48 protein-coding genes and 4 tRNA genes (2 of these 52 cut by a window edge) are annotated in these 57671 nt (G+C 43.2%); 23 read left to right on the forward strand and 29 right to left on the reverse strand.

What is annotated here, in order from left to right:
• The 4 genes from betA to JMX95_RS06185 all read right to left on the reverse strand — a co-directional run.
• Nucleotides 1–263, reverse strand: partial view of a choline dehydrogenase gene (betA, locus tag JMX95_RS06170; RefSeq protein ID WP_201560325.1) — the 5' end (the start) only. It extends 1438 nt beyond the left edge of the window; only the first 263 of its 1701 coding nucleotides appear in the window; the start codon lies at nt 261–263; its stop codon lies beyond the left edge, outside the window.
• 118 nt (nt 264–381) lie between these two features.
• The gene (gene betB, locus JMX95_RS06175; protein ID WP_201560326.1) at nt 382–1896 is read right to left on the reverse strand and encodes a betaine-aldehyde dehydrogenase; all 1515 of its coding nucleotides are present in this window, start codon (nt 1894–1896) and stop codon (nt 382–384) included.
• A gap of 171 nt (nt 1897–2067) precedes the next feature.
• On the reverse strand, nt 2068–2640 hold the full coding sequence (locus tag JMX95_RS06180) for a TetR/AcrR family transcriptional regulator (protein ID WP_201560327.1): 573 nt from the start codon (nt 2638–2640) through the stop codon (nt 2068–2070).
• A gap of 1 nt (nt 2641) precedes the next feature.
• Complete coding sequence (locus JMX95_RS06185; protein WP_055125113.1) at nt 2642–2986, reverse strand: DMT family transporter; 345 nt, start codon at nt 2984–2986, stop codon at nt 2642–2644.
• Between the two features lie 498 nt (nt 2987–3484).
• Here JMX95_RS06185 and JMX95_RS06190 point away from each other — a divergent pair.
• From JMX95_RS06190 to JMX95_RS06200, 3 genes are all read left to right on the forward strand, one after another.
• Nucleotides 3485–3560, forward strand: a tRNA-Asn gene (locus JMX95_RS06190).
• Nucleotides 3561–3933: 373 nt separating this feature from the next.
• Entirely contained in the window at nt 3934–4275 is a 342-nt protein-coding gene (locus JMX95_RS06195; RefSeq protein ID WP_055125114.1) for a hypothetical protein, read from the forward strand.
• A 316-nt stretch (nt 4276–4591) separates the two neighbouring features.
• On the forward strand, nt 4592–5326 hold the full coding sequence (locus JMX95_RS06200) for a hypothetical protein (protein WP_201560328.1): 735 nt from the start codon (nt 4592–4594) through the stop codon (nt 5324–5326).
• Between the two features lie 91 nt (nt 5327–5417).
• Here JMX95_RS06200 and JMX95_RS06205 read toward each other — a convergent pair.
• The 4 genes from JMX95_RS06205 to JMX95_RS06220 form a co-directional block, all read right to left on the reverse strand.
• Nucleotides 5418–5508, reverse strand: a tRNA-Ser gene (locus JMX95_RS06205).
• Nucleotides 5509–5591: 83 nt separating this feature from the next.
• Nucleotides 5592–5682: transfer RNA gene (locus tag JMX95_RS06210), tRNA-Ser, on the reverse strand.
• 162 nt (nt 5683–5844) lie between these two features.
• Nucleotides 5845–7035: a type I glyceraldehyde-3-phosphate dehydrogenase gene (locus JMX95_RS06215; protein ID WP_227675991.1), complete on the reverse strand. Its 1191-nt coding sequence runs from the start codon at nt 7033–7035 to the stop codon at nt 5845–5847.
• Between the two features lie 175 nt (nt 7036–7210).
• Nucleotides 7211–9139 carry an AAA family ATPase gene (locus tag JMX95_RS06220; RefSeq protein WP_201560329.1) on the reverse strand — a complete coding sequence of 643 codons (1929 nt, stop codon included), beginning with the start codon at nt 9137–9139 and terminating at the stop codon, nt 7211–7213.
• Nucleotides 9140–9429: 290 nt separating this feature from the next.
• Here JMX95_RS06220 and JMX95_RS06225 point away from each other — a divergent pair, with 290 nt between their 5' ends.
• The 9 genes from JMX95_RS06225 to JMX95_RS06265 all read left to right on the forward strand — a co-directional run bounded on the left by JMX95_RS06225 (nt 9430) and on the right by JMX95_RS06265 (nt 20883).
• A complete protein-coding gene (locus JMX95_RS06225) occupies nt 9430–10956 on the forward strand; it encodes an aldehyde dehydrogenase family protein (protein WP_201560330.1) in 1527 nt (508 codons plus the stop codon).
• A gap of 97 nt (nt 10957–11053) precedes the next feature.
• Entirely contained in the window at nt 11054–12082 is a 1029-nt protein-coding gene (adhP, locus tag JMX95_RS06230) for an alcohol dehydrogenase AdhP (RefSeq protein ID WP_201560331.1), read from the forward strand.
• 206 nt (nt 12083–12288) lie between these two features.
• Nucleotides 12289–12615: a DUF779 domain-containing protein gene (locus tag JMX95_RS06235; RefSeq protein WP_201560332.1), complete on the forward strand. Its 327-nt coding sequence runs from the start codon at nt 12289–12291 to the stop codon at nt 12613–12615.
• A 196-nt stretch (nt 12616–12811) separates the two neighbouring features.
• Complete coding sequence (locus tag JMX95_RS06240; RefSeq protein WP_201560333.1) at nt 12812–14455, forward strand: GMC family oxidoreductase; 1644 nt, start codon at nt 12812–12814, stop codon at nt 14453–14455.
• A 456-nt stretch (nt 14456–14911) separates the two neighbouring features.
• A complete protein-coding gene (locus tag JMX95_RS06245) occupies nt 14912–16552 on the forward strand; it encodes an ABC transporter substrate-binding protein (RefSeq protein ID WP_060491626.1) in 1641 nt (546 codons plus the stop codon).
• A 206-nt stretch (nt 16553–16758) separates the two neighbouring features.
• Nucleotides 16759–17775 (forward strand): ABC transporter permease, encoded by a 1017-nt coding sequence (locus JMX95_RS06250; protein ID WP_045453107.1) that lies wholly within the window; start codon nt 16759–16761, stop codon nt 17773–17775.
• A 141-nt stretch (nt 17776–17916) separates the two neighbouring features.
• Nucleotides 17917–18831, forward strand: a complete 915-nt coding sequence (locus JMX95_RS06255) for an ABC transporter permease (RefSeq protein WP_201560334.1) — start codon at nt 17917–17919, stop codon at nt 18829–18831.
• Between the two features lies 1 nt (nt 18832).
• The gene (locus JMX95_RS06260; RefSeq protein WP_265089716.1) at nt 18833–19915 is read left to right on the forward strand and encodes an ABC transporter ATP-binding protein; all 1083 of its coding nucleotides are present in this window, start codon (nt 18833–18835) and stop codon (nt 19913–19915) included.
• A complete protein-coding gene (locus tag JMX95_RS06265) occupies nt 19912–20883 on the forward strand; it encodes a peptide ABC transporter ATP-binding protein (RefSeq protein ID WP_201560335.1) in 972 nt (323 codons plus the stop codon). The genes JMX95_RS06260 and JMX95_RS06265 overlap by 4 nt, the downstream gene beginning before the upstream one ends.
• Nucleotides 20884–20895: 12 nt before the next feature.
• Here JMX95_RS06265 and JMX95_RS06270 read toward each other — a convergent pair whose 3' ends face one another.
• The 4 genes from JMX95_RS06270 to serS all read right to left on the reverse strand — a co-directional run bounded on the left by JMX95_RS06270 (nt 20896) and on the right by serS (nt 26354).
• The gene (locus tag JMX95_RS06270; RefSeq protein WP_201560336.1) at nt 20896–21948 is read right to left on the reverse strand and encodes a nuclease-related domain-containing protein; all 1053 of its coding nucleotides are present in this window, start codon (nt 21946–21948) and stop codon (nt 20896–20898) included.
• Nucleotides 21949–22023: 75 nt separating this feature from the next.
• The gene (locus JMX95_RS06275) at nt 22024–22680 is read right to left on the reverse strand and encodes a LysE family translocator (RefSeq protein WP_055125127.1); all 657 of its coding nucleotides are present in this window, start codon (nt 22678–22680) and stop codon (nt 22024–22026) included.
• 133 nt (nt 22681–22813) lie between these two features.
• Nucleotides 22814–24811, reverse strand: coding sequence for a transketolase (gene tkt, locus JMX95_RS06280; protein ID WP_201560337.1), 1998 nt, complete (start codon nt 24809–24811; stop codon nt 22814–22816).
• Between the two features lie 256 nt (nt 24812–25067).
• Nucleotides 25068–26354, reverse strand: coding sequence for a serine--tRNA ligase (serS, locus tag JMX95_RS06285; protein WP_201560338.1), 1287 nt, complete (start codon nt 26352–26354; stop codon nt 25068–25070).
• Between the two features lie 433 nt (nt 26355–26787).
• Between serS and JMX95_RS06290 the strand changes: the two genes are divergently transcribed.
• Nucleotides 26788–27447, forward strand: coding sequence for a YcxB family protein (locus tag JMX95_RS06290; protein WP_055125130.1), 660 nt, complete (start codon nt 26788–26790; stop codon nt 27445–27447).
• 375 nt (nt 27448–27822) lie between these two features.
• Nucleotides 27823–28299 (forward strand): Dps family protein, encoded by a 477-nt coding sequence (locus JMX95_RS06295; RefSeq protein WP_045453127.1) that lies wholly within the window; start codon nt 27823–27825, stop codon nt 28297–28299.
• A 268-nt stretch (nt 28300–28567) separates the two neighbouring features.
• Here JMX95_RS06295 and JMX95_RS06300 read toward each other — a convergent pair whose 3' ends face one another.
• From JMX95_RS06300 to JMX95_RS06310, 3 genes are all read right to left on the reverse strand, one after another.
• Nucleotides 28568–29257: a DUF2057 family protein gene (locus tag JMX95_RS06300; RefSeq protein WP_201560339.1), complete on the reverse strand. Its 690-nt coding sequence runs from the start codon at nt 29255–29257 to the stop codon at nt 28568–28570.
• A gap of 75 nt (nt 29258–29332) precedes the next feature.
• Complete coding sequence (gene hda, locus JMX95_RS06305; protein WP_060491634.1) at nt 29333–30136, reverse strand: DnaA regulatory inactivator Hda; 804 nt, start codon at nt 30134–30136, stop codon at nt 29333–29335.
• A gap of 332 nt (nt 30137–30468) precedes the next feature.
• Nucleotides 30469–31575: an AI-2E family transporter gene (locus tag JMX95_RS06310; RefSeq protein WP_045444540.1), complete on the reverse strand. Its 1107-nt coding sequence runs from the start codon at nt 31573–31575 to the stop codon at nt 30469–30471.
• Between the two features lie 341 nt (nt 31576–31916).
• Here JMX95_RS06310 and purM point away from each other — a divergent pair, with 341 nt between their 5' ends.
• Both purM and purN read left to right on the forward strand, forming a co-directional pair.
• Nucleotides 31917–32966: a phosphoribosylformylglycinamidine cyclo-ligase gene (gene purM, locus JMX95_RS06315; RefSeq protein ID WP_201560340.1), complete on the forward strand. Its 1050-nt coding sequence runs from the start codon at nt 31917–31919 to the stop codon at nt 32964–32966.
• Nucleotides 32966–33673, forward strand: a complete 708-nt coding sequence (purN, locus tag JMX95_RS06320) for a phosphoribosylglycinamide formyltransferase (RefSeq protein WP_201560341.1) — start codon at nt 32966–32968, stop codon at nt 33671–33673. Before purM ends, purN begins: the two co-directional genes overlap by 1 nt.
• A gap of 150 nt (nt 33674–33823) precedes the next feature.
• Here purN and JMX95_RS06325 read toward each other — a convergent pair whose 3' ends face one another.
• Nucleotides 33824–35206, reverse strand: a complete 1383-nt coding sequence (locus JMX95_RS06325; protein WP_201560342.1) for an NAD-dependent succinate-semialdehyde dehydrogenase — start codon at nt 35204–35206, stop codon at nt 33824–33826.
• 418 nt (nt 35207–35624) lie between these two features.
• On the reverse strand, nt 35625–36614 hold the full coding sequence (locus tag JMX95_RS06330; RefSeq protein ID WP_045444529.1) for a LysR family transcriptional regulator: 990 nt from the start codon (nt 36612–36614) through the stop codon (nt 35625–35627).
• 690 nt (nt 36615–37304) lie between these two features.
• Here JMX95_RS06330 and JMX95_RS06335 point away from each other — a divergent pair.
• Nucleotides 37305–38891 carry an isocitrate lyase gene (locus tag JMX95_RS06335; RefSeq protein ID WP_045444527.1) on the forward strand — a complete coding sequence of 529 codons (1587 nt, stop codon included), beginning with the start codon at nt 37305–37307 and terminating at the stop codon, nt 38889–38891.
• Between the two features lie 137 nt (nt 38892–39028).
• On the opposite strand, the gene JMX95_RS06340 is transcribed toward JMX95_RS06335, so the two are convergent.
• Nucleotides 39029–40174 carry a DUF4349 domain-containing protein gene (locus tag JMX95_RS06340; protein WP_201560343.1) on the reverse strand — a complete coding sequence of 382 codons (1146 nt, stop codon included), beginning with the start codon at nt 40172–40174 and terminating at the stop codon, nt 39029–39031.
• A gap of 347 nt (nt 40175–40521) precedes the next feature.
• On the opposite strand from JMX95_RS06340, the gene JMX95_RS06345 reads away from it, so the two are divergent.
• On the forward strand, nt 40522–42213 hold the full coding sequence (locus tag JMX95_RS06345; protein WP_201554540.1) for a CYTH and CHAD domain-containing protein: 1692 nt from the start codon (nt 40522–40524) through the stop codon (nt 42211–42213).
• A gap of 223 nt (nt 42214–42436) precedes the next feature.
• Here the strand turns inward: JMX95_RS06345 and JMX95_RS06350 are convergent, their stop codons facing one another.
• Nucleotides 42437–43051 (reverse strand): nitroreductase family protein, encoded by a 615-nt coding sequence (locus JMX95_RS06350; RefSeq protein WP_201554541.1) that lies wholly within the window; start codon nt 43049–43051, stop codon nt 42437–42439.
• A 214-nt stretch (nt 43052–43265) separates the two neighbouring features.
• Nucleotides 43266–43805 carry a L,D-transpeptidase gene (locus JMX95_RS06355; RefSeq protein ID WP_201560344.1) on the reverse strand — a complete coding sequence of 180 codons (540 nt, stop codon included), beginning with the start codon at nt 43803–43805 and terminating at the stop codon, nt 43266–43268.
• 146 nt (nt 43806–43951) lie between these two features.
• Between JMX95_RS06355 and JMX95_RS06360 the strand changes: the two genes are divergently transcribed.
• The gene (locus tag JMX95_RS06360; RefSeq protein ID WP_201560345.1) at nt 43952–45250 is read left to right on the forward strand and encodes a hypothetical protein; all 1299 of its coding nucleotides are present in this window, start codon (nt 43952–43954) and stop codon (nt 45248–45250) included.
• A gap of 156 nt (nt 45251–45406) precedes the next feature.
• Here the strand turns inward: JMX95_RS06360 and JMX95_RS06365 are convergent, their stop codons facing one another.
• Nucleotides 45407–46645 (reverse strand): argininosuccinate synthase, encoded by a 1239-nt coding sequence (locus tag JMX95_RS06365; RefSeq protein WP_060491644.1) that lies wholly within the window; start codon nt 46643–46645, stop codon nt 45407–45409.
• A 327-nt stretch (nt 46646–46972) separates the two neighbouring features.
• Here JMX95_RS06365 and pyrC point away from each other — a divergent pair, with 327 nt between their 5' ends.
• The 4 genes from pyrC to JMX95_RS06385 all read left to right on the forward strand — a co-directional run bounded on the left by pyrC (nt 46973) and on the right by JMX95_RS06385 (nt 49619).
• Nucleotides 46973–48043 (forward strand): dihydroorotase, encoded by a 1071-nt coding sequence (gene pyrC / locus JMX95_RS06370; RefSeq protein ID WP_201560346.1) that lies wholly within the window; start codon nt 46973–46975, stop codon nt 48041–48043.
• A 291-nt stretch (nt 48044–48334) separates the two neighbouring features.
• Nucleotides 48335–48994 carry a ribonuclease T gene (gene rnt, locus JMX95_RS06375; RefSeq protein WP_265089719.1) on the forward strand — a complete coding sequence of 220 codons (660 nt, stop codon included), beginning with the start codon at nt 48335–48337 and terminating at the stop codon, nt 48992–48994.
• Nucleotides 48995–49292: 298 nt separating this feature from the next.
• A complete protein-coding gene (locus JMX95_RS06380) occupies nt 49293–49490 on the forward strand; it encodes a hypothetical protein (protein ID WP_140412980.1) in 198 nt (65 codons plus the stop codon).
• 53 nt (nt 49491–49543) lie between these two features.
• Nucleotides 49544–49619: transfer RNA gene (locus JMX95_RS06385), tRNA-Glu, on the forward strand.
• A gap of 383 nt (nt 49620–50002) precedes the next feature.
• Here the strand turns inward: JMX95_RS06385 and JMX95_RS06390 are convergent.
• The 8 genes from JMX95_RS06390 to kdsA form a co-directional block, all read right to left on the reverse strand.
• Nucleotides 50003–50626, reverse strand: coding sequence for a BLUF domain-containing protein (locus tag JMX95_RS06390; protein ID WP_201560348.1), 624 nt, complete (start codon nt 50624–50626; stop codon nt 50003–50005).
• A 406-nt stretch (nt 50627–51032) separates the two neighbouring features.
• A complete protein-coding gene (locus tag JMX95_RS06395) occupies nt 51033–51800 on the reverse strand; it encodes an IspD/TarI family cytidylyltransferase (protein WP_201560349.1) in 768 nt (255 codons plus the stop codon).
• 150 nt (nt 51801–51950) lie between these two features.
• On the reverse strand, nt 51951–52259 hold the full coding sequence (locus tag JMX95_RS06400) for an FtsB family cell division protein (RefSeq protein ID WP_055125147.1): 309 nt from the start codon (nt 52257–52259) through the stop codon (nt 51951–51953).
• A gap of 124 nt (nt 52260–52383) precedes the next feature.
• The gene (gene eno, locus JMX95_RS06405; protein ID WP_055125148.1) at nt 52384–53700 is read right to left on the reverse strand and encodes a phosphopyruvate hydratase; all 1317 of its coding nucleotides are present in this window, start codon (nt 53698–53700) and stop codon (nt 52384–52386) included.
• 320 nt (nt 53701–54020) lie between these two features.
• Nucleotides 54021–56381 carry a heavy metal translocating P-type ATPase gene (locus JMX95_RS06410; protein ID WP_201560350.1) on the reverse strand — a complete coding sequence of 787 codons (2361 nt, stop codon included), beginning with the start codon at nt 56379–56381 and terminating at the stop codon, nt 54021–54023.
• Between the two features lie 227 nt (nt 56382–56608).
• Complete coding sequence (locus tag JMX95_RS06415) at nt 56609–56833, reverse strand: heavy-metal-associated domain-containing protein (RefSeq protein ID WP_011280902.1); 225 nt, start codon at nt 56831–56833, stop codon at nt 56609–56611.
• A gap of 263 nt (nt 56834–57096) precedes the next feature.
• Nucleotides 57097–57351, reverse strand: coding sequence for a heavy-metal-associated domain-containing protein (locus JMX95_RS06420; RefSeq protein ID WP_201560351.1), 255 nt, complete (start codon nt 57349–57351; stop codon nt 57097–57099).
• A gap of 30 nt (nt 57352–57381) precedes the next feature.
• Nucleotides 57382–57671, reverse strand: the final stretch of a protein-coding gene (gene kdsA / locus JMX95_RS06425) for a 3-deoxy-8-phosphooctulonate synthase (RefSeq protein ID WP_201560352.1). The gene runs 586 nt beyond the window's last position; the window shows 290 of its 876 coding nt (coding positions 587–876); the start codon falls outside the window, past its right edge — the gene reads right to left on this strand; its stop codon occupies nt 57382–57384.

A 57671-nucleotide genomic window follows, 5' to 3' on the forward strand; every position in this document is an offset into this window, starting at 1 on the left:
TTACCGCGACCGCAGTCCATGACTCGGTTGTTCATATACGGCTCAGGATCGGTTTTATAACCCCAGTTATAAGTCGTGCCCTGCAACGGCATAGCGAGCGCTGCTGGCATCTGCGTGCGAAAGTCTAAGCGATGGTCTGGACGACCCGCCTCTAACAGCAACACCTTAATGTTGGCATCTTCGGTCAAACGGGTGGCCAGCACATTGCCTGCTGAGCCTGCGCCGACGATGATGTAGTCATATTCAGGTGTGGTTGATGTCATAAAACGCTCCATAATATTAAAAAATCCATCATTTCATATCAGTAAGGCGGTGCCAAAAGGACAAATTAGTCCTAACACGCCAACCTTACTTTTTTAAAAATTTTAACCATACAACTGCTTAGAATACCGATTCAAACTTACCAAGCTCTACTTGGATAGACTTGGTCTGCGTATAATGCTCAAGGGCTTCAATACCATTCTCACGGCCAATACCTGAGTGCTTATAACCGCCCACTGGCATTTGTGCAGCCGACTCGCCCCACGTATTTAACCAGCAAATGCCCGCTTCAATCTGTGCAATCACGCGATGAGCGCGAGTCAAATCAGTGGTCACGACTCCTGCAGCCAAACCATACTCGGTATCATTGGCGCGGCGAATCACTTCTTCTTCAGTCTCATAAGTCAATATCGACATCACTGGACCAAAGATTTCTTCGCGTACGATAGTCATATCGTCGCTACAATCGGTAAATACAGTTGGTGCGACAAAGGCGCCATTTGCAAGCCCTTCAGTCGTAACACGGTCGCCGCCTGTTAGCAGACGAGCACCACTCGCTTTTCCTTGCTCGATATAGCCAAGCACTCTTTCCATATGTGGGAAGCTGACCAATGGACCCATATTAATACTCTCATCCATCGGATCGCCCAATTTAATACGCTCGACACGCAATAATATGGCTTCTTCAAACTTGGCTTGCAGTGCTTTAGGGATAAACACGCGCGTGCCATTGGTACAGACTTGACCACTGCTATAGAAATTCGCCATCATCGCGATATCAGCAGCGGTATCGATGTCCGCATCATCAAATATAATCAAGGGCGACTTACCGCCAAGCTCCAAGGTTACGTCTTTAAGCGACGAAGATGCGGCACTTGCCATCACTTTTTTACCAGTGGGTACACCGCCAGTAAACGAGACTTTAGCGATATCAGGATGCTGGGTTAATGCTTCGCCGACTTTATAATCCCCTTGCACGACGTTGAATACGCCATCTGGCAGACCTGCTTCTGTCAATATTTCTGCCAGTTTTAGTGCCGTTAGAGGCGTGACTTCAGAAGGTTTAAAAATCATCGCATTCCCAGCGGCTAACGCTGGTGCTGCTTTCCACATCGCGATTTGAATAGGATAGTTCCACGCACCGATACCTGCGACGACGCCAAGTGGCTCGCGGCGAGTATAGACAAAGCTAGTATCACGCAATGGAATCTGACGACCTTCAATCATCGGCGCAAGCCCTGCATAATACTCAACGACATCAGCACCAGTCACGATATCGACATACTTGGTTTCAGAGAGTGCTTTGCCCGTGTCTTTGGTTTCAAGCAATGCAAGTACATCGTTGCGCTCACGTAATAGTGCAACCGCCTTTAGCAAAATACGACTGCGCTCAACCGCCGTCATCGCCGCCCAAACTTTTTGACCTTTTTGTGCCGCTTTTACCGCTTCATTAATCTGTTCACTGGTCGTTTGCTGAACGGTAGTTAACACTTCACCCGTGGCTGGATTGATGTCTTCAAAAGTAGCAAGCGATTCGTCGATTGCTAAGTAACGACCATTAATATAAGCAGTTTGTATTTGTTTTAAATCGATGATGTCTGTTAAGTTGTTGAGGTCTGTTTTTGAATCTGTCATGCGGTGCTCCTATTAACGACTGGCAAAAGCCTTATAAACAAGCTAATGCTAAATAATGTCGTCATGGGTTAAATGTTTAAAATAAATTTATATAGCCTATTGCTACAAGCCTGTCTTTCAATGCTTTTTTAATAAAAAAGCTTATTTGATCAATCATTTAAGAACAGTGTTTTATTCATTATCAGGTTGCGTCATTTTTATCAAACGCTTATGAATAGAGGTTTTATCTGAGATATTAATCCCCGAAAAATCAGAGAGCCAAATACCATCAGCCACCAGACGCACCATACATAATGTTTCGGTATTGTCGGTTGCTTGATATTTCTTTAATTGTGCATTTGCCCACTTGGCCCACAACTCACGTAACTCGCTATCGCCTAGCATCAATGCATATAAGGTTGCTTGACTATCGAGCTCTTCCTGCCCTTTTTCGCCTAAGCTAATCGTGGCATTGATATAGGCACGAGTAAAAGAGCCATAACGCACAGGGTCTTCTGCCATGGCTTGATTAACTTCTGCCTCAAACCTCGCCATCGCATCATGAAACACTTCAAGGATGAGTGCATTTTTAGTGGTGAAATGATGCATCACCCCGCCTTTGGTCACCCCGACCGCATCAGCGACCGCCTGAAAGGTCACTTTTGATAAGCCCTGCTCTAACGTGATTCGCGCTGCCTGATCGAGTAGCGCACGACGGACAACTTCGGGCTGTTTTTTACGTTTGTAAGCGTTTTCCATTTCCATATCAGTGCACCACAGAATTAGAGAATAAGTTCATCACCACGACACCGCCCACAATCATAGCGATACCAACCACAGCTGCTGTATCAAGACTTTGCTTAAAAAACATCAAGCCAACGAGCGATGTCAGCACAATCCCCAATCCGCCCCACAGTGCATAAGCAATACCAAGCGGTATGGTTTTGATGGTTTGTGTCAATAAGTAAAATGAGATGGCATAAAGCACACCCATAATCAGGGTCGGCACCAAACGCGTAAACTGCTCTGACTTGACTAAAAAGGTCGTGCCAACCACTTCGCAAATGATGGCGATGGCTAGATAACCGTAAGCAATAGTGGTGGGACTCATAATTAGGTAACCTGTTTCAAGTTGATCACATATTAATAATGTATATACATTAAAGAAACCATACGGTCGGTATTCTATAGAAATATTCTAGCAATGTGAAGGACTGTTTATGACTTTTTTGTTTCGAGGGAGGTACAGATTGTTTTACTATTCAAAAAGATAGCCGACTTGTCTAATCAAATTAGCGCTAGATTTTATATCCAACCTACATAAATAAGGGTTTTGACCACTTTTAGCTCATTCTTTAGCCCGTTTAGAGATTTATCGATTGAATTGAAGACACGCCCTAGTCAAAAAATAATATTTTAGCGGTCAAAATTTGCCAAAACAGCCCGCTTTATAAGGGATTACTGGTTATTTTTGACAGATAACAACAATATTTATAATTAATGGCATAATAAGGTTGACAGCCTATAACAACTTGGCTAAAATGTGCCCCACATAACGCAAACAAGACAAGCAATAGCGCTTATCTAACTTATCGTTATACCAACTTATTCTCCAATAGCTCAGTTGGTAGAGCAACGGACTGTTAATCCGTGTGTCCCTGGTTCGAGCCCAGGTTGGAGAGCCATATACTAAAAACCTTCATCATTATTTGATGAAGGTTTTTTTATGGTTGCCGTTTTCAATTAAGAGGATAGCCGCAATCTTAGGGCGTGTCCTCATTTTAAAAGTGGTGACAAAAATGAGATAAATTGCCGTCAAACAAGGACAGTAGCACAAATAATATCGAGATACTGATAAGCTATTTGACAACGTTTGGCAAGATTTAGCCATTTTTAGCCCATTTAAAGGTTAATCGATTGAATTGAGGACACGCCCTAGTGCGATTGGCATGCTACGGTGTTCTTTTAGGCGTTTTTGTTGTATGGTAAGGATAGTTTTGATTGGGTTAGTTTTTGTCTGAGTGCTTTACTCCTACTCACTAAAAATAATGGTTTATTATGATACCTGTACGTGTGAAAAATAAGTTTTCTGATCATCCGCAAAAAATCATGCGCCCGATCAGTATTCGTTTGTCTGAAGAGATGATTTCGCTATTAGAAGCCACTTCAAAAGAGTTGGGGTTTAAACGCATCCAAGGGCTTATTCGTTTATATATTCGCCAAGGACTTGACCGCGATCATCAAGACTACACCCTAGCCCATGATGAGGTGTTCATCGAAAGCCTGCGTAAACGCGGGGTCAGCCAGCGTATTATTGATGAGGCTATTGTAGTGACCCACAATAATAATATTACTCACTCACTATCTGAGCTGCAAGAAAATGACCAAGCTCATGACTAACTATTCAAACAGTCGTTAGCTGTTAATAAAAAAGACTGAGTTTGCTTAACGGCACTCAGTCTTTTTTTGTGGGCGTAATAAAAATATCTATTGTGAATAAAAATACCGATCATGATTGCTTGTCAGAAATTATTATAAATAGTACGTCTCCTGCCCTTTTTTGCTTTCATATAACAAAAATATGCCTATTTTGCTTGCGATACAGCATTTAGCGATAATTAAACACAACCTCTCATCAAACGAGGTATATTAAGAAAACGCTCATTATTTTGTTGTCATTCTTTATTATCCATAAAGATTTTTAAGGAGGTGTACGATGGCGAGTTTACATCAACGCTTGAATAAAGCTTTGTTATTGACGATTGCCTTAGCGATACTACCAATCGTTTCTGGTTGCTCACAGCCAACCGCGGACCCAACCAAAAAAACCATACCGACCAACTCTGACCAGTGGCAGAAAAAACTCGGCACCACTTTTGAGCAGTTACCTGAATCTGAGCAGCAATTACTCAGCCGCTACATGTTGCGAATGAAACTCAGCGGTGCCTATGAGTCGGGGGCGATGCCGCGTACCACTATCAAGCAAGCCCTTGTGCAACAGCGTGAATACGAACGACTACATCCAAACAATCCAACAGGTAAAAAAAGCCCCATCGTCAGCAGCCAGCCAGCTTATAGTGCCAATGCGCAGAACTACCCTGTCGCTCTACTACCAGTCAAAACAAGCGATAGTGACAGCTTAAATCAAGTAAAACTACAGTTTATGCTCTCTAATCACGGCAAGGTCTCCATTCGAAGCTTTAAGGGCACACTGACCATGCAAGATGCTAACTTGACGCAGGGCAAAAGCTTTAACGTACCACTAACACAGTTTGACCCGCCTATTAAACCAGAGCAGTCTGGCAAGATCATCATCGAGAGCAGTATTGAAGACATCAACGTTATGCGTGCCATTAAAAACACCAAAGACTTGACCATCGAGATTAGCAAAGGCACATTGATATTGGAGAACGGGCAGGAAATTAAGTTTGATGAGTCGCTAATGAAATAAAAAAGCGCTGCAGAATATTTATAAAATAATAGGATAAATATCCAGCATAAAAAAAGCCCCAATCATCACTGATTGGGGCTTTTTTCGAATTTGGAGGAGACGGAGAGATTCGAACTCTCGAAGGGCTACAAACCCTTGTCGGTTTTCAAGACCGGTGCATTCAACCACTCTGCCACGTCTCCATTGGTGGACTATTATAGCGATATAAAATAAAAATGCAACAAAAAAAGCCGCAATCATTAATAATGATTGCGGCTTTCGAATTTGGAGGAGACGGAGAGATTCGAACTCTCGAAGGGCTACAAACCCTTGTCGGTTTTCAAGACCGGTGCATTCAACCACTCTGCCACGTCTCCATTTGTGCGTTATTATAGCGATATAACATGAGAATGCAAGCAATTAATTGAACGAATTTAAATTATTTTGATGCTATCGTTGATTCAGTTTAAAAGAGAGTCAAGGCAACTGCATGCAGAGGTATATATGATACTTGCCGCGAGGTTAGCGCGGTCACTTTTTTATAGAGAATTGACGATAGCTTTTTTATGAGAAGCCAGATGTAGACACATATCTAGCAGTCTGTTGGCATAACCCCATTCGTTGTCATACCATGCAAAAACCTTGTACTGGCTACCCACTTGCATGAGCTGCTGACCATCAATGATCAAAGACTCAGTCTGATGGATAAAATCACTGGATACCAATGGCTCATCCGTATAAGCCATGATGTCACGCAAATGTGCCTGACTGGCAGATTTGAGTGCCTCGCGGACTGCCTCGACAGACACATCGGGCGTATCAAAAACAAAGGTCACATCAATAGCTGCGACATCAATGGTAGGCACTCGTATCGAATGCCCATTTATCTTGCCTACCATAGCAGGTAGCACACGCTCTGTCGCCGCGATACTGCTAGAGGTGGTTGGGATAATATTATAACCAGACGCGCGCGCGCGTCTTGGGTCACGGTGCGCTTGATCAAGCACTGTCTGATCAGCGGTGACCGCATGAATCTCCGTCATCATCGCTGACTTTACCCCAAATGCGGTATCAAGCGTCGCAATCAAGGGAACCAAGGCCTGCGTGGTACAAGAGACGCTCGATATAATCGGCAGCTCACGTGTTAGCTCATCAGTATTAACGCCCATAACGATACAAGCATCGACATCATCGAATGGTGCCGCACCAATAATCACCTGCTGCGCGCCAGCCACTATGTGCAGTTGTGCTTGCTCATAAGAGCGAAAATGTCCGGTACACTCTAGCACCACATCGACACCCAGCGCCTGCCAAGGCAACTGCGCAGGGTTAGGTTCCGAGAATAAATTGATACAGTAGGTATAATTGTTTTTTGTCAGACAAAGCTGTGTGGCGCTGTTATTGTTACCGTCATCGCTCGCTTCATCGTTGCTACTCGCCACAATATCAGCACTGACTCCAAGGCGACTTAGGCGACCATGCGTGCTGTCAAACTTTAATAAATGCAGCAAAATATCCGCTGGTGCTAAATCATTAATTGCCACCACATGGATCGCACGGCCTAATACCTCAAAGCGCTCTAGCAATGCCCGCAACACATTGCGCCCTATACGTCCAAAACCATTGATAGCAATCCTCAGTGGCTGTGTGTGCTCACTAGATGTATGAAACGCCGCTGCTGCTATTGGGTCAGACGTTAATTGATAAGTGGCGCTCGAAAAATCAGGCATAAAAAGATATCGCTATAAAGGGATAAAAAATTGAGCACTACAAAGTCAGCGCTACCATGAGACAAAACCAACAAGTTGTTAATCGGCTCTAAGGATTGTTATATAAAAGCTAAATGGCTTTGGTGAATGATTGAACCCTGAATTGTCATACTCAGTATCAAGACGCCATTCAGTATTAGGGCGTTATAAAAATAAGTGCCAAACGAATGGCATTGTAATCAATACTTTGCTTAAGATGATCGAATATTGGACGCAATTTAATACTGCCATTATCATTGAAATCATTTGGATTATTGGCGACTTTAATCGCGACGTAGGCATTACCAACCGCCGTCATCACCTCATCCTCTGGACGCAAATGATCACAAGCGAGACTTGGATCTTGAGATTTTAGGTCAGCAATATGACGCATGATGGTCGATTGTGAAAGCTGACGGGCTTGTGAGATTTCTGCAATCGACAAGCTCTCCTCTAATAATAATCGCGTCGCAAGCAAGGTACTGTCTGACTTATCAGAAACTTGATTGCCCAGTTTCTGTTTTTTGTCTATTTGCGCCTGTTGTTGCTCGCGGCGCTTTTTTTGCAAAGTGGCATAAGCATCAATCACTGATTTACTCAGCGTACCGCCCGATTTTAAAATAAATTTTTCATGTGCCTGCGTCATGCTCTCTTCATCAAGCATCGCATAATTGGCATCAGCCTCATCAGACAATGCTAAAAAGCGTTTGTCCGCACCGCGTGCTAGCGGATCAAGTTGCAAACTCATGTCGTTCATACCCAGCAACTGCAGACCTGCCAGCGATTTTAATCGTGACAATGCCACATATCCTTGCCCCAGCTCAAAGGTGCGCGATAAGTCAATCTCTGCGGCATCGAGGGTCATGCCTTGTGACTTATGAATGGTAATCGCCCATGCTAGACAAAGCGGTACTTGCTCATAGCTTGCCAGCACATCTCCTGTCTCATCTTCGATAATCCATTCTTCAGGCTCAGCGACAACTTCACGCCCTGAATTGAGCCGAACCACGGGCATTTTTTGCGTCGTTGGCTTTTTGGCTTTGGGTTTCTCTTTTATGGCTTTTTTACCTTTGCCTTTTACAGTCTTATTCGTCTCATTTTCAGTATTTCCATCATCATCTTCGATTAAATCATCACTGCTGTCTTTGCTATCATCATTAATTTTAACAGCGGCAAAACCAATCAATTCACCCATCGTACCGTTGGACACGCCAAGTTCAGTATTGTTTTTGATAAACATCACCTTGGCACCGACTTTTAGTACCAAATCGTCTTGGGTACGTACCGTTTTTTTAAGCGTCTCAACCAATTTACTGTCGCCCGTGGACGTTGCGGTAAAGCGCATCATCTCGCCCTCTAACGCGGCAAGCTCTTTATCATTGATGCTATTAACGTTGAGATTGTGGGTATAAAGACGGGTACGTTTGATATCGACATTCTGATCAAAAGTCGCCTCCAGCGCGGCAATCGATTCAAAAGTGACTTCCTGACGACGAATTTGGTTGAGAATATCGTCCAAATCAAGTCCGCCATTAGCCGCCTCACTTACTTGACGATGTTGCTCAGACAGATAGCAAATATGGAACTTGGCATCAAGCCACGCTTCCGACATAAAGGCAAATTTTTCACGGTTGGTTTCACCCTTACTACCAATCGGTGGCAGCTGAAAAAAGTCCCCTGCCACGACCACTTGGATACCACCAAAGGCTTTGTCATTTTTGCGGATATGCTTGAGTACTTGGCTGACCAAATTGAGCTGCTTAGCATGCAACATCGATATCTCATCAATGACCAATACCGCGGTGTCTTTTAGTCGGTCTGCCAAAAACTGCTTGCGTGATAACGTAGTCAAATCGCGGTCGCTTAACTCATCTTTGATACCGATGCCGGACCAGCTATGAATCGTTGTGCCATTCATGTGTGTGGCAGCAATACCAGTACTCGCAGTGACGGCGACAGGCACACGGCGCGCGCGCAGGTAGTCGATATATTGATTGAGCGTATAAGTCTTACCTGAACCTGCTGAGCCAGTCAAAAAGACATTTTGACCCGTTTTTAAGATATCAAGAGCAGAAGATTGACGCATATATCTAAACCAATTAAGTTAATAGTAATAAGAAAAACAGCTTAAGAGCAAATAATAAGAGAAAAAGCTGCCAACAATTATAACAGCTACATCCGTTTTGCGGACGACTTTAACCCTAATAAGCCACATAACTTAAAGTTATACGATACGAAATATATCATTATAAAAAGTCATTATCGCTCATCGCTAAAGCTCAGTACGATAGGGTCATAGCTTGGTCAGGATGGCCAAATATTTATGCTTAAGTCGTTTGTTCTTAACTAGCCATAATACACAACAAGGAGTCGTTAATGTTATACGCCTATCCCAATACTGAAAATAGTCCTGTTGAATTCCGCAAAAAATATGACAACTTCATCAATGGTGAGTGGGTCGCACCAATCGATGGTGAATACTTTGACAACTCAAGTCCAATCGATGGTAAAACCTTCTGTCAGATTGCGCGCTCTAAAGCTGCCGATGTTGAAGCGGCGCTAGATGCGGCTCATGCAGCAAAAGACGCATGGGGCAAAACTAGTGTCACTGATCGCTCTAATATGTTGCTCAAACTTGCTGACGGTATCGAAGCCAATTTAGAGGCAATCGCGATTGCTGAGTCTTATGAGAATGGCAAACCAGTACGTGAGACCCTCGCCGCTGATATTCCAATCGCCATCGACCATTTGCGTTATTTTGCGGGCGTTATCCGCGCGCAAGAAGGCGGCATTAGCCAAATTGATGAAGACACGGTTGCTTATCATTTCCATGAGCCTCTAGGCGTCGTCGGTCAAATCATTCCTTGGAACTTTCCTATTCTAATGGCGATTTGGAAAATTGCCCCAGCCCTTGCTGCGGGTAACTGTATCGTCCTCAAGCCTGCCGAGCAAACACCAGCTTCTGTTTTATACATGCTTGACGTCATAGGCGCGGCGGATATTTTACCAAAAGGCGTACTAAACGTCATTAACGGCTTTGGTGTAGAAGCTGGTAAGCCAATCGCTTCCAACCCGCGTATCGATAAAGTTTCCTTTACGGGTGAGACCACCACTGGTCGCTTAATTATGCAATACGCCAGTGAAAATATCATTCCAGTAACGCTAGAGCTCGGTGGTAAGAGTCCAAACATCTTCTTTGCCGATATCATGGATGAGGACGATGACTTCTTAGATAAAGCGGTTGAAGGTTTGGTCATGTTTGCACTCAACCAAGGCGAAGTCTGTACCTGCCCATCACGCGCCCTCGTACACGAAAGCATCTATGATGAATTCATGAAACGCTGTATCGCTCGCGTGAAAGCGATAAAAATGGGCAACCCGCTTGATACCGATACCATGATTGGTGCGCAAGCCAGCTCAGATCAGTTAGAAAAAATCCTATCTTATCTCGATATCGGTAAGAAAGAAGGTGCAAAAGTCCTTGTGGGCGGTGAGCTAGCCAAACATGATGGCGATATGGCAAACGGTTATTATGTGCAGCCGACCATCTTTGAAGGCACGAATGATATGCGCGTGTTCCAAGAAGAAATCTTTGGCCCCGTACTCGCTGTCACCACTTTTAAAGACGATGAAGAAGCAATGACTCTCGCCAATGACACCTTATATGGTCTTGGTGCTGGCGTCTGGACGCGTAATGGTACGCGCGCTTATCGTTTCGGTCGTGGCATTAAAGCTGGCCGCGTTTGGACGAATTGCTATCATCTCTATCCTGCGCATTCGGCGTTTGGCGGTTATAAGCAGTCTGGCATCGGCCGCGAAAACCATCTGATGATGCTTGATCACTATCAGCAGACCAAAAATATGCTCGTATCGTACAGTCCTAAAGCGATGGGCTTCTTTTAATTCTGTTTTTCAAAGCACTTTATGGCAAAACTGTAAAGTGCGACCTCGATGCTCGCTGAGCATCTTAATGTAAAGAACGATGACAAGGAGTTACAACGTGAGTAATAAAATGAAAGCGGCCGTGCTGCATGAATTCGGACAACCCTTAGAAATTGAAGAAGTAGATATTCCAACCGCAGGTGCTGGTCAAATCGTCGTAAAAATGCAGGCATCAGGTGTCTGTCATACCGATTTGCATGCCATTGAGGGCGATTGGCCAGTCAAACCTAGCCCACCGTTTATCCCAGGCCACGAAGGCGTTGGTCTTATCACTGCCGTTGGTGACAATGTGCACCATGTCAAAGAAGGCGACCGAGTCGGTATCCCTTGGCTCTACTCTGCTTGTGGCCACTGTACCCATTGCTTAGGTGGCTGGGAAACTTTATGCGAAAGCCAACAAAACTCTGGTTACTCGGTAAACGGCAGCTTTGCAGAATACGTCCTAGCAGATGCCAACTATGTCGGTATCATTCCTGAAAGCGTTGACTCTATTGAAATTGCACCAGTGTTATGTGCAGGCGTCACGGTCTACAAAGGTCTTAAAATGACCGACACCAAGCCAGGCGATTGGGTTGTCATTTCAGGTATCGGTGGACTGGGACATATGGCTGTTCAGTATGCCATTGCAATGGGATTGAACGTTGCTGCTGTGGATATTGATGACGAAAAACTGGCATTCGCTAAAAAATTGGGCGCCAAAGTCACTGTCAATGCGAAAAATACTGACCCTGCTGAATATCTACAAAAAGAAATCGGCGGTGCTCACGGTGCGCTCGTGACAGCAGTATCTTCAAAAGCCTTTGATCAAGCATTAGGCATGTTACGACGCGGTGGTACTTTGGTCTGTAACGGTCTACCAACGGGCGAATTCCCAGTATCTATTTTTGATACTGTTTTAAACGGTATTACCATTCGTGGCTCAATCGTTGGTACGCGTCTCGACTTGCAAGAGTCGCTAGACATGGCAGCAGCAGGCAAAGTAAAAGCCACAGTTGCCGCTGAGCCACTAGAAAATATCAATGATATCTTTGATCGTATGCGTGATGGCAAAATCGAAGGTCGCATTGTCATTGACTATAGTATGTAGCAACCATTACGTAGCCGCATGCTTTATGATATTTTGAGATTCGTAACACCGTCTCAATGACTGGCTAGAGTAATCATTAGTAAAGGGTCGTATCGTTTTCAACCACATATGATAAATGATGTGAGTGAACATGATGCGACCCTTTATTTTCTATTCAGTATGATTATGAAAGACATTCGTTCGGGTCTAACGATAAGGAAATCATTATGAACGTCACAGCGACAGAGTCCTGCAAAGCATTAATCGACTTACTAAAATCTAAGCACGGTGAGCTGATGTTTCATCAATCAGGCGGCTGCTGCGATGGCAGTTCACCCATGTGTTATCCATTGGACGAATTTAAAGTAGGCGGACAAGACGTACTCATCGGCGAGCTGGTTGGCTGTCCATTTTATATGGGTAAAGCTCAGCATAAGCTCTGGCAACATACCGATCTAACGATAGATGTGGTCGATGGGCGCGGAGCCAGTTTTTCGCTTGAAATACCAGAAGGTAAGCGCTTTATCGTACGTTCAGAGATATGTGCTATATAAGTTTAAATAGCCTATACCAGCGGTTTCACGTCCTAGTATTGTTTTGCCATGCAATATATTGATTGATAAGTACCCCTTAGTCATTTTTATTTTATTATTCCAGCAAAATAATAGATACTGTAATGCGTACCCTATTTCAATAAACGGGTTTTAACGAGCACGTTTTACTCAGCATGGATGCTAGAAGGAATGTAAAATGGAATTTGATAAAAAATTTGATTACGTCATCGTGGGTGGTGGTTCAGCTGGCTGCGTACTTGCTAGCCGATTAACAGAAAACCCAGACATTAGTGTCTGCTTATTAGAATATGGCGGTGAAGGTAAAGACCTTGCTGTCCGTGTCCCTGCTGGACTGATTTTGATGGTGCCAGGCAAGCCGCTGAAACTGAATAATTGGTGCTTTCAAACTACGCCGCAAGCGCATCTGAACGACCGTCGTGGCTTCCAACCACGTGGTCAATGCTTGGGTGGCTCATCTGCGATCAATGCCATGATTTATACGCGTGGTAGTGCGCTCGATTATGAACGTTGGGTAGAACAAGGCTGTACTGGTTGGGGATTTGATGATGTACTGCCCTACTTTATCAAAGCAGAAAATAATATTCATGGGAGTGATAAGCTGCATGGTGATAGTGGCCCGCTTCATGTCAGCAACTTACTGAGTCCGCGTGATATCTCCAAAGCATTCGTAGAAGCCGCCATCACCAATGGTTTAGATCATAATCAAGATTTTAATGGCGAAAAGCAAGACGGTACAGGGCTATATCAAGTCACCCACTTTCATGGCGAAAAACAAGGTCAACGCTGCTCTGCGGCGGCCGCTTATCTACATCCAGTACAAAACCGATCAAATTTGACCGTCATCACCCACGCCCAAGCCAACCGCGTCATCTTTGAAGACAAACAGGCCGTTGGTGTCGCTTATGAAAAAGATGGCGTCGAGCATGCGGTTATGGCGCGTCATGAAGTGATATTATCTGGAGGCACTTTTGGCTCACCCAAAGTCCTGATGTTGTCAGGTATTGGATCTGCTGAGCATCTACAATCGCATGGCATAGACGTCATGGTAGATGCGCCCGATGTTGGTGGTAATCTACAAGATCATTTGGACGTCGTTTTTGATTACGAGGTCAATACCACTGACGTCATCGGTATTGGTATGGCGACGATTTCGACATTGACCAAAAGTATTCGGCAGTGGAGAAAGGATGGTACAGGCCTCTTGTCTACCAACTATGCTGAAGCGGGCGCGTTCTTTAGTGTCGGTGATGATCCAAAAGAGTGGCCAAATACCCAACTGCACTTTGTCATATCCCGCGTGATTGAGCATGGTCGTGATCTCAGACGTGGCTTTGCGGTCTCTTGTCACAGTTGCTACCTACGCCCTGAAAGCCGCGGTACGGTCAGACTGGACTCCGCCGACCCCTCAGACGCGGTATTGATTGATCCAAACTACCTCTCGCACCCAAAAGATGTGGAATATATGATTGCAGGCGCGGAGCGTACGCGCGCCATCATGCAAGAATCACCCATCGCCAAATATATTACTGAAGACTACCCTGCCCCCTATATCGAAAAAGACGGTATGCTCGGCTATATTCGCAACAAGTCAGATACCATTTATCATCCTGTCGGCACTTGCCGTATGGGTTCAGATGACCAGTCCGTGGTTGATTTGCAATTAAAAGTACGCGGTGTAAAGGGATTAAGGGTCATCGATGCCTCAATCATGCCGACTCTCATCAGCGGTAACACCAATGCGCCAACGATTATGATTGCTGAAAAACTCGCAGATCTTATCAAAGCAAATTACGGTCATATCGAACCAGTCACGCCATAAAACATGGGAAAATATGCCTCTTATAATTAGTATTTTTATTTAAGAGGCTTATATACTAAAACTTTATATTCAATAAAATGGAAATAAGCGAATTATATAAAATTTTAACCTTTGTTTTTTCGTGATTATTTTATCAGCATTTCTAAAATAAGGAGGAACTCTAACCAATTCGGCAATGAAGATATTAAAACAGAACGTTTTCTATCAAATTAGCTTACGGATGTCTTGCATTACCACTGTTGAACAGAGTATATTTAAACCACTTATTTATATCGGTATTTTTTGCAAATCTGAATAATGGTTAATACAACCTGAAATATTTTTTATTTTGCATATCAAAAACACGATATAAACAATTGCTTTAAAGGGAATTAAAAGCACGCTCATTGTATTTATAGGTCAAAAACGATCTTATAAATCTATTGGCGACTATTTATCATTACATAGGATGTAATAATGCAAAAATCACTCTTCAAACTGACGATGTTGGCGACAGTTATTCTAGGCATCAGTGCCTGTAGCGGCGACAACAAAACCACCGATGAATCTGCTGCCAGCTCAGATGCTAAAGCAGCCAAAACCTTACTTTATTGCTCAGAAGGTAGTCCGGCTGGATTCGATCCAGCACAATACACTGCAGGTACCGATTTTGATGCGAGCGCCTTTCCCATCTACAACGGCTTAGTAGAGTTCAAAAGAGATGGTACTGAGATTCAGCCAGCCTTAGCCGAAAGCTGGGATATTAGTGAAGACGGCAAGACTTATACCTTTAACCTACGTAAAGGGGTTAAATATGGTAAGACCGATTACTTTACCCCAACCCGTGATTTCAACGCAGATGACATTGTCTTTACCCTGGAGCGTATCACCAATCCAGAGTTTGAATTTAATAAAGCCTATCCTGCTGAGTTCCCCTATTCGGTCGGCATGGGGCTACCTGATATTATCTCCAATATCGAAAAGGTTGATGACTCTACCGTCAAAATCACACTCAGCGAGACCAATGCGCCATTTTTACAGAACCTAGCGATGCCCTTCGCTTACATCGATTCTGCTGAGTATGCAGAAAAGTTAATGGCTTCTGGTAATGCTGCTGATATCAACACCAAACCCGTTGGTACAGGACCTTTCGTCTTTACTTCTTATCAAAAAGACGCGCAAATTCGTTATACCAAAAATCCAGACTACTGGAACAAAGACGATATTCATATCGATAATCTCGTCTTTGTCATCACCAAAGATTCAGCAGTGCGTGCGCAAAAAGTGCAAGCAGGTGAATGTCATGTGTCCGCTTATCCAAAACCGGCCGAAATTGACTCTGTCAAAAAATCTGGTAAGGCCACCGTTCTCGATCAACCCGGCTTTAATGTCGGCTATGTCGGCTATAACGTTGAAAAACCGAAGCTTAGCGACCTTAAAGTTCGCCAAGCATTAGACATGGCCATTAATAAAGACGCTATTATCAATGCGGTTTATCAAAGCGAAGGATTAAAAGCCACCAATCCAATGCCGCCCACACAATGGGGCTACGATAAATCTATCAAAGATGCGCCTTATGATGTGGAAAAGGCCAAGTCCCTTATAAAAGAAGCAGGCGCGGACAAACTTGCCATTAATCTATGGTATATGCCCGTTCAACGCCCATACAATCCTAATGCCAAACTCATGGCTGAAATGCTACAAGCAGATTGGGCAAAAATTGGTGTCGATACCAAGCTTGTGACGTATGAATGGGGCGAGTATCTAAACCGCGCTGCTAAAGGTGAGCCTGATGTCATTCTAGCAGGCTGGACTGGTGATAATGGGGATCCTGACAACTGGCTAGGTACGTTGCTATCTTGTGATGCGGTCGGTGGCAATAACTACTCACGCTGGTGTAATAAAGACTTTGACACTTTGGTGACTAACGCCCGTCAGATTACCAATCAAGATGAGCGCGTCAACGACTATGTACAAGCTCAGCAGATATTCAAAGAGCAATTGCCTTGGACGACAATGGCGCATTCGGTGGTCACGGTATTCACCGCACCAAACGTCGTCGATTATAAAATTAGTCCGCTTGGCTCAATACGCTTCGATGGTGTAAAGGTTGAATAACCTGAGCTGATGACGTCCGGTAAGACATGCATGATTGTTTAATTTATATTCGGCTGGGTCAGACACTCTGCTCCAGCCGTATTTATATGAGTTAAGCGCCTTATTAAGCACTTTTTAAGCATTTTGTCACCGACTCTCTCATCTCTGCCAACATTCTACTCATCGATCTAAAACGATTGAACCACAACTATTGAATTGAGCAGCCCATGCTACTTTATATATTGCGTCGCATTGCCATTCTAATTCCTGTCTATCTTGGCTTAACGCTATCGACATTCACCCTAATTCGGCTCGTCCCTGGAGATGCCGTCGAGATTATGATGGGTGAGCGTATGGTCGATCCGGAGCTACATGCTCGAGCGTTAGAAAGACTTGGCTTAGACAAACCCCTAATTGTCCAATATTGGGATTACTTAACCGGAATATTGACCGGTGATTTTGGTCAATCCTTTCGTACCCGTACTCCGGTATTACAAGACTTCTTTGCGCATTTTGTACCAACCTTAGAGCTGGCTTTGTGTGCCATTGTCATTGCCAGTGTTGTCGGTGTGAGCTTAGGTATCTTTGCCGCGCTACGACGTGGTACATGGATTGACTATACTCTAATGTCAGGGGCACTGGCTGGCTACTCTATGCCCATCTATTTATTGGGGCCTATCCTGACTGGTATATTCGCCCATTATCTCGGTCTGTTGCCTGTCGCTGGTGTCATATCTGTCGCGCAGTTTTTAGACGTCAAACCTTTATATGGATCATGGTTATTGGGCTCTTTAACATCAGGAGAACCTGGCGCATTTTGGGATGTGGTCAAACACTTTATCCTACCGTCTATTGCCTTATCGACCATACCACTCGCGATGATTGCACGGATGACACGCTCGGCGATGCTAGAGGTGTTAGATGAGGACTACGTGCGTACAGCGCGCGCCAAAGGCCTATCGCCGCGCCGCGTGATATTGGTACACGTCATGCGCAATGCCTTGATTACTGTGGTGACTGTGATTGGCTTACAGATGGCGACCTTGCTCGCTGGGGCTATTATCACTGAGACTATCTTTAGTTGGCCAGGTGTTGGTAATTGGCTGCTCGATGGGTTTTTCACTCGTGATTATCCTATCGTGCAAAACGGTATTTTATTGGTCGCCACCGCCCTGATTTTAGTTAGTTTATTTATTGATATTTTGTATGGTCTTATCAATCCGCGTATTCGACATACTTCTTAATTTAACATTGATAAATACTCATATTATAAATAGTGGTTATTGGTGTTTGTATGGTCTTGAGTGAGTTTTAGCACATTTTAAATGCTTGCTAAAAACGAGGCTGACATACTTTCAACGCGCTAGCCACTATAGGAACTGCTCATGAAGCCTTCTGTTCTTCCCTCTGATGTCAATCTTATGGCCGCCACACCGCCGTCATCTTGGCAGCTATTTTTATCGACGTTTTGCCGAAATAAAGGCGCGGTGCTTGGTTTTATGGTACTGGCATTGATGGTCATTATTGCCATCCTTGCGCCTGCCATTGCGCCCCATGACCCTTACGAGTTGTTTACTGGTCAAGAGCAGTTGCCGCCTGCCTTTCTGGATGGCGGCAATACAATGTTTTGGCTAGGCACGGATGATGCTGGACGAGACACCTTGTCTCGAGTGATGTATGGCGCGCGTTATTCTCTATTTATCGGTCTGAGCGCGACGACTCTTGCCATGTTAGTCGGTGTTTCATTAGGACTTAGTGCTGCATTTTGGCCCAAGGTTTGGGGCAAAGCGGTCATGCTGGTCAATGATATCTTGATGTCTTACCCGAGCTTACTGTTGGCGATCATCATTGCCGCTATCTTAGGGCCTTCTATGACCAATACGATTATTACGATCGCCTTGGTCTGTACGCCACCTTTTATTCGTTTGACTCGTGCTACCGCGATGGTAGAGCTACAGCGTGAATACTTTATCGCTTCGCAAGTGATGGGTGCTGGCGTGTTGCGCTTATTGTTTATCACCATTTTGCCCAACTGTATGGCACCGCTTATCGTACAAGCAACGATGATTTTCTCTTCTGCTATTTTAGAAGCAGGTGCAATTGGTTTCTTAGGCTTTGGTGTACAGCCACCCGATGCTGAATGGGGTGCAATGCTTGGTACGGCACGTCAATATATTCAAAGTAATGTTTGGCTAGCGATTTGGCCCGGTGTCGCTATTTTCTTAGCCGCATTGTCAATTAACTTGACTGGTGATGGCCTACGCGATGCGCTAGATCCCAAATTAAAGCAGGTGACCTAAGATGACTGAACCATTAATTAAAACGCCTACCACTCACACTTCTATGAATGACGCATCAAAAAAAGAATCACCATTATTGTTAGATATTGAAAATCTTTCGGTTACTTTCGGGCAAGGGGTGCGCGCTTTTCGTGCAGTCGATGATGTATCATTGAAAATCGCACAAGGCGAAGTCATCGCAGTCGTGGGTGAATCTGGCTCGGGTAAGTCGGTCACTATGATGGCACTGATGGGGCTACTGCCACCCTCTGCGACCGTGCGTTCCAAGCGTGTTATGTTCGATGATAAAGACATGCTCAGTATGTCAGCAAAAGAAAAACGCGGCATCATTGGCAAAGACATCTCAATGATCTTTCAAAATGCCATGTCTTGCTTAAATCCAAGCTTCACGGTTGAGATGCAACTGGGTGAAGTCTTACGCAAGCATCTTGGTCTGCGTGGTTCAGCCGTACAGACACGTATCTTAGAGCTGTTAGAGCTGGTCGAAATGCCCGATGCCAAAAATCGGCTCAAGGTTTATCCACATCAGTTATCAGGCGGTATGAGTCAACGAGTTATGATTGCGATGGCAATTGCTTGTGAGCCCAAACTACTCATCGCCGATGAACCTACCACCGCGCTCGATGTCACCGTACAAGCGCAAATCATGGACTTGCTAAGCCGATTGCAACGCGAAAAACAGATGGCAATGATACTGATTACCCATGACTTGGGTTTGGTCGCGCAAAACTCGCGTGATGTCGCGGTCATGTATGCCGGACAAGTGGTCGAAACCAGTACCGTGCCGGAGATTTTTCAAAAGCCTGCTCACCCTTATACTGAGGCCTTGCTGCAAGCCATCCCAGAGCTGGCTATCGGTCAAGACCGTCTGAACAGCTTGCCCGGTGTCGTACCCAGCCAATACGATCGCCCGAGTGGTTGCTTGTTGTCTCCTCGCTGCCCGTACAAAGAGCCTGCCTGTGAAGTGCCACCGCCCATATTGGATACTCCTAATGGCAAAGTGCGCTGTATTCATCCAGAATTACCGAGCGCTCCTTCTCACCTATCTACCTCTCACGCTGCTACCTTGGAGTCACAAGTATGAGTAATAAAGTGGTCCTAAAAGCAGACAATCTACACAAGCATTACCCAGTATCGCAAGGGTTGGGTAAAGCAAAAGCATATGTTAAGGCTTTAAATGGTGTGTCTTTCGAGCTACAAGCTGGCAAGACGCTAGCCGTTGTCGGTGAATCAGGCTGCGGTAAATCTACCCTTGCCCGCCAGCTCACACTTATCGAAAAGCCTACTGATGGTGAGCTATTTATCAATGATGAAGCCACCACTGGCTATAGTAGAAAAGCGTTAAAAGAGCTGCGTACTGAAATCCAAATGGTCTTTCAAAATCCTTATGGCAGCCTCAATCCGCGTCATACTATCGGCTATCAATTGACAGAACCATTGGATATCCATACCAAACTGTCTAAAGACGATAAGCGTGACAAAATCAATGAGATGATGCGAAATGTGGGTCTGCGCCCCGAACATGCTGGCCGCTATCCGCATATGTTTTCAGGGGGTCAGCGCCAACGCATTGCCCTCGCCCGTGCCATGATGCTCAACCCCAAGATTGTCGTCGCTGATGAGCCTACTTCCGCGCTCGATGTATCGATTCAGGCACAAGTCTTGAATCTGTTTATGGACTTGCAGGATGAGTATCGTACTGCTTACGTCTTTATCTCGCATAACTTATCGGTCGTACGTCATGTCGCTGATGATGTGATGGTCATGTATTTAGGTCAAGCGGTCGAACATGGCCCGAAAGAAGCGATTTATAATGCACCAAAACATCCGTATACCATCGCCCTCTTGGCTGCTGCGCCCACGGTAAATGGTCATAAGAATGATTTGACCCTACAAGGCGAGTTACCAAGCCCGCTCAATCCACCGACTGGCTGCGCCCTGCACAAACGCTGCCCATATGCCAAGCAGCAATGCAGCGAGATAGAGCCGCAACTGCGAGAGTGGGACGGTCGATTGGTTGCTTGTTTACGTTTAGAAGAAATCTATGGATAAGACCATTAACGACTAATCAATATTTACCACGCCCCAACATTTAGGAAATTTGCTACAACCAAAAAAGGCCTGACCTTGATTCAGGCCTTTTTTTGCAACACGTTCAACCATTTCTCCATGACATTTTGGACAGGTAGGTACTTGCTCTGGAACAACTGTATGATTGGTTGCACTAGACTTGCTCGTCTCACGCTCATTAGTTTTAAGGTCATTGCGCAATAGCTCAGACTCTACAACCTCAAACGGTGTAAGAAACACTTTATTAGCCATATCATATGGTGTATTTGTCTGCTGAGTACTAAAACTATCAATTGGTAAATCGCTAGATTCAATTTCAGTTTGACCAGACCATTGCAGCACTTCTCGGCTTTTCAGCGCGGCTCGTTTAGTGGTTTCTTTTACGATCGGCTCAGATATTGGTTTATTAGACATTTTGGCAACTGGTTTATCATTGGCGTTACCGCTAGGCTGCTTGTTTGTATTCTTGCTTGGATTGCTATGCTTGTCTTTTAGATAGGCTTTATGCTCTCGGTTAGTGCGCCAAGATTTGCTAAATCTGTTACTATTAATCTGCTCAACGATAGACTTGACCTCGTCTTCAGTCAGTATCTCATCTTGTTTCTTCTTTACATAAGACACCATCCCACTCGTCAATACATGCTCGGGCAACTCATCACGAGTTTTCAGCTCACACTCACCGATGAAAGCAACCATCGAATGAAAATAGCTCAGCTCCAAGCCCAATAAATCTGCAAGCGTCTTAATGTGCAAGTAGTTTTGGCGTAATGGGTTCTGGAATTTGAATTTACTTCCATTCGGGAAAGCTTGCGTCCACTGCTTTTGCTTTTCGCTACCATATATCCAGCCTTTATAGTTTTTGGTTTCGATGACAAAGATGCCGTATATGGAGACGATAATATGATCAATTTGGGTACTACCACCGTTGGCTCTTGGCAAGGTAATACCGTTTAATCGGTGATAGATATTTTTGTCTAGTTTTAACCACATGGCGACATTGATAACGGTCTCGCCTAGAAAGCCTTTAAAGGTGGATTTGATGGACATGGTTTTTTTCTTGAAAGTGGTTATGAAAAAATAAATAACGTTCAATATCAATATACTAATTACTTTTGGTTAAAATTACCGATCTACAATTGCTGTTCTGACGATAGTTAAACCAATGACGCCAAGCAATGCCCCTGTAACTTTATCGATGTAATAAGCAACTTGGGTAAATTTAGCGCGTACTTTGCGAGTCGACAATAGAAATATGACAGCAGTGTCCCACGCGAATACCACAACAGTCATCCAAATACCTAAGCCCAATTTGAACACAAAACTTATTTCTGGTGTCAACACTACAGTGAATAAACTGAGATAAAAGAGTAGATTTTTAGGATTAAATATTCCAGACAAAAACCCTGCAGTAAATTCTTTTAAAAAAGTTGTCTTAGGTATATTTGAATGGGCTGATTGGGCTACCTGAAATTGGTCATACGCATCTTTTCGTGCGCGTAACGCCTGTATCCCAAGGTACATTAAAAACAACCCGCCAATGATTTTTAGCGTAATCATAATAGGTGCAGAGGCGGCTAAAATTGAGCCAACACCAATTAGACATAGACCAATGTACACTGCATTAGCAAAGGTGATACCGAGCGCAACCCCTATTGCGTCTTTACTGTCGTTCTTAATCGCACTCTTTACGATCAATACAAAATCTGGTCCAGGACTCAATAGTGCAAGAAAATGCGCCAAGCCGACCGTGATAAAAATACTCAACAAATCCCAGTTCATAATTATTCCGTACTCTGTTTTTTTTAATTATGGACTAAATACCACTATGAATACACTGATTATTTAGCCAATAAAAAGAGCCACCAGATTTCTCCGGCAGCTCTTTTTTTAAATACTGACTAAGTTAGGTTTATTACACCAAACTATTTACCGCTTCAACCACAGCGTCGGTAGTGATACCAAACTCTTTGTATAACTGATCTGCAGGAGCAGATTCGCCATAGGTAGTCATGCCAATGACTTTGCCATCTAGACCAACGAACTTATACCAGTAATCTACATGAGCTGCTTCGACTGCGACGCGAGCACGAATATTGCTTGGTAATACCGCTTCACGATAGCTAGCATCTTGCTCTACAAAGATTTCTGCACATGGCATAGATACCACACGGACACCAACACCATTTGCGCTCAACGTCTCATACGCTTCCATCGCTAGGCCAACTTCTGAACCAGTGGCGATGATGATCGCTTGTAGCTCGCCCTGCTCTTTCGCCAATACATAACCACCTTTGGTGATATTCGCTACTTGCTCGCTATCACGTGCTTGATGTGGCAAGCTTTGACGACTAAAAATCAATGCTGATGGATTATGTTCAGACTTAATGGCCTCAACCCAAGCACTCGCAGATTCGGTCGCATCACACGGACGCCATGTGCGCAGATTTGGCGTGGTACGTAAGCTAGTCAATTGCTCAACTGGCTGATGCGTTGGGCCATCTTCACCCAGACCGATAGAGTCATGCGTATAGACATGGATGACGCGCTGCTTCATAAGTGCGCCCATGCGTACCGCGTTACGTGCGTATTCCATAAACATCAGGAACGTCGCTACGTAAGGGATAAAGCCGCCATGCAATGCGATACCATTGGCAATCGCAGTCATACCGAACTCACGTACGCCATAATAGATATAGTTGCCGTCAGCGTCTTTTTCGATGCCCTTAGCGCCTTTGAATAGCGTCAGGTTCGAGCCAGCGAGATCCGCTGAACCGCCTAGCAATTCTGGCAATAATGGCTGTAAAGTATTGATGGCGTTTTGACTGGCTTTACGACTGGCGACATCACCACCCGCTTCTTGGGTTTGCTGAATATAGGCTTGTGCTTGGCTATCAAAGTCAGCAGGCAAATCACCATTTAGACGGCGTAGTAATTCAGCGGCTAATTCTGGATAGGCTTTTTTATAAGCGTCAAAGTCAGCTTCCCAGTTCTTTTGTTGTACGTCGCCTTTGGCTTTGGCATCCCACGCTTCATAGATTTCATCATCTAATTCGAATGGGGCATGCTTCCAAGACAATGCATCACGAGTCAAGGCGATTTCGTCATCACCTAGTGGTGCGCCATGACTGGCTGCTAAGCCTTGTTTGTTCGGGCTACCCGCGCCGATTGTGGTTTTACAAATCAGAAGACTTGGTTTAGTAGTCTCTTTTAGCGCTTGTTCAGTTGCCTGCGTGATCGCATCCGCATCATGACCATCGACTTTGATAACTTGCCAGCCATAAGACTCAAAACGCGCTTGCGTATCATCTGTGAACCAGCCTTCGACATTACCATCGATAGAGATACCATTGTCATCATAGAAGAACACTAACTTGCCAAGACCTAACGTGCCAGCCAGTGAACACACTTCATGACTGATACCTTCCATCAAGCAACCATCGCCTAAGAACGCATAGGTATTATGGTCAACGATGTTGTGGCCATCACGATTGAACTGTGCCGCTAGCGTTTTCTCTGCAATCGCAAAACCAACCGCATTTGCGATACCCTGACCTAGTGGACCCGTCGTCGTTTCAATACCGGGGGTATAGCCAAGCTCAGGGTGACCTGGGGTTTTCGAATGCAATTGACGGAAACCTTTCAGATCATCAACGCTGACGTCATAACCAGATAAATGCAGCAATGAGTAAATAAGCATCGAGCCATGACCGTTCGATAAGACAAAGCGGTCACGGTTGTGCCACTGTGGATCTGTTGGGTTGTGCTTCAAAAACTTGCGCCACAGAACTTCAGCAATATCGGCCATACCCATTGGCGCGCCTGGATGTCCAGAGTTGGCTTTTTGAACCGCATCAAACGACAGTACACGGATGGCATTGGCTAATTTACGTTCGCTAATTGGAGCTGGCATAGAGTGTCCTAGTATTGGGCTAAGAGGAGAGTTTACTCAAAGGAGTATAAGCATAAGGACGCCAAATGCGCCCCTAAGTTATAGACTATAAAATCAAAGTGCAATATTAACATATTTGCTATAGGGCTAGCTAAGAAATGGTATGACAGAATCGTTTGTGTTTAACAATTATTCATATCAGTTTTATCAAACTACTCTATATTGAAAAGCTGTGAGTCATCTTAGTAACTCACAGCTAGTATAAGCAATATAGCTATTAAACTAAAATAGTCTCAGCACCGCCCATAAACGGACGCAACACTTCTGGAATAGTAATACTACCATCAGCATTTTGATGATTTTCCATCACTGCCAATAGCGTACGACCCACTGCCAAGCCTGAACCATTTAGCGTGTGTGCTAGGCTGGTTTGTTTGCCGTCTTTGACACGTGTGCCCATACGGCGCGCTTGGAAGTCACCGCAGTTAGAGCAGCTAGAGATTTCGCGATAGGTATCTTGGCTCGGTAACCATACTTCGATGTCATAAGTTTTTTGTGCTGCAAAACCCATATCACCCGTACATAGCTGCACCGTGCGGTATGGCAGGTTTAATTGCTGCAAGATGTATTCGGCTTGTCCAGTCATTGCTTCAAGCAAATCATCAGATTGCTCAGCCGTCGCAATATTGACCATCTCAACTTTTTCAAACTGATGCTGGCGGATCAGACCACGAGTATCACGACCATGAGAGCCTGCCTCACTACGGAAACAAGGCGTGTGCGCGGTAAACTTAAGTGGCAGCTCGCTAATATCCAAACGCTCGCCGCGTACCAAATTGGTCATTGGCACTTCAGCAGTAGGAATGAGATAAAAGTCCATGTCTTCATTGTTTGTATGATTTTTGAGCTTAAACAAATCATCTTCAAACTTAGGCAGCTGCCCCGTACCTTTGAGGCTATCTGAATTCACAATATAAGGCACATAGGTCTCAAGATAGCCGTACTTCATGGTATGGGTATTGAGCATAAATTGAATCAGGGCGCGATGCATTTGCGCCAACTGTCCTTTTAGTACATTAAAGCGGCTGCCAGTCAGCTTAGTAGCGGCTTCAAAGTCGAGCATGCCAAGTGTCTCGCCAATATAAGTGTGATCTTGAATCTCGAAGTCAAACGTACGAGGCGTACCCCACTTGCGAACTTCTACGTTATCATCTTCTGATGTACCCACTGGCACATCGGCTGCTGGAATATTTGGAATTTGCATAGCAGCTTTGTTGATACGCTCTTGTAAAGTGCGCAGCTCGTCTTCGGCTGTTTTAATCTCACCGCTGACATTCTGCATCTCAGCCAATAGCTCACTGGCATCTTCGCCTGACTTTTTCAAAGCACCCACTTGCTTAGCACCCGCATTACGGCTCGACTGCAACTCTTCGGTTTTGATCTGCAAAGATTTACGTTCTGACTCAACCGTTTGCCAAAAATCTATGTCAAGTGCATAACCACGAGTGGCCAGTTGCTGTTGTAAATCGCTTAAATCGCCGCGTAAGAGTTTTGGATCAATCATAATAGTTGCCTGTAACGCTAGAAGTGAGGAAGAGGTTCGAAAGTGTTATTTTTAAAGATACTGTTTTTAAAGGTGCTGATTTTATCAAAATAAGTGATAGCCGCTATAATACCAAGACACAGCAGATTTGACCATGTTTTGACCTCTGCTGATTGAATTTTCATTTATTACTTTCATTATCCGTAGCCAGTTATATTTGCTTTAAATGCATCTCTCAAAGTTCAGCTTACCTCAATAAGCCTCGCCCATCTTTGTTAAAACCATTAATATCACCTCTATCAATGAACAGAGCGGCTTATATGTTTCATTTAGGGGTACTTTTCGGTAAGATAAGCGCATACCTTTTATTCGACTTCTAGCCAAGTACGACGTAGCTGCTACGTTTTGTCGATTTAAACCCAACACTTTCAATACAAGTATTTGAGAAACCTTTATGGCCTTGTACCCCTATACGCTACAACCTGTCGCCTTAAACCTAACTGAGGCAGAATTTCACCAAGCACAATATGAGCTATTTGCCAGTGCCAGCCCTTCTTTCGGTCTAAAAAGCATCAAAATGAAAGAATGGATCATTATGGCGGTAACCGTGGTACTAGCGATCGCAGGGTTGGTTTTTGTCACCGGCTACTCAACCATTATCTTTTGGCTGATGTTAGTTTCAGTCGTCATTTATTTACTGGTTCGTACCCTTGGCTTTAAATGGTATGTGAAAAGAGAGTTTGACAAGCAAGTGGCCGATCAAGAAATGCCAGACGAGATGCGTCAGATGAAATTGGGCGTACAAAAGCATGGCCTCGTCATGGCGATGCCAGTGAATCAGCCTGACACATTTAATAACAACCAAATGCGCGGCATGCAAATGCGAGCAGGCACGACCCAGCAAGCCGTCATTCCATGGTCAGCTGTCAAAAGCTGGGATGAGACGGACGACTATATCTTTATGATGTTTGAGATGAAAGGTCAACAAGGCAGCCAAATTGTGCCAAAACGCTTAGAAGCACAGAAGTTCCCGATCGATACGGTACGTCAGCATTTGCAAGAAGTTATCCCCGTTAAAGGTTTAAACCCTGAAAACTTACAGCCGCCAGCATAAAATAGTAGAAGACTTCTTAATCGCTTATTATATGAGCGATAGAGAAATGATCAATAAAAAATGCTTTTTACAAAACCAATCATAATTATAAATTTATTGAAATTAACTTATCGATGGTGCTCTGCTATTATAATAGCTATCAGAAGAAAGGTGATAATTGCTCTAAATTATATGAATGTATAGTTATGATTTTAGCTTAAGCTGACGCCATTCTATATGGCAGTTTTATCATACTGTTTTCTAAGATTGTTACTTTTTAAGGCTGAAAAGCGTTAATATATTAAAGAGCATAGTAATGCAGCACACGAGTTGCTACACTTCTCATCTTCTTCATTTAATGTTTTATATCAACACTCAAACTATAAGGATAATATTATGAGTAACGCTACTAATCAAATCGGTCTAGAAAAAGCTGACATGAGCGAAGTCATTGCACAACTAAACAATTTATTGTCAACTTATCACGTATTTTATTTAAACGTCCGTGGCTATCACTGGAATGTAAAAGGTGAGCATTTTTTCACCTTGCATCCAAAATTTGAAGAACTGTATACCGCGCTACAGTTACAAATTGATGAAATCGCTGAGCGTATCTTAACTTTGGGCGGCACACCGCTGCATGCTTATAGCGATTTTACTCAGCATACTAGCATTCAAGAAGATAAAAACGTCAAAGATGGCAATGCTTGTGTGAAAGGTGTGGTAACTGGTTTACAAGCTTTAATTACAGAGCAGCGTAAAGTATCTGCTCTAGCAGCAGACAGTGAAGATCAAGGGACAGCTGACCTCGTAGATGCCTATGTACAAGAGCAAGAAAAGCTCATCTGGATGTATAACGCCTTTTTGGGTTAATCATTACTAATGAAACAGTACATCACTAGGGCGTGTCCTCATTTTAAAAATGGTGATAAAAATGAGATAAATTGCAGTTAACCAAGGAAGATAGCGCTGTTAATATCGAGATATTGATAAGCTATTTGACGATGTTTAACAAAATTTAGCCATTTTTAGCCCATTTAGAGAGTAATTGATTGAATTGAGGACACGCCCTAAAATCTAGATCATAAAAAAAGCACCTACTTTAGGTGCTTTTTTTGTGCTTGCTGTTGCTAATGAAACCTTATTTTTGCATCCATTGACGCATTTTTTCGCGCTCAGCAGGCGTGGCTTGTAACCAAATTTGCATAAATTGATCTAAGGTATTAGCAGATGAATTAACGCTAGTGGTTTGCTTAGTAGTCGCTACCGTACCCGTATTCACATTTGGTTGATCTAATGCGGCAATCGCACGCTGATTCTGTAGCTCTGCATCATCTGCCCCACCAAATACACCGCCAAATGCCTTGCCTAAACCTGACAACAACCCACCTTGATTACCAGCGATACCTTGCTGACTTGCAATCACAGTATTGTTTTTCTCTACTGCCAGTATCGGACGCTTGGCATATTCTTTAGCTGCTGCATACTCTTCTGGCTGATTCGGCATGGTCAGACGATAGGTTTGATTGTCCGCCAATTCTGCTGTCACGCTCACATTACCCGAACGTAAATAATCATGCTCATCACGGCGCAAGTCATATAAGCGATCATACTTCGCAGTAATCGCATGTTGACCCGGCTGAAGCGTGAACTTTTTAGTCAATGGTTGAAAAGCGCTCTGCTGCACTTCTTGCCCATTAATAGCCGTAACTTTGATATGGTCATCAACCAATAGCGTTACTTCAGCATGCGACAGTATAGAGACAGAGCCTGCACCAATAAGCAACGTGCTGATGGTCAGTTTTTTTAGCAAAGAAGCATTGGATTTCATAAGTGATTCCATTAATAGTGAAAACGTTTTGGCAATAGTAAAAGCGCTTTGGATAAAAGACTTTAGTTGTTAATGCTAAAAATCGAGTGGCATCGTATGTTGATCTTGTTCCGCTGAATCGTTATCTACTTGTGTCTCTTGCGCAATATCAGCAAGCTCTGCTGCTAGAGTCTGCTCATCAATGGTACGCAATGCGTCAGTGATGACGGCTTTGGATATATTGCTACGCCCAAGGTTCGAAAACATCGGCTGAATATAATTGAGTACTTCCATCATCGCACCGATGCGATGTGGTCCCTCAGTAAGCAAATAATCAATAATTCGATCATCAAACTGCCAACCACGTCGACGCAAGATAGATTGTAATAACGCCTGACGGTCGGCTAAGTCATGACCATTGGGTACTTTAAACGTAGGTGCTTGTGCCAAACGAGTCAGCAAATCCCTCAATTGAAAGGGCAAATCACCAGCAGGCTTATTGGCTGCAAACAACAATTGACGCTGACCTTCACGACTGCGATTAATCAAATGAAATAAGGCTTCTTGCCATTGACTGCTCTGCTCCAATACCTCTAAATCATCGATCGCGATTAGATCGAAGTTTTCTAGAGATGAGAGGACGTGCACATCGGTATGAATCAACTCATTGAGTGACAAACAAATCGCTGACTTGTCCATCTCAATAAATGACTCACAGATAGCAGATAATAAGTGCGACTTGCCCGTAGCAGGACTGCCAAATAGGTACAGCTGACCAATCAGGCCGACATGTAGTTGCCGCACTGCATCAATAATCGACATCCAACCAGGACCGGCGAAGTCACTTAGACTTGCATCATGCTTAATGTCCAGATTGAGACTTAGCTGTGCTTCTGCCATGAATCATCAACTCGTTTTGCGTAGTGCAATAAATAAAAGGATAAATTATTAATAACTGTCTTTGAGATGCTCTTATACTACCTGATATAAACTTGCTGCGTTAGCATCTCGTTGTTTTAATCGAGAGTATATCTGAGAATTACCTAATCAAAAGTCATCTTGTTAACGACCAACTGGATAACGGCTGATACTGTCAATACTGCGCCTATATATAACATATTTGCAAAATGACTGACAAGTCTTTTACCTATTAAGCCTTATCCATCACTGTTTATCTCTCACACCATTTACTATTAATTCCCCATGACTCTATCAATTTAACGATAAAATACTTATCTCTTCTCAAACAAAGCCAATTGCTTACGACCTTTATAAAAATCTGTCGAACGATAGTAGATGTATAAATGGCGAAACAGTACATTAAGCACGGCAGAGACAGGTAAAGCAATTAGCATACCAACGAAACCCAATAAGCTTGCGCCTGCCAATACGGCAAAAATCACCCAAAGCGGCGATAGACCTATCTTATCACCCAATAGTAACGGCTGTAGAATATAACCTTCTGCGGCTTGCCCAACTAAAAACGCTCCGACGATCAGCGACAAATACGTCCAATTTAGCCCAAACTGGAACAGGCAGGCGATAATGGCAGCTATAAAACCAATGCCAAAACCCAAATAAGGAACAAAGCTAGCAATACCGGCAACCATACCAATAATCAGCCCAAGCTCAAGCCCAATAAGCTGTAATTGCACTGCATAAATCGCACCCAATAATACCATCACCAATAGCTGACCTTTGATAAATGCCATCAATGCAAGGTCACACTCTCGAGCAATTTGAATGACTTTTTTGCTATACGCAGCGGGAATCGCGAGCTTCCATGTTTGCAGACGCTGATCCCAATTGAATAAAAAATAAAAGGTTAAAATCGGTACTAGCACAATGAGTCCAGCATTATTGATAAAGTTCATGCTCGACACCAATATTTGGTTCATCATGGTACTGGCATCTTCAAACTTATAATTGGTCTGCATGTATTCAACCAATGTCTCAGAAAACCCTTTAGACTCCAACTCTGGCAGATTGATACGACTGTTGTTAACGAACCATTCACGTACGACTTCATTATACCAAGTTAAGACCTTAGGCAGATACTCCCACGCCGCTTGCAACTGATGCCACAAAGTCGGTATTAACCACCAAAGCAGTAGCACCATTCCTAAAGTGATGGTGGAGTAGACAATGATAATCGCCACCCAGCGTTTGATATACTTCGATAAGCGTTTGACCAGCGGATTGAACAAGTAAGCCAGTACGAAAGCAAAGACAAACGGTATAATGACTGGCATCATCAAATACAGTAATAATATACCCACCACCATCGCAACGACAATAAATAAGCGCCGAAAAAAAGGATCTATTGGTTGGTTCATCATGACAAGGAATCCTATGATAGGCTGATTTAAGATGGGAGCATAATTGAAAGAAATGATACGTCTTATCGTACAACAACGGCGTAATAGCGAACTGTTATCGACAATAAATTTAGCGTTTCATTATCGCAGAGTACAGCAAAAAATCCGTCATTTTTTGTTTCTTAACTTTTTATTTACCACTTAAAGTCAGTCTTCGTGAAATATCCGCCAAATATCCGCAAGTTGCTTTGCGAGTAAGGGTCATTTTTGGGTATAATGCGCGCACTATATTCAGAATTAACACGACCAACTCGATTTTCTACTGACAGACCTTCATTCCCTATAAAATTTGTGAGATGACCATGAGTAACAAGCCTTCTTTAAGCTACAAAGATGCTGGTGTTGATATTGATGCTGGCGATGCGTTGGTACAACGTATTAAATCAGTGGCAAAAGCCACCTCTCGTCCTGAGGTTGTGGGCGGACTTGGCGGCTTTGGAGCGCTTTGTCGTATACCAACTGGTTACACCTCTCCTCTACTCGTGTCAGGCACTGACGGCGTCGGTACTAAGCTCAAGCTGGCATTACAGCTGAATCGTCATGACACTATCGGTATCGACTTGGTCGCCATGTGCGTCAACGATTTATTGGTTTGCGGTGCAGAGCCATTATTTTTCTTAGACTATTATGCAACTGGCAAGCTTGATATTGATGTAGCAGCGACTGTGGTCACAGGTATTGGTGAAGGCTGTAAGCTATCAAACTGTGCTCTGATCGGCGGCGAAACCGCTGAGATGCCAGGTATGTATCAAGACGACGATTATGACTTGGCTGGATTTTGTGTCGGTGTGGTCGAAGAAGCGGAAGTCATCACTGGCGAAAACGTCGCGGAAGGCGATGTATTGATCGCTCTTGCTTCAAGTGGTGCACACTCAAACGGTTATTCATTGGTACGTAAAGTCATCGAAGTCAGCGGCATTGATGTGACGAGCAGCGATGAGCAATTAGATGGTCAGCCTATCCAAGACGCGTTAATGGCTCCTACTCGCATCTATGTTAAAGCGATTAAAGCGCTACAAGATACTCTTGGTAGCTCAGTATTACATGCAATGTCACACATCACTGGTGGCGGCTTAACCGATAATTTACCACGTGTATTACCAGAGAATTTAGCTGCTAGCATTGATACGACTAGCTGGCAGTTCTCAGAGCTATTCACTTGGTTACAAACCCAAGGAAATATTGAACAAAGCGAGATGTACCGCACCTTTAACTGCGGCGTTGGTTTTGTCATTGTCGTGCCTAAAGATAAAGCAGATGCGGCTATTCAAACTTTGAATGATGCTGGTGAAAAAGCTTGGCAATTAGGCGAAATGGTGAAGCGTGAAGCGGATGCTGTGGTGTACCGTTAATGTCAGAAATATCGTTAATATCAACCAATACACGTCAAGACAGTAAGCCTTTGCGCATTGCTGTCTTGGTATCTGGTAGTGGTAGCAACTTGCAAGTACTGATAGATGCGATGCAAGCTGGCGCACTGCCAATTGAGATTGTTGGCGTCATTAGTAACCGTGAGGATGCTTATGCCATCACCCGTGCAAAAGACGCTGACATTCCTGTGGCAGTATTGTCACATGTTGCTAGCGGCAAACGCATGGGCATCAAGACTTTTGAGAGTCATGCCAGCGAGCAATTAAGCGCATGGCAGCCTGACTTAATTGTCTTGGCAGGGTTTATGCGCGTATTGAGTGGCTCATTTATCGATAATGCACCAGCGCCGATGATTAATTTGCACCCCTCTTTGCTACCTGTCTATAAAGGCCTCGATACCCATCAACGTGCGATACAAGCAGGTGAGCGACATCATGGCTGTAGTATTCATGTCGTCACTGCTGAGCTGGATGCGGGGGCTGTTTTGACCCAAGCGCTGTTAGAGATACATCAAAAAGACACTGCCAATAGTTTGCAAGCACGCGTGCAAAAGCTTGAGCATCAATTGCTCCCTTGGACGATTTTATTATTGGCCAAAGGCGCACTCTCGCTAGACCATGCTCAAGCAGCCAATCAACAAAGTATGTCTTTACCAACGCTACCGTTAAAACTATATTTGAACGACTGAATAAATAGTGACAGTCACAAATTATCAGGCACCAACTATCAAACTTAAACTCTTCGCATAAAAAAGCCCAGTCACTCAATGAATGACTGGGCTTTCTAATAGCTACCTTTAAAATCTTCTAAAGCATATTAATCCCGAAGACTTCAGCTATTATTGACTTTTATGAACGTGTAACCCTTTAATATTTACAAATTCTTTGATACCAAAACCGCCATGCTCGCGACCATGACCTGAGTTCTTCACTCCACCAAATGGCAACGCTGGATTTGCAAGACCGTAACCATTGATGTAAACCATGCCCGTATCAAACTCTTCGCGCGCTAGGCGAATGGCTTTGTCTTCGTCTTTAGAGAAGATAGCACCGCCCAAACCGTAGCGACTGTCATTGGCAATGCGTAATGCATCATCTTGGTCTTTGGCTCGTATTAATGAGGCGACAGGACCAAATAATTCGTCATCATAGGCAGGTTGTCCTTTTTCGACATTCTCCAAGATAGTTGCTGGATAAAAACTGCCTTTACCTTCTGGCAATTGACCACCAACAGCAATCGTTGCGCCTTTTGCCACACTGTCCTCTACTTGCTCATGCAATTTTTCTTGTAAATCTTTGCGGGCTAACGGACCAAGATCAGAGTCATCATTCATCGGATCACCAGATTTAGCATCTGCAAACTTTTTGACAATGCGTTCACGGAAATCATCGTATAAGCTATCAACGACGATAAAGCGCTTAGCGGCGACACAAGTTTCACCATTATTAATGAGACGCGCTTGGGTACAAGTTTCTACCGCTAACTCTACATCAGCATCTTCTAAGACAATAAAGGCATCGTTTGAGCCTAATTCTAGCACCACTTTTTTAATGGCTTTTGCTGCTTGCTGACCTACAATGCTACCAGCGCCGTCGCTACCTGTCAGTGTGACACCGCGCACTTTGTCATGACCGATTAATGCCTCTGATTGGTCGTGATCGATTAAAATCGTACGGAACAAATCGTTTGGTAACTCTGACTCATGGAAGATTTTTTCGATTAACAAGCCTGAACCAGTCACGTTTGACGCGTGCTTGAGTAAAATACTATTACCTGCCATCAGATTTGCGATGGTATAACGGAATACTTGGTAAGCAGGAAAGTTCCATGGCTGCATGCCATAAATGACACCGATAGGCTGATAAGTCACAATACCTTTCTTCAAGCCTTCAATATCACGTTCATCGTCAGCAAGTGCAGCCACCCCTTTTTCTGCGGTATAGTCGCAAATTGCTTTACACAAATCTATTTCTTGCAAACTCTGACTATAGAGCTTACCACGCTCCTCAGTCATGAGTTTAGACAACTCTTCTTTATACTTGAGCAATGTCTCACCGATAGAATTGATGACTTTTGCACGCGCTTCATGGCTGGTTTTACGCCACTCAGTAAATGCTTGGTGCGAGGATTCAACAATCTTGTTCACCTCGTCATTACTCATGTAATCGTATTCTTTGATCGCTTCACCCGTTGCTGGGTTTATAGTAGTAATATCTGCCATGATTATTATCCTTATTTATTCAACTATTTTATTGGTTTAAAAATTTATCGCTTTATCATCTGAAACCTTAGAAACACATAAACCTTAGGAATACATAAACCAAGAATGGTCATTTTTATAAACGTATCTGGTTAAATTGAACAACTTCATCAACGATTTTATGAAATCCGATACTGTCGTATAACTTAACAATAGGCTATGTATCTGTGTTTTTTCTTAAGTGGGATTTATCATAGCAAAATGTACAACGAGTAGTTTTACAAGTTATAAAGAAGTGTTCGTAAGATGTTAATAATGTGACTGACCGATTTATTGGGTCGAAATATTGGACGAGATTTTTCAGTAAAATTACGCCAATAAAAAACCAGCGCTTGGGCTGGTTTAATAAATAAGCAATCGATAACCAAAAATAAATGGCTTAAAACAAATGATTCATCACAGGAATTTCTTGGGGTGGATTCTCTTCTTCGTCAACAATTTGACGAGCCACATGCATGATAAGCTGACGCAACCAACGATGGGCGGGATGATGCTGCAACAAAGGCGACCACGCCATTGTTAGCTCAAATTCAGGGATAAAAAATGGTGGCTCGACCATCATGATACTGTCGTTATTAGCTTGCATTTTTGCCACACGCGTAGGCAAAGTTGCAACCAAATCTTTATTGGCTGCAAGCATGGCTGGCATTTGATAGTGGCGGGTAAAAACACTGATTTGACGTTTTTGACCTAAACGTTGCAGTGCTTGATCAATTGAACCTAGGCCACCAGATTTTTCTGGATTGACACCAAATCCCACACCCATACCAGTTTTAGAGACCCAAACGTGCTGCGCCTTAAGATAATTTTTGAGATTAAAGCGATGAGCATAGGGACTGTCAGAGGACAATAGGCAGCTAAAGGTATCACGCCAGACCAAAACTTGGTGGAAACTTTGCGGAATTTCATTAAAGCGGTTGATCGCCAAATCCACTCGCCCCTGCTCCATATCACGATATGAGACGTCCGATGGCGTCAAGAAATCTAAGATGACATTTGGTGCCTCTGAACGCAATGCTTTGACCAATTTTGGTACCAATGTCGCTTCAGCATAGTCTGAGGTCATGATACGAAAAACGCGCGAGGTACTATAAGGGCGAAACTCGGTACGTGGCTCAAGCACTTGCGTCAAATCCGCAAGTATTTCACGAATACGAGGCTGTAACTCCAAAGCGCGTTCAGTCGGCGTCATGCCTTCGGATGAGCGTACCAGCAATGGATCATTAAATAGCTTACGCAGCCGGCGCAAAATATTACTCATGGCAGGTTGGGTAATGCCAAGCTGCTCAGCTGCACGAGTGACGTTTTTTTCTCGTAACAACACATCTAGATGTACCAATAAATTTAAATCTACCCGCTGCAAATTCATATATGTCTCTTTACCTTAAAATAAATACCACTACAAACGCGGCGTTTTTTGCCCTGTTATTTAGTATAAATCATCTATCACAGCATGAAATAAGGACAATTTTATATTAATTATTTTGATATACGCTTATTATAACTGAAATCATTCATCATAAGTCATTGTTTTATATGTACTATCATAAAATTAAATACCCAAGATAATAATCATAAACTAGATAAATCAAGGCAACCTAGTTATAGTGGCTAGCAAGCGCTTAATCAGTCCTTGTTTAATGTTAGGTAGTCGCCGTGCGTTTTGATGGATTGACTACCACAGGTATTTTATCGCATTTTCATGCGGAAATACGGACATAACATTTATTACGCAAACTTAATTTTTTGCTCTCATTTATTTTTAAGCTTGAATGAGTAGTTGGCACTTTTTAGGGCAATAAGCACTTTAACAGTCAAAAAAGGCTTATAAAAAAGCGCATTTAACCTAAAACAAAAGACCCAATAATAAAAGCTGACCAATTCGACAGGTTTTATTTGCTTTTATCATAATTTTCTTATAGTTTAGTAGAGATTGCTAACGCACAAGGTTTATATTTTAGATTTTTACTTCTGCCAGCATCTTTCTACATATATCAAAATTACCTCAATACTTGTAATTTTCTAAGTAACTAATTTTCACCACCCCAAGGAGACATAGATGTCAACTGCATATAAATCAGCGATCGACCTAGTACGTGAATTAAAGCAAAAGCACGGTAACTGGCAGAATATCAGCGAAACCGATGCGGCACGTATGATGTCACAAAACCGTTTTAAAACGGGCTTAGATATCGCCAAATATACTGCAAAAATCATGCGTCAAGACATGGAAGACTATGACAATGATACGTCTCAGTACACGCAGTCTTTAGGTGCATGGCATGGTTTTGTGGCTCAACAAACCATGTACGCTAAGAAAAAATATTTCGGTACTACGTCTAAAACTTACATCTATCTATCAGGTTGGATGGTTGCAGCCCTTCGCTCTGAGTTTGGTCCTCTTCCTGACCAGTCTATGCATGAAAAAACCTCTGTACCTAAGCTAATCGAAGAAATCTATACCTTCTTGCGTCAAGCTGATGCTAAAGTATTGAACGACTACTTCCGTGAGCTAAATGCTGCAGAAGAAGCGGGTCAAGATACCTCAGCCATCCTAGAAAAAATCGAAAACTTTGATTCACATGTTGTGCCAATCATTGCTGACATCGATGCAGGTTTCGGTAACGAAGAAGCCACTTACTTGCTAACTAAGCAAATGATTGAAGCGGGTGCTTGTGCTATTCAGGTTGAAAACCAAGTATCTGACGCGAAGCAATGTGGTCACCAAGCGGGTAAAGTCACTGTACCGCATGAAGACTATATCGCAAAAATCAACGCTATTCGTTATGCATTCTTAGAGCTTGGTGTTGAAGACGGCGTTATCGTTGCTCGTACTGACTCTGAAGGCGCGTCACTAACGCAAAAAATTCCAGTATCAAATGAGCCAGGCGATCTTGCTTCTCAGTACATCGATTTTATCGAGATGGAAGAAGTCACGCTAGAAAACGCCAAAGAGAACGACAGCTTGCTTAAGCATAACGGCAAACTAGTACGTCCAGTTCGTCTTCAAAATGGTCTATATCAATTCCGTGAAGAAACGAACATTGACCGTGTCGTACTTGACTGTGTAACGGCTCTAGAAAATGGCGCGGATCTACTATGGATCGAAACACCGACTCCAGACGTCGCACACATCAAAATGATGGTTGATCGTATTAAAGAGCAACAGCCAAAAGCCAAGCTTGTATACAACAACAGCCCATCGTTCAACTGGACACTGAATTTCCGTAAGCAAATCATCGCTCAGTGGGAAGAAGAAGGCAAAGACCTATCTGCCTACAATAAAGATGACTTGATGAGTGCTGATTACGATGGTACTGAACTTGATACCGCAGCTGACGAAGCGGCTAGAAACTTCCAACGTGATGCATCACGTGAAGCAGGTGTGTTCCATCACTTAATCACGCTACCTACTTATCACACCACTGCGCTTAGCGTGCATGAGCTTGCTAAAGGCTACTTCGGTGAAGATGGTATGCTTGCTTATGCTGCTGGCGTACAACGTAAAGAAATCCGTGAAGGCATCGCTTGTGTGAAGCATCAAGCAATGGCTGGTTCTGACCTTGGCGATGATCACAAAGAGATCTTCTCAGGTGAAAACGCCCTTAAAGCTGGCGGCGGCAAGAACACCATGAACCAGTTCTAATCACTGACCACTTATAAGTACATCTCGTAAGCACCAGTTATAAAGAAAGCCGTCCTATCTTGTAGGGCGGCTTTTTTATGTCTGCTTATTTGCACTCTATTATTGTAAGATTTTGAGCATTGTGAGCTTGTTAATTCTTAATTTGAGTGCTTATTATCCTTACTATCAGTCTCTTTCATATTATTGCTATAATCCTCTACCTGACTGCTCTGTATACCGAGTGAATCGTGACTTTTTGGATTTTCACCCATCAGCTCACGCTTCATATTTTTTATACGGGGACCATGTTTAAAAAATTTACGATAGATTGACTTTATCATTCTGTAAATTAGATAAAAAATACCGCCAAGTACAAGCAACCACCACAGTTGTATCAATCCAAGCGCTACTGATCTAAGTATCTCCCAGCCATCTTTAAATGCTTGACTCACTTGACTACTAAAACTTGGCTGCTCAGCATCTAATAGCACATCCAGATTTTGTGTGGTTTCTTTATAACTGATATCTGGCTGCATAAAGGTCAGGTTAATTGTGCTATATTGAACTTTATCAGCAATAGCTAGTTGCTCAAGCTTGGCAAGCTCTTGCTGACGACGTGCCGCATAAGTCGCGGTAATAGCATCAACATTGCTACCTTGGTCTTTATCATTTTTACTATTGAGGCGTTCTTGGCTAAGCTCGCTTGCCATATCACTATTTAGCTGGCTCGCTAGCTGTTCACGATAAATATCTAATGTCACATCTTGAGCACTAAACTGCTGCCCATTTAAAAATGCGACTTGCTGTTGTAATTGCGCTAGGAACTTACTGACATTGGCGCGAGGAATACGAACCGTCATGTCAGCTTGACGAGTGTAGGTTGTAATTGTGATATTTTTATTGCCTTGTACAAAGGTTCGACTATCACGTGGATGATTACTAATATTGCTAAGTGCCACATAACCAGACTGTTGCCGTGTCAAACTCTCAATAGCATCACTAGTTTTGACGACATCTTCAACTTTAAAATCAGCACTGGCAGTTATCAATAGCGCTTTGCCCGCAATTTTAATGTCTGCTGCCTGACTACCAAGGGTCTGTTCACTAGTGCTCGATAGGTTTGCAACTTCTAAATCATCAGCGTTAGAGGCATTATCAGCTGCCGCATCGGACATGATGCCGACCATCTCTCCTTCTGTAGCGTCTGCAACTTCTTCGGTTGCCACTGCTGTCAGGTCTGCGCCGCTTTCTACATATTCAGAAGAGCTATCGCAGCCAACTATCAATAAAACAGACCCAAGCATTATTGGCAGACATAAAACTGATGGAAACAAGGCTTTAGGCAGTAATATTAAATGCGACTGCTGCGTGTCACACTTTTTTTGATTGCATTGTGTCATTATTTTATAATCCGGCATTTTATGAGATATGATAAATATATTGGATAAAAATATTTTAGCTTCTATTATAAAGCCAACCACCTTTATCCTACTTTTGTTTAATAATTAACGTTAATTATAATGATTACTTACTAAAAGTATATCTCTAATATTGGCTCAGATTATTTATAGAAAAAATTTTGCTTGTTATTCGCTGATAGCTTTCATACGATGGTAGTCATTCAAATTTATTAAAATAATCGGGAGCCATCATGCAAGAGATAGAGCTAAAGTTTTTAGTACCAGAGTCGCGACTGAAAGGTTTGATGCGCCAAGCACGAGTCAAATCTTCTGAGGTGACACAACTGGCTGCCCATTATTATGATACCCCAGACCAACAGCTTGCAGAGGCAGGCATTGGCTTGCGTATCCGTAAAGAAGGCGATGCTTGGGTACAGACCATCAAAGCGGGCGGCGATGGCATTGCAGCACGCTTAGAGCATAATGCGGTACTGGATAATGAACAAGTACAAGCGATGCTCGATAATAATACGCTCATGCCTGATTTAACCATTTATAAAAACACCTCTGTCGCCCCTGCCTTGGCTGAATTTAAGCTAAAAAAACTGGCTAAAAATCTCACACGGCTATATGTGACCGATGTAGAGCGCACCACACGATTGCTAGTGGGTGATAGTGGTAGTGATGGTGATGCAAATAACCATGTCGAGATGGCGTACGATTATGGAGAAATTATTCACGGTAATGATGATACTCAGCGTGATGCTATTCAAGAGATTGAGTTTGAGCTGATATCAGGAGATATCGATTTTTTATTTGCAACCGCCAAAACTTGGTGTAAGCGCTACAAGCTTTGTTTGTCTACGGTAACCAAGGCTGAGCGCGGTGGTTTACTAATCACAGAACAGCAGCATAGTCCAGCTGTCCACGCTGACCTTGATCAGCTAAATATCGATAAGAAAATCAGTATGCCTGCCTTTGTGCGCGCAGCGGTACATAACTGTCTGTTGCAAATACTGCCCAATAGCAGCGCTATCGTCGCTGGCAGCGAAGAGGACGACCATGCATTACAACTATACATTGGTATTGTCCGCTTGCAAGCTGCCCTACAAGCATTTGCCAGCTATTCTGACGAAATCAATCCAGACTGGCTGCCGATACTACAACAAACAGCCATGTTATTGAATGAATATCGAGAGCTTGCCCATCTTGCCTCACATATAGAGCCTAATTTACAACAGCAAGGTGCACCTACAGTCGATTGGGCAACAGATATGGATGCACTGAATATTACTCCGAAAGATGCCATCTGTGCCAACGATTTTCAACTGACCTTACTTGAGCTGATCGCCTTTACCATGAGCGACCCAAGCCTTGAACCGAAGGCTGATCAACTCGCCATCGATAAACTGGCAAAAACCTTATCCAAACAGCAAGCAAAGCTTGGCAAAGCAGTACAAAAGCTACAGAGTAAAAAAGACCTTGGCTCAAATAACATTAATATAGAAAGCAATGATTTAAAAGATGATGATTTACAAAGTGTTGACTTAGAAGATAGTGACTTAGAAAACGTAGATTCAAAAAGTGACGATATAGAAAATATTGATCTAGACGATAATGAGGCAGAGCATGAGCTGCATGAGCAGTTAACCCCCTTACTTTATATCAGTGAGTTTGCCACGCCATTATTAGATAAGAAAAAGTCAAAAAAGAAAAAAGCCAAGAAGGAAAGCAAACGCTGGCTAAAATACTTAGCAAAAGCACAAAAGACTTTGAATAAATATCATAATCATAAAATGTACCAACAGCGCTATCAATTAAAGTCGAAGACAGATAGCAGTGCATTGTATGGCGCTGGCTGGTTTGCAGCCATGCTAGTGAGAGACCTTAAGCGCACAGAAAAACACTTGGCTAAAGTGACAGACAGCTCCATATTTCGGTAAAAATGCTCTTATAGTCGATTCAATTTAAAATAAACTAAGCTTAGAATAAAAAAGACAGCTCACTTTATATGGGCTGTCTTTTTTTGAGCGCTTGCTTTGAGGTACTTTTTTTAATTGAATGCTTAAACTCAACCATTTGAAAAACGTAATACTTCAACGTTAAGCATATTTCAAAAATTACTATCAGTTTTCTACATCTAGCACGTTTATAAGCTTAAGTATTTTATAAACCTAGCACTTTCATACGCTCACTAACTGGCTGATACGTTTTCTCGCCAGCAGGCTCAACAATGTTGCCAAATGGCATCTGTGCCACCAATTCCCAACTATCTGGGATAGCATAAGCCTTAGCTGCGTCTTCATCCACAAGCGGATTGTAGTGCTGTAGGTTGGCACCAACATTTAAAGTACGTAGCTCTGTCCACATCGCATACTGATGCATGGCTGAGGTTTGCTGAGCCCAAACTGGAAATCTATCTGCATATAACGCAAACTGCTCTTGCAATGACTCAGTCACGTTTTTATCTTCATAAAACAGCACTGTACCCGCTGCCGCACGGAAGCCGTCTAACTTTTGCTTAGTCCCAGAAAAGTCGCCATCGCCGACGGCTGCACGCAGTTTTTCTTCAGCGATATGCCACAGCTTCTGATGCTCGGCACCGAACAGTACGACCAGACGCGAAGATTGTGAATTAAAAGCAGAAGGCGTATGCAATAAAACACGCTCTGCCATATTGACAATCGCTTGTGGCTCTACTGGTAGCTCGTTGCCCAATGCATATATTGAACGGCGTTTATCAAAAGCTTGTTGTAAAGTAACTAGGCTTTCTTTAGACATCGATATTATCCTTATAGTTATCATAAAATATAGGTCAAACGAGCCAGACTAGGCATGGCAAGTTGATCATTCATAAGAAAGCTATTATAGCAATATGCTAAATAATATCTAGACTCTATAAAGTTTTATTTATCAATTACTCTATGAAGTTATTCTGTTTTACTCAGGGCATGTCCTGAGCCTGAACGAAAGTACCTAAATGGGCTAAGAATGGTTAATGAGCAACAATCGTCACCGATATGCCCTCTGCAATTTGGTCGAACAATTCAATAATATCCTTATTACGCATACGTACGCAGCCGTGCGAGAGTGGCACACCCATCGGCTCACTGTCTGGCGTACCATGAATATAAATATAACGCTGATAAGTATCACAGCCACCTTGACTATTACTGCCTTTATTAAAGCCCTCTTCCACACCACTTAGCCAAAGAATACGGCTTAATATCCAATCGCGTTCAGGATGTCGTTCACCAAGCTCAGCACTATATCTCTCGCCCGTAGGGACGCGTCCAATGAATACGGCATTTATGGGTTCATTTGCGCCAATTTTTTTGGCGATAAAGTGTTTGCCAAGAGGTGTGCAGCCGCTATCTTGTTGACTACCAATGCCATTTTTAGCAGTAGACACCGTATATTGAGCCAATTCTCTATTATGCTGGTAGAGAGTTAATGTTTGCTTAGCAATATTAACCAACAACTGCACATCAGAACTTTCGTTATTTTTCTCGTTATAGCTTTCGTTATTCTTCATAGAATATTTCCGACGGTCATTTACCCAATAGATATCATTATTGACCGCGTGATAAGTAAGTGGATTGATTTTTTCTATTATTAAGGGATTGTATCAAGGCTTTTGGCACCGTAATATAGGGGCACACTTTTTGATGCTAGCAGATTATGACGACTATTTCACCGACACGTGTGTCGATGTATGATTTTCTCTATCAAGATACCAAGCCAATGGTATCTTTATTGGCCGATGCCGCCAAGCTTTCATTACCACAAGCTCGATTGGCAATGGATGCCAGTTTGCAGGCCATTATCAGTGCCTTGCTTGCTTACCAGCAGCACAATGACGGACAAGCTGTGAGCAAAAAGCTATTTAGTCGCGGCGCTGTTAAAGAGCTACGCCAATATAATTCGATGAATTTTTCGACCATGAATGCGACGTTATATCATCGCCATGAAGCGGCGGATGCGATATTTTATGATAATGCTCGCGTGATTAAAGCGAGTGACTATATTGCTCAGCAAATTGACGCAACAACGCAGCAAGTACAGATACTCCTCACGTCCTTATGCGTGATTGTCTTACGTGAACTGGCTATTTTAGCCGACTATAGCCAACTTGATAACGACGAGATGGATAAGTGGTTCGCTTTACAGCCACAGTTTTTATCAGCTGCTCGCTTTGCCATCAATGAGCCAGCGTCTGTCTCTGTTAAATTGAATGAGGTAAATGAAGATAACAGTCTAGTCGCAGCATCAGAGATCAATTTAGACTCGACATTAAAAACAAAATCAGCAGCCGAATCCGAAAAACATCCTAATACAGAACGTGCCTTATTAAGTACAGAACAGCTCGCTGACACCCCACCAGCGTTCAATCCTTACTGGCATGAATTGACGACATTCAAGCCTGAAAATCAACAGCCTGTGCAAGATATGCAGTTGGCAACTGGCAATTATTTAAAAGCCATTGGACGCTCACCTGATAACTTGCAGCAAGGTCGCCATAACGATATGCTAGTCTTTACAGAAATGCAAGCCATTGCCTTGCCACACCAACGCTGGCTATTACAGCTCGCCAAAATCTCAGATATCTATCTCAGTCGTAATCGCCTACGTATTACCTCCGAACCTGCCAGCGCACCCAAACCACCTTTGGTAAGCTTGGGTTTAATTGGTGGTAATAACGATAATACGCCGACCACCACCAGCGAAAAGCCCATTGAATACGAGGCATCAATACCCCTCTGGAAAAATCCGGTTATCCTGATTATTATTGCTGTGATCGGGGTGCTTGGCGGGCTTGCAACGCTCAAGTATCAAAGCCAAAAATCTGACGGTGTGTTACTGGCGACAGAAGAAGTCATAGAACAAGATGTTATCGAAGAACGTCAGCAGCAGGATGTGGCTATTGTCATGGTTGACGATGAGGAGCCTGATGATAAAGAAACAAAAGCGGCTCAATGATAAATAAAAGCTCTGAATACAGAACTTCTTAATTAGCAAAAAATCATCGAACAAACCTTTAAAAAATCCACAAAAAAAAGGCGCTATTCGTATAGCGCCTTTTTCTATTCATATTTTTTATTCATGCTTTATCTAGCACAGTCTATTAAGACCGGCTTACTTCGATAAATCACGACCACGACTGGCTTCGATAGCCAAACGTAGACCATTTAGACGGATGAAACCTTCTGCATCTTTTTGATCGTAAGCACCCGCATCATCTTCAAAAGTCGCGATTTTTTCGTCAAACAACGAATCATCTGACTTACGACCAACAACGCTCACAGCACCTTTGTATAACTTCACACGTACTGTGCCATTGACATATTCTTGTGACTTGTCAATCAATGCTTGTAACATCATACGCTCAGGACTGAACCAATAACCATTGTAGATAGTTTTGGCGTAGCGTGGCATCAGCTCATCTTTTAGATGCGCCGCTTCACGATCGAGCGTCAATGACTCAATACCGCGATGCGCTTTTAGCATAATGGTACCCGCTGGCGTCTCATAGCATCCGCGTGATTTCATACCAACATAACGGTTTTCTACGATATCCAAACGTCCAATACCATGCTGACCGCCAATCTCATTTAACTTAATCATGACTTCATACGGCTTAAGTGCTTCACCATCGATGGCAACGATGTCGCCTTTTTCGTATTCTAATTCTAAGTATTGTGCTTCGTCAGGCGCTTCTTCTGGGCTCACTGACCAGCGCCACATATCATCTTCTGCTTCGGCGTAAGGGTCTTCTAAAATACCGCCTTCATAAGAGATGTGTAATAAGTTGGCGTCCATTGAGTACGGAGATTTTTTCTTATTGCCCGCATAATCAATCGCAATGTTATGCTCTTTGGCATATTCCATCAAGCTCTCACGGCTAGACAAGTCCCACTCACGCCATGGGGCAATGGTAACCACGTCAGGCGATAAAGCAACGGCGCCAAGCTCAAAACGGACTTGGTCATTCCCTTTACCAGTAGCGCCATGACTAATAGCATCGGCGTTGTGTTCTTTAGCAATCTCAACCAAGCGCTTGGCGATTAACGGACGGGCGATAGAAGTCCCTAGCAGATACTCGCCTTCATAGATGGCATTGGCGCGGAACATTGGGAACACATAATCACGGGCGAACTCTTCACGTAAGTCTTCAATATGGATATGTTTGATGCCCATAGCTTCAGCTTTGGCGCGTGCTGGCTCAACTTCTTCGCCTTGACCGATATCAGCAGTAAAGGTAATCACTTCTGCATCATAGGTTTCTTGCAGCCATTTAGCGATAATGGAGGTATCAAGACCACCTGAATAGGCCAAGACGATTTTATTAATATTTTTTGGATCAAGTTGAGCCATGAAGAACTCCTATTGTGAGCATTTAGTGTTAGGAAAAGCGCTAATATTCAATCAAAAGATAAATTACTTGCTCAGTGTACATCATATTTACTATAGGCAAAAGTGCAACTGCCCCATGGCATAAGCTTTTGATTTAAATTTTGAGTCGATAGATTTCAATTATTCACATATAGGTGACAGTTGATTGCCGCAAATTAAAAAACAATCCATGTATTATGTACAGATATTTAGCCGCATATTTAGTCAAGTAGGCAAATCTGTTATGATAGCGGTACAGTATCCCTTCCTTTTATTTCCGTATATGACGATATAGAGCGCGACGACATTATGACTGATTCGATTAGAGAATTGACCATCCTTCAGCCAGACGATTGGCATATCCATTTGCGTGATGGCAAAGCATTGAGCACTACTGTATCACATGCAGCAAACAGCTTTAACCGTGTCATATGTATGCCAAACTTAGTGCCTCCTGTTAAGAACACTGACGATGCGCGTGCCTATCGCGACCGTATCATGGCGCACTTAGTAGCCAGTGAGCTGAGTACTGAGCGCAAAACTGCATTTGATCCACGTATGACTTTATATCTCACTGACAAAACCACTGCTCAAGATATAGAGATGGCAGCAAAATCAGGTATCGTCCAAGCGGTCAAGCTTTATCCTGCTGGCGCGACTACCAATTCGGCTGATGGCGTCACCAATATTAACGCCTGTGTCGATGTTTTTGAAGCATTAGAAAAGTACAACCTACCACTATTGATACATGGCGAAGTGACGCAAGATCATGTGGATATCTTTGACCGTGAAAAGCGCTTTTTAGACGAAGTATTGGCGCAAATCATTGTCAAATTCCCCACATTAAAGATTGTCATCGAGCATATTACTACCAGTGATGCCGCTGATTTTGTCTTAGCACAAGGCAATCACATTGCCGCCACTATCACCCCGCAGCATTTAATGTTTAACCGCAATCATCTATTGGTTGGCGGTATCAAGCCACACTTTTATTGCTTGCCTATTTTGAAGCGTGAAAGCCATCAAAGAGTATTATTAGATGTGGCAACCAGTGGCAATCCCAAGTTTTTCTTAGGCACAGACTCAGCGCCACATGCGACGGATAAAAAAGAAGCCGCTTGTGGCTGTGCTGGCTGCTATAGCGCCGCAACTGCCTTGCCATTGTATGCCACCGCTTTCGATAGCGTGGGGAAAATAGACAAGTTAGAAGGCTTCGCCAGTCGTTTTGGGGCTCAGTTCTATGGACTGCCAGTCAATGAAAGCACGATTACACTTATCAATACACCTATGCAAGTGCCAGCAGCCTATCCTTACTTTGATGGCTCATCATTGACCCCGCTTATGGCAGGCGAGACACTGCCTTGGTCTATCAAAGCATAAAACGCACTAAGCAAAACCATCTGTATTCTATTTTAACTTGAGAAGTTTAACCCTATGATAAGAATGACATCTGCTAACCAGCGGTGTGATTTGTATCATAGGTTATTTATTTTTCATTTAATGTCTTAATTCAATATAACAATACGACTGATAAAAGCGATCTAACCAGATATGACCACTCCAAACGATGCCGCCTTACCTAACGAAAACCCATCAAACCCTATAGATAATAGCATTAAGAGCCCAGCAAATACTCATACAGAAGATGCCGCAGCAGACGAGCTAGCACCAATGCGTCTAAAAGACCGATTTCGTAAGTTTCTGCCTGTCGTCGTTGATGTGGAGACAGCCGGTTTTAATGCACAAACCGATGCGTTGCTAGAGATTGCCTGCATTCCTGTACTACTGGATGAGCAAGGTGTGTTTTATCCTGGGGAAGCATTCAATGCTCATATCGAACCCTTTGAAGGCGCGAATCTTGAGCCAAGTGCCCTTGCCTTCACTGGCATTGATCCCAACAATCCAATGCGTAAAGCCATTGCCGAAGACGAAAAAACAGCACTACGCCGTATCTTTAAGGGATTAAAAGAAGTACGCCGTACTGAGGACTGCCGCCAGTGCGTCTTAATTGGGCACAACGCCCATTTTGACTTAGCGTTTTTGAATGCGGCAGTGCTGCGTACCAATAACAAAAGTCACAACCCGTTTCATAACTTTTCAGTTTTTGACACAGTGACTTTATCTGCGCTGGCATTTGGTCAGACAGTACTAGCACGGGCTTGTAAGGCAGCAGGGCTTGATTTTGATGGCAATGATGCACATTCTGCCCTATACGATACACAAAAGACCGCTGAGCTGTTTTGTCATATCCTAAACCATTACCCTATGCTGGCTAATGCGATGCATACTGAAGAAAATAAAGAGGATTCGACTGAGAGTAGTCACAAATAATCCATTTATCACATATCCTATATTGCCAACTACCCATAATAATGCTATTTGTAATACTTGATGACTTTAACATCTTGGTTTTACAATCAATAGGGATATGATTGATATCACAATAAATCAGCAACTTGTCTAACCGTTGAATATCATATTGTGTAAAACAATTCAAAAACCAGACAAGTTGCTGTAACTACTCACATTAGAACGTCTCGTTATATCCTATAGATGGTTTAAGTTGCCCACATTGTCGCGATAGCCAGTACGATTCATGCTATCGAGGCGTAATAGGAGGGACTCTATTATGGATCCACAGCTTAAGTTATGGGGAACCATCCTCGGTTATATGCTGCTCGCATTGACTATTAGTGCTTGTACTTCTCTATGGATTCGTTATCATTTGAAGCGTAATGACTTACATCCTCGCCGTGCGATCAAAAAAAGATACTTAATTTTAAAAAGAAGAAGAAAAAGGCTTGACAGCAAGCGCAGACGCTATTAGAATACGCACCACTTCAGCATAAAGGTGAAAGAAGCTGAGGTGTTGTGTTACTAGTCCCCATCGTCTAGAGGCCTAGGACACCGCCCTTTCACGGCGGTAACGGGGGTTCGAATCCCCCTGGGGACGCCACTATTTGGCGTCACTTATTAGCAAGTTTGCTGCAAAGCATCTGATAAGACTAATAAGCGTACCACCAAAAAGCCCAATCACATACTATTGTGATTGGGCTTTTTTTATGCCTGTTTTTTATATCATGAGGCTCTTGATACCTTAGCACTCAGTTCGTCATCGCCGATTTACTTGATAAATGAAGCATAATTAATTTTATAGATAAGATTCGGTATTAAGTTCGCTCAAGATATTAAGATATATTTACTAAGTGTCGCTATCTATGGTTTCTATACCTAGCTTGATATTTTGTTTATTTATTGAACTCTTCATCATAAATTTAAGCAAAAAAATCCAGCATTGAATACTGGATTTTTAAATCAAACAGTCTATTTTTACAAAAGCTACCAAATCTTATCTGATAGCATTAGCCACAACAATGTCATCACAATCATGATACCGAGTACTGTTTGAATCAAGAAGAATGCTTGATGCTGACCAACAACCTTACTTAACGTCACCCCTAACGTGCTGTACTTGATAGGTGGCGTGTCAATATTGCCAGTTCTTGCTTGTTCCTCATAATACCCTTGTAAGATATCTAAAAATTCGCACCATGCGTTAGAGCCCCAATCATAGGGTTTAAATGGCATGAGTTTTTTCAGCTCAGGCTCTTTGGTCATCCAACGTTCAAGTGTAATGGAGCGTAGAGACCAGTTCGAAAAACGGCGTTCAGTAATTTCTGAAAAATCTAAGATTTTTAATTCTTTATGTCGATCGTCTAATAATAAGCGATTCTTTAGATTGGTTAAATCTTGTTCTGACCCTTCTGCACATTGAAAAAAGTAGCCATTGCCATAGCAAAGAATACCCGTAACATTATCGGCTTGGTTACGCTCAATCGCGACCTCTGAGATGTCGTTAAGCGTGCTGGGGCTTGAAAGACCAGTCGAAGTAATTTGGCTTATATATATAAGCTGGCAGAGATCTGTCGTCACTGGATTTGTCGAATCGTTGATTGTTGACAATCAGCTTCTCCCTATTTTTAGGTAAATGTAGCTAAGACAACCATACTAAATTTAGAAAAAACATAGAAACAAGATCTTTGAAAATATCAAATAGGCTTGGTATATTATTGATTTTATAAATGTTTATATTAATTGTATTAAGTTGGTTACATCATAGGCTAGTTTAGTCATCAAAGCAATATATGTTTATCTTATATCATTAATTGAAAAAACCAAACAATAATTCGCAATTATTTATATCGAGAACTTGCACTGTGGTTTATGGGCAGCGATAGGATAAATAGGTAATATGGGAGAGGAAAGTTATGATAAAAATCGTCACCAATGAGCGATAAGACCACTGGCTCATTAATGAGATTGATACAGACTGATGGCTATTGCGAGTGTTTAATTATTTTTAGTCTGCTCAGAACTGAGCGTTAATAATCGCTGCGAGCAAGATAGCATCATCGGGATAGGTGAGCTTAATATTCTGGCGACTGCCAGTCACGAGGCGAATGGGTAGGTCTAAACATTCAAATGCACTGGCTTCATCAGTAATAGTGAGCTCGTGTTCAGCGACATAAGTCAATACTTTTTGCAGCTGACCCAAGCGAAACACTTGCGGCGTTTGTGCTTGCCACATATGACGGCGATCGATAGTACATTTAGCGTAAGAATGTGGGCTGCTACTCACTGTCAGGTTAGCTACAGGCGTCTCACCTACAAGCTCAGATTGAGCGGTAGACTGGGGATAAGACTCCTTTAAAGTATCAGCCACCGGTGTCGCTAAGATAGCACCATAGGGCTCTAGCATCGCCGCTTCGATGACTTGTTCAATATCATGACTGGGAACCGCAGGACGCGCAGCATCATGAATAATAACCAAATCTGAATCGTCGGCTCCCGCCTCAATAATCGCCTTTACCCCTGCTCTTACTGACTGCCAACGCTCATCGCCGCCAATCACATAATTGATGGGGAGCGCAAAATTAAGCGTCTGTGCCGTACTGTCATCTGCTGCGATGACTAATAAACATGTATCAATATAAGCACTACTAGCAAGCCGTGCCACACTATGCTGTAGCAAGGTCTGCCCTTGCAACATCGTATATTGCTTGGCAATAGAGGCACCAAAACGACTACCGCGACCCGCAGCGACGATCATGGCATGTACATTAGGTGTGATATTCATAAGGCAATATTCATAAAGTAGTATTCATGGTTAGAGCCCATGATAGTATTGCTAGGGATAGACGAGGAATAAGAGAAGTAACGAATTTCAGGTGAATAAGATTTCTATTATAGACAATAGAAGATCATAATTTTAGACAGTTAAGGGGAATTAATAACGGCTATGCGTCGTGGGCGCCGTAGATACTTGTACAAAGGTCTCGTTCGGCTTAATCAAACCCAAGTCTAAACGAGCGTGCTCTTCTACTGCCTCAAGACCAGTTTTTAAGTCATGTACATCAGTACGCAATAAGTTATTTGCTGCCACTTGGTTTTCGTTTAAGCGTTGTTGTTCTTCGATTTGAGTCAGCAATTTATTATGCTCAAAGCGACCATTTTCGCCCAGCCAATACTGATATTGCAATCCCAAAAGGACGGCAACGGCTAGAGCAAGTAGCATAAATTGGCTAAAGTATTTCATAAGATAATAACGCCGAACAACATAGAGACAATAATAAAAATAAAAAACCAGCTAAGCTTGCTAAGCGATATATCACCATATTAATGATGACATATCGCCTAGCTGTAGCAAGAAATCTGGCTTGTTAACCACGTAGACCGATGAACTCTTCACGACCACGATAGCTTGCACGTACTTGTTGCTCGATACGTAGCAGCTGATTGTATTTTGCCACACGGTCTGAACGACATAGTGAGCCAGTTTTAATCTGACCAGCAGCCGTACCAACGGCTAAATCTGCAATGGTGCTGTCTTCAGTTTCACCTGAACGATGTGAGATAATGGTTGCATAGCCATTTTTCTTCGCTAGATAGATCGCATCTAGCGTTTCTGATAAAGTACCGATTTGGTTAAACTTAATCAAAATTGCATTGGCAATATGCTTATCAATACCCTCTTGCAAGATAGCAGGATTGGTCACAAATAAATCATCACCAACCAACTGAACTTTATCACCAATCTGCTCAGTCAAATATTTCCAACCATCCCAATCAGACTCGTCAAGCCCGTCTTCGATAGAGATAATAGGATATTGACGCGCCAAGCCGACTAGATAATCTGAGAATCCTTGGCTATCAAAGGCTTTGTTGCCCTCGCCTGCCAAGATATATTGACCATCTTTGTAGAATTCGCTAGCCGCACAGTCTAACGCCAAATGAATGTCTTCGCCCGCTTTATAGCCGACTTGCTCAATCGCTTGCATGATAACGGTGATGGCTTCTTCATTGCTACGTAAGTTTGGCGCAAAACCACCTTCATCACCAACCGCAGTATTTAAACCTTGTGATTTCAACACAGATTTCAAGCTGTGGAAAATCTCTGTACCAGCACGCAATGCTTCTGAGAAGCTGGTGAAACCAACAGGCTCAATCATGAACTCTTGGATATCAACGGTGTTATCCGCATGCTCACCACCGTTCAAGATGTTCATCATCGGTACAGGCATCGTCAGCGACGTCTGATTGCGCAAGTTTGCAATATATTGATGTAATGGCAGATTTTGTGACTTGGCAGCGGCTTTAGCCGTAGCAAGTGATACCGCTAGCATGGCGTTGGCACCAAGACTGTCTTTGTTTTCTGTGCCATCTAGCGCAATCATTGCATCATCAATGCCTTGCTGTTCGGTGACGTCTTTATCCATCAACGCGCTGCGAATTTGGCTATTGACGTTAGCAACGGCTTTTTTGACGCCTTTACCCATATAGCGACTTTGGTCACCATCACGTAGCTCAAGCGCTTCGCGTGAACCAGTTGATGCACCACTTGGTGCAGCAGCACGGCCAATAGTGCCATCAGCTAAGATTACATCAGCTTCGATGGTTGGGTTACCACGCGAGTCTAAAATCTCACGGGCGCGAATGTCTTTAATTGCGGTGACGTTGGTGGTTTCTTCAGCGTACATAATGTCTGTTAATTCCTTTGGTCATGCCAAGTTTGTGGGATAAATAACGGCAACTAGAATACAAAAAAGATAAAGCAAAATATCGTATAGTGCTATGCTCAAACCAGCTTTGCTTATCTATATAGTCAGCAAGTTTTGAGCAGGATTAAAGGTGGTTTTAATATTTTAATCGTCAGCTATAGTGCTTGGCATCATAGCATAAATTTTGCCAAACTTCCCTTATCTTGCACCGACTGGCGCTGATAAAATCACACTTAGATAAACAAATTACCAATTATGGATTTGTCTCAGCACCTATAATATTAAGAGCCATATGACTCTTATGCTTTTGTTAGACGTTCTGTTTTAGCGTGGGAGCCAGATACTGTGTTATCCAGCTCAACCTTTGTTTTAAATTGGGTCAATCGTAAGGCATTCATTAATACTGAAATAGAGCTAAGCGCCATCGCAGCGGCGGCAATCATAGGGTTTAAGAAACCAAAAGCGGCCAGCGGAATACCAAGGCAATTATAAATAAAAGCAAAAAACAGATTTTGCTTGATGTTGCGCACTGTTGCATTAGCGATTTTTTGCGCGGCATCAATATGCATCAGTGACTCACCCATCAAGCGGGCAGACGCACTATGCTGGGCGACGTCTGTGCCTTCAAACATGGCAAAGCTTGCATCGGCAGTTGCCATCGCTGGCGCATCGTTGACACCATCACCTGCCATAGCAACTTTATGACCAGCCGTTTGCAACAAGGCAATTTGACTGGCCTTATCGCGTGGGCTCATTTTACCATAAGCTTGCTCAATGCCCAGCTGCCCTGCCACATGATCGACCACAGACTGCTTATCACCACTCATCAAAATGATATTGATACCTGCGTCTTGCAGCGCAGTAATAGCCTTCGGAGTATCTACTTTTAAGTTATCAGCTAGGGCAAAAGCACCCAAAGCTTCATCATTAATACTAACGGCAACGGTACTGGCAATTTGCCATACCTTTGGCATCAGCTTAGGCAGTGTTAAATTAGCAAACTCTGCGGTACCGACTTTTACCACACCCAAACCTTCAATATTTGCTTGTATACCAGCGCCTTTAATGACACTAATATCAGTCACATTCATCAACGGCAAATTTCGCTCAGTAGCCGCGTTAACCAATGCTGTTGCTAGCGGATGACTGGCATGCGCCTCAACGCTTGCGGCAATTTGTAACACATCATCGACTGCGATCGATTTATCCACCATCACATGGTCCACGATAGTCGGCTTACCAATGGTCAAAGTACCTGTCTTATCGAGCACTACTGTATCGATGTTGCCTGCCGCTTCAAGGCTTTGCGCATCCTTAAACCAGACGCCATGACGAGCAGCAACACCCATACCAGCCATGATAGCGGCTGGCGTTGCCAAACCTAAAGCACAAGGACATGCAATGACCAACACCGAGACGGCATGCATCAAGGCAGTATCAATCATCCCAGTCAGCCACCACGTCACTCCAAAGGTGATAAGCGCAATGACAACGACGACTGGGACGAATACCGCCGTCACTCTATCCGCAAGACGGGCTAAATTGGCTTTTGAGCCTTGGGCATCGCTGAGGGCTTGTACCATATCACCAAGCTTTGTATCACTACCTTTAGCACTGACGCGGTATAACAAGCTGCCATTTTCAACCAACGCCCCTGCCAATAATTTATCTCCCACTTCTTTTTTAAGCGGTACCGACTCACCCGTTAAATGACTCTCGACACACCAGCCAGCACCATAGATAACCACCCCATCGGTTGCAACTCGGCTGCCTTGCTTGGCACGCAAAATATCACCAACTTGCACGTCTTTAAGAGCAATATTATGAAAATCACCATTAGGCTGCTGCTGTTCGACTTCATCGGGCGTTAAGGACAATAATAAATCGATACTATTGAGGCTGTGTTTTTTGGTGCGCTCTTCTAGATACTTACCCGTACGCACAAAAGCAATGACCATGACGCCTGCTTCAAAATACACCGCAGGACTGCCATCCGCATCGTGACCACCAGCATGACCACTTTGCAGCAAACTGTTTAAAGTGCCATCACCATGGGTCAGCCACAGATACGTTGAATACGCCCAAATAGTCACGGTACCGATGACGACTAGCACGTCCATATTAGCAAGACCACCTTTAATCGACGCCCAAGCGCTTTTGTAAAATGGCAAGGCAAATCCAAACTGTACAATGGTCGCTAATATAAATTGAGTCCAAATTGGCGGCATCCACGCCATACCCTGCCCAACAAGCATACCTGCCATACCAACTAAAAATGGCACCAAACAAATCCATAACCCAATCAAGCGCCATGGGTACTGAGTCGCGGTATCTTCGTCTGTTTTTGCAAACAAACTATCGGCCGCCTGCAAATTGGCAACGAAGCCTGTTTTATTTACCCATTCTGTCATTTGTTCAGGCGTGGTCTGCGTTGGGTCATAATCAACATTCGCAGTTTCGCCAGCGAAATTTACACTCACCTCGTATACCGACGGCTTTTTGTTGAGCACCTTCTCAATTCTCGAGGCGCAGGCTTGACATGTCATTCCATCAATGGCCAGCTGCAAGTGTGCACGCTGCGGCGCGAGCGGCGTATTGGACTGAATATCAGTTTTTACATCGTAGGCGTCATGATTGTCAGTTTGGGTAGTATCATTCATAAATAAAACTCGGTATGGCGTTTATGCGTTATGGCGTTATGGCGTTATAAAGTCGTCTGAGCTAGGACAGCAACTCAGTGGATGGAATATCTAAGTCAAACAAATAGCACGCTTTAAAATTTAATATTGGTATGGTCGCACTGAATAATAAGTACGCTACTATCAATAATTTTTAACCATTAAAAAACCAGCCTTGATAGCCGGTTTTTTAATACAAATGAAGCAGGTTAAGCATTAGCAACAGTGGCATCAAAGCCAGCATCGTCGATAGCAGCAGCAATTGTCTCTACACTGGTTTTGCTATCATCAAAAGTAACCGTCGCTTGATTATCTGCCAGCTCAATACTGATATCGTCTAAGCCATCGATATCAGCAGTGGCGTTATGAACACTGGCTACACAGCCACCGCAAGTCATGCCATCAATTTTAATAATACGTGTTTGGTTTGCCATGAGAGGCTCCTTATTTTTGTAACTGAGTTTTTATAGGTAAATACTTTTATTAAAGAATTGCTTTTATAATTGTCTTTTTAAGACGGCTATCTTTTAAGACGTTATAAAAATAGCACTTAACCAGCTTAAGCCCTATCACGGTTAACAACAAGGCTCTTTGATTATCACTTTATTAATAGAACCGTAAATAATGGAACTGTAAATAATAGAACCGTGAATTTATGCCTAAGTGACAGACAATAGCGCTTATTTTAGAATAACGTCTAATCATCATGACGTGGGTTTTGCGGTGCATCAAGAGGAAATGGCTGAGTCACATAATCGACCGTACTAATTGCCGCCGTAAACGCATGAATACTGGTGTCTGTATCTTCATAACGTATGGTGGCAACATTATTATCAGGATCAAGCTCGATGGCCGTCACCCCTGTGATATTTTTCAGCGCTGTCATCACACTCTTTAATCCTTCATCATTATCGATATTTTCGATACTGACTGTTGCTGTTTGCATCGCCATAATCTCAGCCTCTTATTGTCTGTGAATACATTAATGGGTATCTAACACCTCAAAGCCCTTAACCAAGTCATCAATTTGCTTCAACTGACGCAAAAACGGCTCTAACTGGCTCATACGTAGCGCACACGGACCATCGCATTTTGCAGTTTCTGGATTTGGATGCGCCTCTAGAAACAACCCTGCCAGTCCTGTCGCCATCCCTGCTCGTGCCAATGTTGTGATTTGTTCACGGCGTCCACCCGCACTATCGCTACGGCCGCCTGGCTGCTGTAAGCTATGCGTCACATCAAAAAATACGGGGATATCCATCTGCTTCATGG

Origin of the sequence: Psychrobacter sp. NC44 (assembly GCF_904846655.1) — a bacterium.
Lineage (GTDB): Bacteria > Pseudomonadota > Gammaproteobacteria > Pseudomonadales > Moraxellaceae > Psychrobacter.

Excerpts from the sequence above, each read along its gene's own strand:
- JMX95_RS06225 (WP_201560330.1), top strand. The coding sequence starts at position 9,430 with ATGTTATACGCCTATCCCAATACTGAAAATAGTCCTGTTGAATTCCGC.
- JMX95_RS06235 (WP_201560332.1), top strand. The coding sequence starts at position 12,289 with ATGAACGTCACAGCGACAGAGTCCTGCAAAGCATTAATCGACTTACTA.
- JMX95_RS06240 (WP_201560333.1), top strand. The coding sequence starts at position 12,812 with ATGGAATTTGATAAAAAATTTGATTACGTCATCGTGGGTGGTGGTTCA.
- JMX95_RS06255 (WP_201560334.1), top strand. The coding sequence starts at position 17,917 with ATGAAGCCTTCTGTTCTTCCCTCTGATGTCAATCTTATGGCCGCCACA.
- JMX95_RS06380 (WP_140412980.1), top strand. The coding sequence starts at position 49,293 with ATGGATCCACAGCTTAAGTTATGGGGAACCATCCTCGGTTATATGCTG.
- tkt (WP_201560337.1), bottom strand. The coding sequence starts at position 24,811 with ATGCCAGCTCCAATTAGCGAACGTAAATTAGCCAATGCCATCCGTGTA.
- JMX95_RS06360 (WP_201560345.1), top strand. The coding sequence starts at position 43,952 with ATGACGACTATTTCACCGACACGTGTGTCGATGTATGATTTTCTCTAT.
- JMX95_RS06310 (WP_045444540.1), bottom strand. The coding sequence starts at position 31,575 with ATGATGAACCAACCAATAGATCCTTTTTTTCGGCGCTTATTTATTGTC.
- JMX95_RS06350 (WP_201554541.1), bottom strand. The coding sequence starts at position 43,051 with ATGTCTAAAGAAAGCCTAGTTACTTTACAACAAGCTTTTGATAAACGC.
- JMX95_RS06200 (WP_201560328.1), top strand. The coding sequence starts at position 4,592 with ATGGCGAGTTTACATCAACGCTTGAATAAAGCTTTGTTATTGACGATT.
- JMX95_RS06275 (WP_055125127.1), bottom strand. The coding sequence starts at position 22,680 with ATGAACTGGGATTTGTTGAGTATTTTTATCACGGTCGGCTTGGCGCAT.
- serS (WP_201560338.1), bottom strand. The coding sequence starts at position 26,354 with ATGATTGATCCAAAACTCTTACGCGGCGATTTAAGCGATTTACAACAG.
- pyrC (WP_201560346.1), top strand. The coding sequence starts at position 46,973 with ATGACTGATTCGATTAGAGAATTGACCATCCTTCAGCCAGACGATTGG.
- JMX95_RS06270 (WP_201560336.1), bottom strand. The coding sequence starts at position 21,948 with ATGTCCATCAAATCCACCTTTAAAGGCTTTCTAGGCGAGACCGTTATC.
- JMX95_RS06410 (WP_201560350.1), bottom strand. The coding sequence starts at position 56,381 with ATGAATGATACTACCCAAACTGACAATCATGACGCCTACGATGTAAAA.
- JMX95_RS06215 (WP_227675991.1), bottom strand. The coding sequence starts at position 7,035 with ATGCCTGATTTTTCGAGCGCCACTTATCAATTAACGTCTGACCCAATA.
- JMX95_RS06295 (WP_045453127.1), top strand. The coding sequence starts at position 27,823 with ATGAGTAACGCTACTAATCAAATCGGTCTAGAAAAAGCTGACATGAGC.
- JMX95_RS06290 (WP_055125130.1), top strand. The coding sequence starts at position 26,788 with ATGGCCTTGTACCCCTATACGCTACAACCTGTCGCCTTAAACCTAACT.
- JMX95_RS06180 (WP_201560327.1), bottom strand. The coding sequence starts at position 2,640 with ATGGAAATGGAAAACGCTTACAAACGTAAAAAACAGCCCGAAGTTGTC.
- JMX95_RS06355 (WP_201560344.1), bottom strand. The coding sequence starts at position 43,805 with ATGAAGAATAACGAAAGCTATAACGAGAAAAATAACGAAAGTTCTGAT.
- JMX95_RS06330 (WP_045444529.1), bottom strand. The coding sequence starts at position 36,614 with ATGAATTTGCAGCGGGTAGATTTAAATTTATTGGTACATCTAGATGTG.
- JMX95_RS06365 (WP_060491644.1), bottom strand. The coding sequence starts at position 46,645 with ATGGCTCAACTTGATCCAAAAAATATTAATAAAATCGTCTTGGCCTAT.
- purN (WP_201560341.1), top strand. The coding sequence starts at position 32,966 with ATGTCAGAAATATCGTTAATATCAACCAATACACGTCAAGACAGTAAG.
- JMX95_RS06265 (WP_201560335.1), top strand. The coding sequence starts at position 19,912 with ATGAGTAATAAAGTGGTCCTAAAAGCAGACAATCTACACAAGCATTAC.
- rnt (WP_265089719.1), top strand. The coding sequence starts at position 48,335 with ATGCGTCTAAAAGACCGATTTCGTAAGTTTCTGCCTGTCGTCGTTGAT.
- JMX95_RS06185 (WP_055125113.1), bottom strand. The coding sequence starts at position 2,986 with ATGAGTCCCACCACTATTGCTTACGGTTATCTAGCCATCGCCATCATT.
- JMX95_RS06245 (WP_060491626.1), top strand. The coding sequence starts at position 14,912 with ATGCAAAAATCACTCTTCAAACTGACGATGTTGGCGACAGTTATTCTA.
- JMX95_RS06325 (WP_201560342.1), bottom strand. The coding sequence starts at position 35,206 with ATGGCAGATATTACTACTATAAACCCAGCAACGGGTGAAGCGATCAAA.
- JMX95_RS06400 (WP_055125147.1), bottom strand. The coding sequence starts at position 52,259 with ATGAAATACTTTAGCCAATTTATGCTACTTGCTCTAGCCGTTGCCGTC.
- JMX95_RS06415 (WP_011280902.1), bottom strand. The coding sequence starts at position 56,833 with ATGGCAAACCAAACACGTATTATTAAAATTGATGGCATGACTTGCGGT.
- JMX95_RS06195 (WP_055125114.1), top strand. The coding sequence starts at position 3,934 with ATGATACCTGTACGTGTGAAAAATAAGTTTTCTGATCATCCGCAAAAA.
- JMX95_RS06300 (WP_201560339.1), bottom strand. The coding sequence starts at position 29,257 with ATGAAATCCAATGCTTCTTTGCTAAAAAAACTGACCATCAGCACGTTG.
- JMX95_RS06220 (WP_201560329.1), bottom strand. The coding sequence starts at position 9,139 with ATGCGTCAATCTTCTGCTCTTGATATCTTAAAAACGGGTCAAAATGTC.
- purM (WP_201560340.1), top strand. The coding sequence starts at position 31,917 with ATGAGTAACAAGCCTTCTTTAAGCTACAAAGATGCTGGTGTTGATATT.
- JMX95_RS06335 (WP_045444527.1), top strand. The coding sequence starts at position 37,305 with ATGTCAACTGCATATAAATCAGCGATCGACCTAGTACGTGAATTAAAG.
- betB (WP_201560326.1), bottom strand. The coding sequence starts at position 1,896 with ATGACAGATTCAAAAACAGACCTCAACAACTTAACAGACATCATCGAT.
- JMX95_RS06260 (WP_265089716.1), top strand. The coding sequence starts at position 18,833 with ATGACTGAACCATTAATTAAAACGCCTACCACTCACACTTCTATGAAT.
- eno (WP_055125148.1), bottom strand. The coding sequence starts at position 53,700 with ATGTACGCTGAAGAAACCACCAACGTCACCGCAATTAAAGACATTCGC.
- JMX95_RS06340 (WP_201560343.1), bottom strand. The coding sequence starts at position 40,174 with ATGCTTGGGTCTGTTTTATTGATAGTTGGCTGCGATAGCTCTTCTGAA.
- JMX95_RS06250 (WP_045453107.1), top strand. The coding sequence starts at position 16,759 with ATGCTACTTTATATATTGCGTCGCATTGCCATTCTAATTCCTGTCTAT.
- hda (WP_060491634.1), bottom strand. The coding sequence starts at position 30,136 with ATGGCAGAAGCACAGCTAAGTCTCAATCTGGACATTAAGCATGATGCA.
- JMX95_RS06420 (WP_201560351.1), bottom strand. The coding sequence starts at position 57,351 with ATGGCGATGCAAACAGCAACAGTCAGTATCGAAAATATCGATAATGAT.
- JMX95_RS06395 (WP_201560349.1), bottom strand. The coding sequence starts at position 51,800 with ATGAATATCACACCTAATGTACATGCCATGATCGTCGCTGCGGGTCGC.
- JMX95_RS06345 (WP_201554540.1), top strand. The coding sequence starts at position 40,522 with ATGCAAGAGATAGAGCTAAAGTTTTTAGTACCAGAGTCGCGACTGAAA.